53 protein-coding genes (2 of these 53 cut by a window edge) are annotated in these 57,671 nt (G+C 60.8%); 23 read left to right on the top strand and 30 right to left on the bottom strand.

Annotated features, from left to right (window positions below; translation table 11 throughout):
• The 4 genes in view from hemA to IEW00_RS13170 are tightly spaced (at most 32 nt apart) and all read left to right on the top strand, a layout consistent with a single transcriptional unit that may run on beyond the window.
• A protein-coding gene (gene hemA / locus IEW00_RS13155; RefSeq protein WP_188514859.1) for a 5-aminolevulinate synthase crosses the window boundary here: on the top strand, positions 1-120 show its end. The gene continues 1,095 nt to the left of window position 1, outside the view; 120 of the gene's 1,215 nt are visible here — the last part of the coding sequence; its start codon lies off the left edge, out of view; the stop codon is at positions 118-120.
• A 4-nt stretch (positions 121-124) separates the two neighbouring features.
• The gene (locus IEW00_RS13160) at positions 125-1,387 is read left to right on the top strand and encodes a YceI family protein (protein ID WP_229737030.1); all 1,263 of its coding nucleotides are present in this window, start codon (positions 125-127) and stop codon (positions 1,385-1,387) included.
• A gap of 32 nt (positions 1,388-1,419) precedes the next feature.
• Positions 1,420-2,424, top strand: coding sequence for a ligase-associated DNA damage response exonuclease (locus IEW00_RS13165; RefSeq protein ID WP_188514860.1), 1,005 nt, complete (start codon positions 1,420-1,422; stop codon positions 2,422-2,424).
• Complete coding sequence (locus IEW00_RS13170) at positions 2,424-3,989, top strand: cisplatin damage response ATP-dependent DNA ligase (protein WP_188514861.1); 1,566 nt, start codon at positions 2,424-2,426, stop codon at positions 3,987-3,989. Before IEW00_RS13165 ends, IEW00_RS13170 begins: the two co-directional genes overlap by 1 nt.
• Positions 3,990-4,073: 84 nt before the next feature.
• Here IEW00_RS13170 and IEW00_RS13175 read toward each other — a convergent pair whose 3' ends face one another.
• The 7 genes from IEW00_RS13175 to IEW00_RS13205 all read right to left on the bottom strand — a co-directional run bounded on the left by IEW00_RS13175 (position 4,074) and on the right by IEW00_RS13205 (position 11,413).
• Positions 4,074-4,742 carry an SAM-dependent methyltransferase gene (locus tag IEW00_RS13175; protein ID WP_188514862.1) on the bottom strand — a complete coding sequence of 223 codons (669 nt, stop codon included), beginning with the start codon at positions 4,740-4,742 and terminating at the stop codon, positions 4,074-4,076.
• Positions 4,729-5,946, bottom strand: coding sequence for a BtaA family protein (locus IEW00_RS13180; RefSeq protein WP_188514863.1), 1,218 nt, complete (start codon positions 5,944-5,946; stop codon positions 4,729-4,731). The genes IEW00_RS13175 and IEW00_RS13180 overlap by 14 nt, the downstream gene beginning before the upstream one ends.
• A 190-nt stretch (positions 5,947-6,136) precedes the next feature.
• The gene (locus IEW00_RS13185; protein WP_188514864.1) at positions 6,137-6,715 is read right to left on the bottom strand and encodes a fasciclin domain-containing protein; all 579 of its coding nucleotides are present in this window, start codon (positions 6,713-6,715) and stop codon (positions 6,137-6,139) included.
• 272 nt (positions 6,716-6,987) lie between these two features.
• Complete coding sequence (locus IEW00_RS13190) at positions 6,988-8,556, bottom strand: methyl-accepting chemotaxis protein (protein ID WP_188514865.1); 1,569 nt, start codon at positions 8,554-8,556, stop codon at positions 6,988-6,990.
• Positions 8,557-9,143: 587 nt separating this feature from the next.
• The gene (locus tag IEW00_RS13195; protein WP_188514866.1) at positions 9,144-9,866 is read right to left on the bottom strand and encodes an anti-sigma factor; all 723 of its coding nucleotides are present in this window, start codon (positions 9,864-9,866) and stop codon (positions 9,144-9,146) included.
• The gene (locus tag IEW00_RS13200) at positions 9,856-10,440 is read right to left on the bottom strand and encodes a sigma-70 family RNA polymerase sigma factor (protein WP_229737031.1); all 585 of its coding nucleotides are present in this window, start codon (positions 10,438-10,440) and stop codon (positions 9,856-9,858) included. The genes IEW00_RS13195 and IEW00_RS13200 overlap by 11 nt, the downstream gene beginning before the upstream one ends.
• On the bottom strand, positions 10,430-11,413 hold the full coding sequence (locus IEW00_RS13205; RefSeq protein ID WP_188514867.1) for a threonine ammonia-lyase: 984 nt from the start codon (positions 11,411-11,413) through the stop codon (positions 10,430-10,432). Before IEW00_RS13205 ends, IEW00_RS13200 begins: the two co-directional genes overlap by 11 nt.
• Positions 11,414-11,470: 57 nt before the next feature.
• Between IEW00_RS13205 and IEW00_RS13210 the strand changes: the two genes are divergently transcribed.
• From IEW00_RS13210 to IEW00_RS13230, 5 genes are all read left to right on the top strand, one after another.
• Complete coding sequence (locus IEW00_RS13210) at positions 11,471-12,676, top strand: saccharopine dehydrogenase family protein (RefSeq protein WP_188514868.1); 1,206 nt, start codon at positions 11,471-11,473, stop codon at positions 12,674-12,676.
• Positions 12,677-12,803: 127 nt separating this feature from the next.
• On the top strand, positions 12,804-13,976 hold the full coding sequence (locus IEW00_RS13215) for a carboxynorspermidine decarboxylase (RefSeq protein WP_188514869.1): 1,173 nt from the start codon (positions 12,804-12,806) through the stop codon (positions 13,974-13,976).
• A 130-nt stretch (positions 13,977-14,106) separates the two neighbouring features.
• Entirely contained in the window at positions 14,107-15,300 is a 1,194-nt protein-coding gene (locus IEW00_RS13220; protein ID WP_188514870.1) for a type III PLP-dependent enzyme, read from the top strand.
• A gap of 77 nt (positions 15,301-15,377) precedes the next feature.
• Positions 15,378-15,806, top strand: coding sequence for an MAPEG family protein (locus tag IEW00_RS13225; protein WP_188514871.1), 429 nt, complete (start codon positions 15,378-15,380; stop codon positions 15,804-15,806).
• Between the two features lie 14 nt (positions 15,807-15,820).
• Positions 15,821-16,264, top strand: a complete 444-nt coding sequence (locus IEW00_RS13230; protein WP_188514872.1) for an MAPEG family protein — start codon at positions 15,821-15,823, stop codon at positions 16,262-16,264.
• Between the two features lie 2 nt (positions 16,265-16,266).
• Here IEW00_RS13230 and IEW00_RS13235 read toward each other — a convergent pair whose 3' ends face one another.
• Genes IEW00_RS13235 through IEW00_RS13265 form a run of 7 tightly spaced genes read right to left on the bottom strand, consistent with a single transcriptional unit; the run spans position 16,267 to position 24,345 of the window.
• Complete coding sequence (locus tag IEW00_RS13235) at positions 16,267-17,472, bottom strand: class I SAM-dependent RNA methyltransferase (RefSeq protein WP_229737032.1); 1,206 nt, start codon at positions 17,470-17,472, stop codon at positions 16,267-16,269.
• Positions 17,462-18,892, bottom strand: coding sequence for an NAD(P)H-hydrate dehydratase (locus IEW00_RS13240; protein WP_229737033.1), 1,431 nt, complete (start codon positions 18,890-18,892; stop codon positions 17,462-17,464). Before IEW00_RS13240 ends, IEW00_RS13235 begins: the two co-directional genes overlap by 11 nt.
• Positions 18,885-19,202 carry a hypothetical protein gene (locus IEW00_RS13245; protein WP_229737034.1) on the bottom strand — a complete coding sequence of 106 codons (318 nt, stop codon included), beginning with the start codon at positions 19,200-19,202 and terminating at the stop codon, positions 18,885-18,887. The genes IEW00_RS13240 and IEW00_RS13245 overlap by 8 nt, the downstream gene beginning before the upstream one ends.
• Positions 19,203-19,254: 52 nt before the next feature.
• Positions 19,255-20,976 (bottom strand): dihydroxy-acid dehydratase, encoded by a 1,722-nt coding sequence (gene ilvD, locus IEW00_RS13250; RefSeq protein WP_188514949.1) that lies wholly within the window; start codon positions 20,974-20,976, stop codon positions 19,255-19,257.
• A 44-nt stretch (positions 20,977-21,020) separates the two neighbouring features.
• On the bottom strand, positions 21,021-21,755 hold the full coding sequence (locus tag IEW00_RS13255; protein WP_188514874.1) for an N-formylglutamate amidohydrolase: 735 nt from the start codon (positions 21,753-21,755) through the stop codon (positions 21,021-21,023).
• On the bottom strand, positions 21,752-22,693 hold the full coding sequence (locus IEW00_RS13260; protein ID WP_188514875.1) for a 4-(cytidine 5'-diphospho)-2-C-methyl-D-erythritol kinase: 942 nt from the start codon (positions 22,691-22,693) through the stop codon (positions 21,752-21,754). Before IEW00_RS13260 ends, IEW00_RS13255 begins: the two co-directional genes overlap by 4 nt.
• The gene (locus tag IEW00_RS13265) at positions 22,693-24,345 is read right to left on the bottom strand and encodes an electron transfer flavoprotein-ubiquinone oxidoreductase (protein WP_188514876.1); all 1,653 of its coding nucleotides are present in this window, start codon (positions 24,343-24,345) and stop codon (positions 22,693-22,695) included. Before IEW00_RS13265 ends, IEW00_RS13260 begins: the two co-directional genes overlap by 1 nt.
• Before the next feature lie 128 nt (positions 24,346-24,473).
• On the opposite strand from IEW00_RS13265, the gene IEW00_RS13270 reads away from it, so the two are divergent.
• From IEW00_RS13270 to moaB, 3 genes are read left to right on the top strand one after another with little or no spacing between them, the layout of a single operon-like run.
• Positions 24,474-25,238 carry a uracil-DNA glycosylase family protein gene (locus tag IEW00_RS13270; RefSeq protein WP_188514877.1) on the top strand — a complete coding sequence of 255 codons (765 nt, stop codon included), beginning with the start codon at positions 24,474-24,476 and terminating at the stop codon, positions 25,236-25,238.
• A gap of 4 nt (positions 25,239-25,242) precedes the next feature.
• Positions 25,243-26,997, top strand: coding sequence for a lytic transglycosylase domain-containing protein (locus IEW00_RS13275; protein ID WP_188514878.1), 1,755 nt, complete (start codon positions 25,243-25,245; stop codon positions 26,995-26,997).
• A 9-nt stretch (positions 26,998-27,006) separates the two neighbouring features.
• Positions 27,007-27,534 carry a molybdenum cofactor biosynthesis protein B gene (moaB, locus tag IEW00_RS13280; protein WP_188514879.1) on the top strand — a complete coding sequence of 176 codons (528 nt, stop codon included), beginning with the start codon at positions 27,007-27,009 and terminating at the stop codon, positions 27,532-27,534.
• 3 nt (positions 27,535-27,537) lie between these two features.
• On the opposite strand, the gene IEW00_RS13285 is transcribed toward moaB, so the two are convergent.
• Positions 27,538-28,773 (bottom strand): potassium/proton antiporter, encoded by a 1,236-nt coding sequence (locus IEW00_RS13285; protein WP_188514880.1) that lies wholly within the window; start codon positions 28,771-28,773, stop codon positions 27,538-27,540.
• Between the two features lie 127 nt (positions 28,774-28,900).
• Between IEW00_RS13285 and IEW00_RS13290 the strand changes: the two genes are divergently transcribed.
• Positions 28,901-29,980 carry a PA0069 family radical SAM protein gene (locus IEW00_RS13290; protein ID WP_188514881.1) on the top strand — a complete coding sequence of 360 codons (1,080 nt, stop codon included), beginning with the start codon at positions 28,901-28,903 and terminating at the stop codon, positions 29,978-29,980.
• A gap of 5 nt (positions 29,981-29,985) precedes the next feature.
• Entirely contained in the window at positions 29,986-30,528 is a 543-nt protein-coding gene (locus IEW00_RS13295; protein ID WP_188514882.1) for a hypothetical protein, read from the top strand.
• A 308-nt stretch (positions 30,529-30,836) separates the two neighbouring features.
• Here IEW00_RS13295 and IEW00_RS13300 read toward each other — a convergent pair whose 3' ends face one another.
• Together IEW00_RS13300 and IEW00_RS13305 are read right to left on the bottom strand one after the other, a co-directional pair.
• Positions 30,837-32,150 carry an NAD(P)/FAD-dependent oxidoreductase gene (locus IEW00_RS13300; RefSeq protein WP_188514883.1) on the bottom strand — a complete coding sequence of 438 codons (1,314 nt, stop codon included), beginning with the start codon at positions 32,148-32,150 and terminating at the stop codon, positions 30,837-30,839.
• A 92-nt stretch (positions 32,151-32,242) separates the two neighbouring features.
• A complete protein-coding gene (locus IEW00_RS13305) occupies positions 32,243-32,866 on the bottom strand; it encodes a TspO/MBR family protein (protein ID WP_308419338.1) in 624 nt (207 codons plus the stop codon).
• Positions 32,867-32,966: 100 nt separating this feature from the next.
• On the opposite strand from IEW00_RS13305, the gene IEW00_RS13310 reads away from it, so the two are divergent.
• The gene (locus IEW00_RS13310; protein ID WP_229737035.1) at positions 32,967-34,493 is read left to right on the top strand and encodes a leucyl aminopeptidase; all 1,527 of its coding nucleotides are present in this window, start codon (positions 32,967-32,969) and stop codon (positions 34,491-34,493) included.
• A 52-nt stretch (positions 34,494-34,545) separates the two neighbouring features.
• On the opposite strand, the gene pcaF is transcribed toward IEW00_RS13310, so the two are convergent.
• The 9 genes from pcaF to IEW00_RS13355 form a co-directional block, all read right to left on the bottom strand.
• A complete protein-coding gene (gene pcaF / locus IEW00_RS13315) occupies positions 34,546-35,748 on the bottom strand; it encodes a 3-oxoadipyl-CoA thiolase (protein WP_188514885.1) in 1,203 nt (400 codons plus the stop codon).
• A 31-nt stretch (positions 35,749-35,779) separates the two neighbouring features.
• The gene (gene gloB, locus IEW00_RS13320) at positions 35,780-36,508 is read right to left on the bottom strand and encodes a hydroxyacylglutathione hydrolase (protein ID WP_188514886.1); all 729 of its coding nucleotides are present in this window, start codon (positions 36,506-36,508) and stop codon (positions 35,780-35,782) included.
• Positions 36,509-37,034: 526 nt separating this feature from the next.
• Complete coding sequence (locus tag IEW00_RS13325) at positions 37,035-39,347, bottom strand: hypothetical protein (protein WP_188514887.1); 2,313 nt, start codon at positions 39,345-39,347, stop codon at positions 37,035-37,037.
• 15 nt (positions 39,348-39,362) lie between these two features.
• Entirely contained in the window at positions 39,363-40,259 is an 897-nt protein-coding gene (locus tag IEW00_RS13330) for a hypothetical protein (RefSeq protein ID WP_188514888.1), read from the bottom strand.
• A 326-nt stretch (positions 40,260-40,585) separates the two neighbouring features.
• Complete coding sequence (locus tag IEW00_RS13335) at positions 40,586-40,840, bottom strand: hypothetical protein (protein ID WP_188514889.1); 255 nt, start codon at positions 40,838-40,840, stop codon at positions 40,586-40,588.
• A gap of 420 nt (positions 40,841-41,260) precedes the next feature.
• Entirely contained in the window at positions 41,261-42,580 is a 1,320-nt protein-coding gene (mauJ, locus tag IEW00_RS13340) for a methylamine utilization protein MauJ (protein ID WP_188514890.1), read from the bottom strand.
• A 339-nt stretch (positions 42,581-42,919) separates the two neighbouring features.
• The gene (locus IEW00_RS13345) at positions 42,920-43,264 is read right to left on the bottom strand and encodes a hypothetical protein (protein ID WP_188514891.1); all 345 of its coding nucleotides are present in this window, start codon (positions 43,262-43,264) and stop codon (positions 42,920-42,922) included.
• A gap of 244 nt (positions 43,265-43,508) precedes the next feature.
• On the bottom strand, positions 43,509-44,351 hold the full coding sequence (locus IEW00_RS13350; RefSeq protein WP_188514892.1) for a hypothetical protein: 843 nt from the start codon (positions 44,349-44,351) through the stop codon (positions 43,509-43,511).
• A gap of 101 nt (positions 44,352-44,452) precedes the next feature.
• Complete coding sequence (locus tag IEW00_RS13355) at positions 44,453-45,679, bottom strand: S8 family serine peptidase (protein WP_188514893.1); 1,227 nt, start codon at positions 45,677-45,679, stop codon at positions 44,453-44,455.
• 80 nt (positions 45,680-45,759) lie between these two features.
• Here IEW00_RS13355 and IEW00_RS13360 point away from each other — a divergent pair, with 80 nt between their 5' ends.
• Both IEW00_RS13360 and IEW00_RS13365 read left to right on the top strand, forming a co-directional pair.
• Entirely contained in the window at positions 45,760-46,296 is a 537-nt protein-coding gene (locus IEW00_RS13360; protein ID WP_188514894.1) for an RNA polymerase sigma factor, read from the top strand.
• A complete protein-coding gene (locus tag IEW00_RS13365; protein ID WP_188514895.1) occupies positions 46,293-47,018 on the top strand; it encodes an anti-sigma factor family protein in 726 nt (241 codons plus the stop codon). Before IEW00_RS13360 ends, IEW00_RS13365 begins: the two co-directional genes overlap by 4 nt.
• Before the next feature lie 35 nt (positions 47,019-47,053).
• Here the strand turns inward: IEW00_RS13365 and IEW00_RS13370 are convergent, their stop codons facing one another.
• The gene (locus tag IEW00_RS13370) at positions 47,054-47,680 is read right to left on the bottom strand and encodes a tyrosine-type recombinase/integrase (protein WP_373282640.1); all 627 of its coding nucleotides are present in this window, start codon (positions 47,678-47,680) and stop codon (positions 47,054-47,056) included.
• Positions 47,681-47,983: 303 nt separating this feature from the next.
• Between IEW00_RS13370 and IEW00_RS13375 the strand changes: the two genes are divergently transcribed.
• From IEW00_RS13375 to IEW00_RS13400, 6 genes are all read left to right on the top strand, one after another.
• Positions 47,984-49,735, top strand: coding sequence for a putative bifunctional diguanylate cyclase/phosphodiesterase (locus IEW00_RS13375; protein WP_188514896.1), 1,752 nt, complete (start codon positions 47,984-47,986; stop codon positions 49,733-49,735).
• A gap of 136 nt (positions 49,736-49,871) precedes the next feature.
• The gene (locus tag IEW00_RS13380; protein WP_188514897.1) at positions 49,872-51,422 is read left to right on the top strand and encodes a serine hydrolase; all 1,551 of its coding nucleotides are present in this window, start codon (positions 49,872-49,874) and stop codon (positions 51,420-51,422) included.
• A 694-nt stretch (positions 51,423-52,116) separates the two neighbouring features.
• A complete protein-coding gene (locus tag IEW00_RS13385; protein WP_188514898.1) occupies positions 52,117-52,494 on the top strand; it encodes a response regulator transcription factor in 378 nt (125 codons plus the stop codon).
• Entirely contained in the window at positions 52,491-53,495 is a 1,005-nt protein-coding gene (locus IEW00_RS13390; RefSeq protein ID WP_188514899.1) for a YaiO family outer membrane beta-barrel protein, read from the top strand. The genes IEW00_RS13385 and IEW00_RS13390 overlap by 4 nt, the downstream gene beginning before the upstream one ends.
• Positions 53,492-54,529 carry a HEAT repeat domain-containing protein gene (locus IEW00_RS13395; RefSeq protein WP_188514900.1) on the top strand — a complete coding sequence of 346 codons (1,038 nt, stop codon included), beginning with the start codon at positions 53,492-53,494 and terminating at the stop codon, positions 54,527-54,529. The genes IEW00_RS13390 and IEW00_RS13395 overlap by 4 nt, the downstream gene beginning before the upstream one ends.
• Entirely contained in the window at positions 54,526-55,965 is a 1,440-nt protein-coding gene (locus IEW00_RS13400) for a glycosyltransferase family 2 protein (RefSeq protein ID WP_229737036.1), read from the top strand. Before IEW00_RS13395 ends, IEW00_RS13400 begins: the two co-directional genes overlap by 4 nt.
• A gap of 7 nt (positions 55,966-55,972) precedes the next feature.
• On the opposite strand, the gene IEW00_RS13405 is transcribed toward IEW00_RS13400, so the two are convergent.
• The 3 genes in view from IEW00_RS13405 to IEW00_RS13415 are tightly spaced (each overlapping or abutting the next) and all read right to left on the bottom strand, a layout consistent with a single transcriptional unit that may run on beyond the window.
• A complete protein-coding gene (locus tag IEW00_RS13405; RefSeq protein WP_188514901.1) occupies positions 55,973-56,251 on the bottom strand; it encodes an Hpt domain-containing protein in 279 nt (92 codons plus the stop codon).
• A complete protein-coding gene (locus IEW00_RS13410; protein WP_188514902.1) occupies positions 56,248-56,613 on the bottom strand; it encodes a response regulator in 366 nt (121 codons plus the stop codon). Before IEW00_RS13410 ends, IEW00_RS13405 begins: the two co-directional genes overlap by 4 nt.
• A protein-coding gene (locus IEW00_RS13415; protein ID WP_188514903.1) for an ATP-binding protein crosses the window boundary here: on the bottom strand, positions 56,610-57,671 show its 3' portion. Its footprint extends 1,071 nt past the window's final position; 1,062 of the gene's 2,133 nt are visible here — the last part of the coding sequence; the start codon falls outside the window, past its right edge — the gene reads right to left on this strand; the stop codon is at positions 56,610-56,612. The genes IEW00_RS13410 and IEW00_RS13415 overlap by 4 nt, the downstream gene beginning before the upstream one ends.

The raw sequence follows: 57,671 nt of genomic DNA on the forward strand, positions 1-57,671 counted from the left end.
CGCGGGACTGAGCGGCTGCGGTTCACCCCCGGCCCGTCACACGACGAGACGATGATGCGCGAGCTGACTGCGGCATTGGTCGAAATCTGGGACCGGCTCGAACTGCGCAAGGCCGCCTGACCGGATGGCGCCGGCCCGCTACAGCCTGGGAGCCATCGTTCTCCACTGGCTGATAGCGGCGGCACTGGCCTTCCAAATTGTCTTTGCCGACTCGCTTGAAGGTCCGCGCGGGCCCGATCTGTTCGCGCGCTATCAACTCCACAAATCGATCGGCATTACGATACTGCTGCTCAGCCTCCTGCGGGTCGGCTGGCGGTTGGTCACCCCGCGCCCTGCCCCTGTGCCCGGACCGAAATGGGCGATGACGCTGTCCGGGCTGGTGCATCTGGGCTTCTATATCGTCATGATCGGCGCGCCGCTGACCGGTTGGATATTGGTTTCGACCTCGGACGTCAGGGTCGATACCTTGCTGTTCGGGTCGATCCCCTGGCCGCATCTTCCGGTACCTCAATGGCTGGGCGATCCGGCCGAAGAAGTCCACGAGATCCTGCCCAAAGTAGGTATCGCGCTGTTCGTGCTGCATGTCGCAGGCGCGCTGCGGCACCAGTATCTGCTCGGAACGCCGATCCTGGCGCGGATGCTGCCCGGCGGGCGCGGCAAGGCGATGGGCGCGGTTGCGCTGGCCGCCGCGATCATGATCAGCGCGGTCGTGCTGGGCAAGATTGCCGATCCCAAAGGCGCAATGGCAGCGCCGGTTTCGAGCGTGGAAACTGTTCCATCGAGTGTTACCCCCGCCCGGGAGGAAACTGCACCGGTCGAACCGCCCATGGCTGCTGAAGATGAAGTTGCCGAGCCTGTCGTGGAGCACGAGATCAACGAACCGCAAGAACCGCGCACATGGACACTCTCCCCCGGCGGGAGGCTGAACTTCACCGCGCAGTGGAACGGGGATCCGGTCAACGGCAGCTTCTCCAAATGGTCGTCCACGATCCTGTTCAGCCCCGAAGCGCTGGAAGCATCCAGGATCGACGTCAGCATCGACCTGACGTCGGTCGATACCGGCGACAGCCAGCGTGACGGAACGCTGACCGACAGCCATTTCTTCGATACCGCGCGGTTCGCCAAGGCCAGTTACCGTGCAACCCGTTTCAAGGCATTGGGTGGCGACCGATATCGCGCCGATGGCACGCTGACCCTGCGCGGCGTGAGCAAGCCGGTGCCGCTGAACTTCACGCTGACGATCACCGATAACATGGCGCGCGCACGCGGCAGGGCAACGATCGACCGCACCCGCTTCGGGGTTGGCCAGGGTGATTTTTCCAGCACGGCCGAGATTGCAGGCCCGGTCGCGATCAGCTTCGACTTCAGCGCCACTGCCAAAGATTGAAGCTGCTCGCTGGGCTCCCATATGCTGGAGTGATGAGCAGCGCACCCCACTGGATCGAACCCCATCCCCATGGAATTTTCGTCCGCCCCGCCAATGCCTGGATCGATCCCTCGCGTCCCGTATCGCGTGCGCTGGTAACCCATGGCCATGCCGATCATGCGCGCGGCGGTCATGATGCGGTCTGGGCGACCCCCGAAACACTGGCAATCATCAACCTGCGCTATGGCCGCTATCCGGGTGAAAACGCAGTGGAATATGGCCAGACGCTTGACCTGAACGGGGTCAAGGTGTCGTTCCATCCGGCGGGCCATGTCCTGGGATCGGCGCAGATCCGGATGCAATATCGCGGCGAGACCGTTGTCGTCACCGGCGATTTCAAGCGACGCCCCGATCCCAGCTGCGCGGCCTTCGAGCTGGTGCCGTGCGACATCTTCATCACCGAGGCGACCTTTGGTCTGCCGGTGTTCCGTCATCCGCCAACCTCGGACGAAATCGCCAAGCTGCTGGCGATGCGCGCCGCGCACCCCGAGGGCTGCGTGCTCGTAGGCGCCTATGCGCTGGGCAAGGCGCAGCGGGTGATCACCGAACTGCGCGCGCTAGGATACCATGATCCGATCTATCTGCACGGCGCGCTGGAAAAGATGTGCGCGCTGTATGCCGACCATGGCATCGCGATGGGGCCGCTGCTGCCCGTCGCCGGGACCGACAAGGCCGACCTCAAGGGCAGTATCGTACTCGCCCCGCCCTCGGCGCTCGCCGACCGATGGAGCCGCCGCCTGCCCGACCCGGTCACCTCGATGGCATCGGGCTGGATGCGGGTGCGCGCGCGGGCGCAGCAGCGCGGTGTCGAACTGCCGCTGATCATCTCGGACCATGCCGACTGGGACGAGTTGACCACCACCATCCGCGAGGTCGCACCCAAGGAGGTGTGGGTCACCCATGGCCGCGAGGAAGCGCTGCTGCGCTGGTGCGAACTGCACCAGATCAAGGCACGCGCGTTGGCACTGGTAGGCCGCGAAGACGAGGACGAAGGCTGATGCAGGCGTTCTCCGCGCTCGTCACACAGTTGGGCTATACCCGCTCGCGCAACGCCAAGGTCGCGCTGATCGCCGATTATCTGCGCGCGACACCCGATCCCGACCGCGGCTGGGCGCTCGCAGCGCTGACAGGGGAAGCCGATTTCGCGGCGGTCAAATCGTCCGCCGTGCGCACGATGGCGATGGAACGGGTCGACCCCGAGCTTTTCCGGCTGAGCCGTGATTTCGTCGGCGACACCGCCGAGACGGTCGCTCTGATCTGGCCTGAGACCGCGCCGCCCGCCAACGACCTGCGGCTCGCCGATGCGGTCGATGCCTTTGCCGGGGTTAGCCGTGCCCGCGCGCCTGCGCTGCTCGCCGAGTATATGGACCGGCTCGACAGCGATGGCCGCTATGCGCTGATCAAGCTGGCGACCGGCGCGATGCGGGTCGGGATCTCCGCCCGGCTTGCCAAGACCGCGTTTGCGCAAGCCTTCGGGCTCGAGGTCGACGCGGTCGAGGAGGTCTGGCATGCGCTGAGCCCACCATACGCCAGCCTGTTCGCCTGGGGCGATGGTGGCCCCCGCCCTGACCCCGAGGGCACGCCCTATTTCCGCCCGTTCATGCTTGCGCATCCGCTCGAGGATGGGACGGTCGATCTCGCCGACTATGCCGCCGAATGGAAATGGGATGGCATCCGCATTCAGATTGTCCGGGTCGGCGATGACACCCGACTGTTCAGCCGCGGCGGCGATGACATCACGCCTGCCTTCCCCGACATCGCAGCCCATATGCCCGTCGAAGGCGTGTTCGATGGCGAACTGCTGGTGCGCGGGGCTGCGCAAATGGGGGAGGCAGCGAGCTTCAATGCGTTGCAGCAGCGTCTTGGACGCAAGACGGTATCGGCCAAGATGCTCGCCGAAGCGCCCGCGTTCGTGCGGTTGTACGATCTGCTGATCGACGGCACCGAGGATCTGCGCCTCCTGCCATGGTTTGTCCGTCGCGAGCGGCTGGAGGCGCGCATGGCGGCGCTGCCCGCCGACCGGTTCGATCTTTCGCAAATCATCGCCGCGCAGGACTTCGACGAGCTCGGCCGCATCCGCGACGGCGCGCGCGATGCCGCGATCGAAGGCGTGATGCTCAAGCGCCGCGACAGCCTGTATGTGCCCGGGCGGCGTGTCGGACTGTGGTACAAATGGAAACGCGATCCGCTGAGCGCCGATTGCGTGATGATGTACGCCCAGCGCGGCAGCGGCAAGCGCTCCTCGTTCTACTCCGACTACACCTTTGGCTGCTGGAACGAGGATGGTGAGCTGGTCCCGGTGGGCAAGGCCTATTCTGGCTTCTCGGACACCGAGCTCAAATGGCTCGACAAGTTCGTACGGCAGAACACGCTCAACCGTTTCGGCCCGGTACGCGAGGTCGAAAAGTCGCTGGTGCTTGAGGTGGCGTTCGATTCGATCCACGAATCCAAGCGCCACAAATCGGGTATCGCGATGCGGTTTCCCCGGATTTCGCGTCTGCGACGCGATAAGCCGGCGGCCGAGGCGGACACGGTTCAAACGCTGCGGGCACTGATAACCTGACGTTCTCTGGCGAAAGCCAGAGCCCAGGGGCGACATTGCGCTGCACGCGCCCCGGATTCCGGCTTTCGCCGGAAAACGGTGACCTCAGCCCCGCACCACCGCATACTGCGCATAGCCGCGATAGAGGTTGCGGTGTTCGACCAGCAGGCCACGCTCATGTGCGACCTGCCGGACAACGGCTTCCATATCCCGTCTCGGGCTGACCTGAAACCGGTCCAGCCAGGCATGCAGACCGCGCGCGAACCATTCGGGCAAACCCTGCTGTCTTCCAAAGTCGACGATATGCATCCTGCCCCCGGGTGCAAGCGCGGCCGCGCCTGCCTCGATCGCCTGCTCCCAACCCGGTATCATCGAAAGCGTATACGAACAGAACACCCGGTCTACCCGCCCAATCCCGAAAAGCCGCCGCGGGGTAAAGGCGGTGGCATCACCCTTGGTTACCTGTATCCGGTCAGAAAGCCCGGCACGCATGATCGATGCGCGCGCGTTTTCCAGCATGGCTTCGGAAATGTCGAAGCCCAGAAACTGCGCGTGGGGATAACGGCGCGCCGCAACAATCAGGTTTCGCGCCGTGCCGCACCCCATTTCGAGCACCAGCCCGCCAGGCGGAGGCGCGAGATCATCGATCAACCTGTCCCGGCCCAGCAAATAATATTTGCGTGTCAGATCATAAATGTGTCGCTGGGTGCGATAGATGGCGTCCATGCTGTCGGCATGATTGGCGGTGGGCACGCTTGCCTCATTTGAGGACATACAGATGCACCCCGCCATAGATCGAGGAGCGGTCGCGCGCGGTGTATCCCAGCGAATCTTCGGCGCGGTAATCCCACCGGGCGAGCAGATCATCGGGCACGCGTCCCGGGAGCAGGCTGGGCTCGGCTGCGGTACGGAACAGCACGCGGGACCCCGGACGCGCGGTGCGGGTAATCTCGCTCCACAGCAGCGTCAGTTGCTGGTCGTTCATCCAGTCCTGCGCATCGAGCAGGACATAGCGGTCAAGGCTCGCATCGGCGCTCACTTGCAGGCGTTCGACAAAGTTGGCGTGTTCGACCTCGACCCGGCCTGCGCGCGCGCGCACCAGGTCATAATTCGCCGCCTGAAGATACGGCGGCAACGGCTTGTCGGCACCCTTGCCATAGCCACGGCCAAAGGCCTGCCAGGCGAAGTAATTTTCACGGATTTCGAAGTCGCAGGCCAGCTTTTCCAGGCGCTTGCGCAGGACATCTGCCATCTTTTCGTCGCCTGCCAGCGCCTCAAACTGCGCAGGCGGAATTCCCAGACCGAAGAGCGCAGGTGGTTGATCAGTCAACCAGCGGACAAACTTCTTGTCGAACACCGGGGCCAGATGCTGTTCGAACATCGCGCGCTGTTCTTCCAGCGTCGATGCAGTGAGCATCATCTTGAGATCGATTTTGTACAGCCGCGCCAGCAGGTGCGCGGTGCCGATGAAGCCACCCAGCAGCCCACGCTTGTACAGCCCGCTGCTAAACCCGCCGATGCGACGCCGACCGGCCAGATCGCGGCCTTCCCAATAGCTTCGGCTGGTTTCATCCAGATGCGGGCGAATGTGATCGCGATAGGCGCGGAGATTTTCGGCGCGGTCGGCTTCGGCAAAGAAGCGGTGGAAATGCGCGTGATCGGGAAGGTGCTGCGCGGCGACAGCCTTGAGCTTGTTCAGCGCGATATGCGCGGTGTTGAGATCCACCGCGATGATCTGGGCAGGGTTAGCCACCAGATAGGAAAGGACATTGCAGCCACCCGATGCGATGGTGATGATGCGGCTGTCGGGCTGGATGCTGAGCGCCTCCATGTCAACGACGGGGTCTTCCCAGATCTGGGCATAGACCAGTCCCTTGAAGGCAAAGGCAAAGGCGCGTTCGAACAGCCCCTGCTTGCTGACTGTGGTCGATTGGGTAACCGCCTCTGCGATCTTGGTATTGCGCATCGTGCTAGCCATAATGCCTTCGCCCCTTGCTCAGTGGTTGAACCTCTGAATGGGCGCGCTAGGCCGCTTGCGTGACCCGTGCATGACGGATTGGCGACTCCGCCTGTCACAATCCCCAAGATGCATCGTTATGGCCCGGACATAAATAGGCCCGCCGGTCTGGGGGGACCGGCGGGCCTGTGGTGCGCTTGAGGCTAAGGGGTTAACCCGGCATCACCACGGTGTCGATCACGTGCACCACACCGTTGCTCTGCATGACATCGGTCTGGGTTACGATCGACGTGCCGCCCTTTGCGTCAGTAAGGACGACATTTTGACCCTGCAGCGAGGCTGTGAGGGTTCCTCCCTGCACGGTCTTGATCACGGCCTTGCCGCCACCCTGCTCGATCAGCGCGACGACATCGGCTGCGGTCACCTTGCCGGCGACGACATGATAGGTCAGGATCGAGGTCAAGGTTGCCTTGTTCTCCGGCTTCACCAGCGTATCGACGGTGCCGGCGGGCAGCTTGGCGAACGCGTCATCCGTCGGGGCAAAGACGGTAAACGGGCCGGGCGAGGCCAGCGTATCGACCAGGCCAGCCGCCTTGACGGCAGCGACCAGAGTCTTGAGATTGGGCGCAGTGCTGGCGTTCTCGACGATGTTCTTGGCCGGGTACATGGCTGCACCACCGACCATCGCATGATCTCCACCCTTGTGATGGTTGGCGAGCGCGGGGCCGGCAAAGGCGAGGGTCGCTGCGGCGGTTGCGGCAAGAAGGCTGGGGGCAAGAGTTTTCAGCATAAGCGGTATCTCCGTGGGTTGTTTCCGTATCCGCCGGGGGAGCGGGATACGGGGGCAGCTACGGTGCGGATGCCAGGCCGGATGCGGCCCTTTTGTTGAGTCGCTGATTTAACCCGCAAATCGATGCGCTCACAATGCAGACGCCGTGGCGCTGGGCACAGAAAAATTCTTGCCTGTACCGCTCTGGTCCCGATTTAATCGCAGCGTGACAACCGGACGTGGCGTTTCAACCCAGTCCGGACTCGTTCGATACCGTTCGACGGTTTGCCGGGTCACACCAACTCGCTTGGCCGGGCCACACCCTCTCGCCTGGCCAGAGCATGGCGCGGATCACCACCGTCGACATCAAACCGAGCAGCGGCGCTGGCCAGGTTGTCCACCTCATGCGTGAGATTGCGGGCAGCAGCTGATGTCTGCTCGACCATCGAAGCGTTTTGCTGGGTGGCGGCGTCCATGGCCGAGACAGCCGATGTGATCTCGCTCATCGCCGTGGATTGGCCCTGATTATCTGACGCCATGCCGCTCAACAAGTCGGTGACCGCTCCAACGTCGCCTGCGATGGCGGCAAAGGCGGTATCGAGCTTGCCCACAGCCTCGACCGCAGTGACGATTTGACTTTGGGTGATGCCAAGCTGATCGCGCGCACGCTTCGCTTCTTCTTCGGCTCGCATCGCAAGGGCACTGACCAGATCGGCGACAACCGCAAAGCCGCGCCCTGCATCGCCGGCACGACCCGCCTCGACCGCGGCATTCATGGCAAGAACGCGGGTTTGGAAGGCGATCTTGTCGAGTCCGGCGATCACGTCGTCGATGCCCTTGGCGCTGCCGCTGACGTCGTCCATGGCATGCATCGCTGTACGCGCTGTAGTACGGCCACTGTCGACCGTCATCATAGCCTGGTCGGCACGCGCGACGGTGTTCTGTGCGGAGGCAGCGGTCGCCTTCAGCCTTCCCTCGATTTGAATGAGCGCGGCGCTGGCTTCCTCGAGGCTTGCAGCGGTGCTTTCGGTACGGCGGGCAAGATCCTCTGACGCTCGGGCGATTTCGCTTGATCCAGATCGAATTTTGGCGGCGCTATCGCTGACCGCGACGACCGTTCCGTGTACGGACGAAACTGCGTCATTATAGTCCCGCTTAAGAAGCGCATAGTCGCTTGGGAAATCTGCGATGATGCGTTCAGTCAAGCTGCCGGCGGCAAGCGCTGTCAAACTCTTGCCCAGGCTTGTGGTGACGGTCTGGACAATCCGGGCCTGCTCGGCGCGCTCTGCAGCCAGCGCCTCGGCCGCTTTTTCGCGTTGGATAGCCTGCGCATCATTGGCATCAACGAGCGCAACGATGCGCTGCGCCACCCAGATGAGGGTGGCCGCTTCAACGACGAGGATGATCGCATGCAGGGCAATCCGCGCCAGGGAACCATCGCCGCTGAACAGCCATTGCGGCATGATCATACCCAGACCAAGATGGTGCGTCGCAACGACGGCTGTCGCCGCGGCCAGCGCCTTCCAGTCACACAGGATCGATGCCGCCGCAAGCAATGCAAAAAACAGCATGTGCAGATCGGTCTGCCAGACAAGCCCCTCGCTGAGGAACAACAGCAGCGCGGGCATCGCAACCACGGTGATGCTCACTGTCATTCGGGCGCTGGCATCGGTGCGGCGCTGGGACACGAGGGCGGCCGGATAGGCAGCAAGCAGGAGCGCCAGTAGGGCTGCTGGCCATTTGTCCGTAACCTGCAAGATAATGACCATGACACATGCGACAGCCGCCAGTGCCGCGATCAGACCAGCGACAAGTCGCATGCCGACATGGCGAAGGCCTTCGAGGCTGAGATCGGTATTCATGAAATGATCCTCGATGGGGAGCTACAGGCGGCGAAGCGGGAGTTCAGAAGCAGAGCGCCATGGGTTAACGCGGCGGAGGTCAGGGCAGAGCGCGTTCCGTACACAATCAGCGACCCTGAATAGGGTCCCGGTGCGACCCACCGCGCCCCGGTCGGAACCACCCATTCCAGCGTTCGCCCCGGGGAAACAGGCAGCAGGGGGAGCACCAACATCGTGCCTTCGGCCGGAGGCACCAACGTCACCGTCGCTGCCGCGCCGACAAGCGCACACTGCAGGATCATGCCCGGTCGTCGGAAGAGGATCGTCAAAAGATTGAGTCCTTACCAAAACCGCGACAGCATATTGCCGTTGCGCGGCCAGCAATGCAGCGATGCAATTCAAGGGTTACAGCTGCATTATAGGTGGCTCCCGACCCACTGGGGCCCAATGGCCCACTTCGGTGTCAGCAGACGAAAGCGACCGGCGCCGTAGCCGGCAATCGCCGATACGGTGCTTTGCGCTCGCAGCCTGTCGGTCAACTACGGATAGCGACGGCTGATCCTGGTGGTCTAGGTCGGGAGCACGCTGCCTTTCAAAAGCAACGCGCGTCAGATCCGCTGCAGTCGGCCCTGCGCAACGGTCGGTGCGCTGGGCCTATCAGGATCGGGCAGGACCTTAGGTTCCATTGTCAGGATCAGTTCACTGACCTGATCGATGTACTGCCGGTGTCCTTCGGCAACCTCGATACGGGTAACGCCGCCGCGCAGCAGGCGCCCAAGCCGGCGCGGCTGGCCATCGGCAGGGACGATCCACAATTCGGGCTCGGTCTCGGTGACGGGCATGCCCTCGACACGCACCAGCATCTCTGCGGTACTGCTGTCGTAGCGCGCGGTCAGCAGCAGGCCGTCGATCGGCCCGGTCAATTGCGCAACGGCAACATCGGGACTGGGCTGCGGCACAGGCCCGGGGTTTTGCGGAGAAGGCCAGACCAGCGCCAGCGCAAGTATCGCAGCGATGGCAGATGCGGCGAACGTCGCCATCTTCCAGCGGCCTTGCGCAGCCGGAAGTGGCGCAACGGTCGTGGGCATCGCAACCGCCGCCTCAGCATCGATCGCCTGATCGATCAGGTCCATCAGACCCTGCGGCGGCGCGATTTCAGCGAAACCATCGTACAGCGGCGCAAGGCGCACACGCCATTCATCCACCTCGGCGGCAAAGCCAGGGTCGGAGAGCACCAGCCGCAAGGCTGCAGCGCGCTCGGTGCCTTCAAGCAGGCCCAGAGCCAATTCGGCCGCCATGGCGGGCCGCTCGGGCATGGCATCACCGCTCACGCGACAGGCACTCCTTCAACTGCATCAGACCGCGGCGGATCCAGCTCTTTACCGTGCCGACCGGCTTGTCCATCGCCTCGGCGATCTCGGGATAGGTCAGGCCCTGATAGAATCCGGCCCTGATTGCGGCCGCCCGCGCCGGTTCAAGTTCGGCCAGGCATGCGAAAATCTGTGCACGTTCGCCCGATTGGGCAAGGTCAGCCGAGGGGTCGGCGGTATCATCGACCAGCGTCTCGCCCAGATCCACGGGCAGCGGATCTTCATATCGCTGGCTTCTACGCCAATCGATCGCGGCATTGCGTGCAATGGCGCACAGCCAGGCGATCGCGCTCGCCTTGGCCGGATCGAACGATCCGGCACGCTGCCACACCTTGAGATACACGTTCTGCAATACGTCCTCCGCCGCGCCCCTGTCGATGCAGATACGGAGGCAAACGCCATGCAGTTTCGCCGAGGTCATTGCGTAGACGATTCGCAATGCCTCGCGGTCCTGCTGGGCAACGCGGATCAGCGCGGCTTGCAGGTCTGCCCTTCGCGATTCGCTGGCGGGGGTCACCGGATGCTCACGAGGCAAGCGCGCGCGAAAACAGCGCCGGATCGACATTGCCACCCGACAGGATGATCAAGGTCCGGTCATCGACCTCGACCTTGCCGGCGAGCACCGCTGCCAGGGCAACCGCTCCGCCGGGCTCGAGCACCAGCCTCAGTCGCTCATGCGCATGCCGCATGGCGTGAAATACCTCCTCATCGGAAACGCTGACCGCATCGGCCTTGCGTTCCTTCAGGATGCTGTAGGTCAGCGGTGACACCAATGGCGTCTGCAGCGCATCGCACACGGTGTCGGGCGCGTTGGCCTCCACCGGCACAATCTTCTTTCCGCGCAGCGAGTTGCCCATGTCATCCCAGCCATCGGGTTCGACGACGGTAATCCGGGCGCCGGGCATCGCGAGCGCAATCCCTGCAGCCAGCCCGCCGCCGCCGCAGCAACTCACTACCCGGTGCGGATGGATACCGGCTTGAGCGATGATCTGGACCATCGCCTCGAGCCCGGTGCTGCCCTGCCCTTCGATCACCCACGGATCGTCGAAACTGGGAACCACAACCGCGCCGGTCTCCGCCGCAATCCGGTCGGCAATCGCTACGCGGTCTTCGCTGCGACGATCATACAGGATGACCTCGGCGCCATAGCCGCGGGTCGATTCGATTTTGCGCTTGGGTGCGTCGGCGGGCATGACGATGATCGCCCGCACGCCCAGCCTTTTCGCCGCCCATGCGACCCCTTGTGCGTGATTGCCGCTCGAAAACGCAACCACCCCTCGCGCCCGCTCCTCCTCGGTCAGGTCCGACAGCCGGTGCCAGGCCCCGCGAATCTTGAACGAACCTATCGGCTGCAGGCACTCGGCCTTGCACCACAAGGTCACGCCCTCATATTTGAGCGGCATCAGCGGCGTCGGCGGAAGAATCGCCGATATCTTCTTTGCAGCGCGCTCGATGCCTTCTCGGCTGGGTTTCCGGTCGGGAGAAAGGGGATCACTTGGTTCTGTCATGCAGAGCCTCTATATGCACCCGCTGACAGCAATTCCAGCAATAAGGGAAAACGGACTTTGGGCAAGATTCTGGTGATCGGTGCAGGCGGCGTGGGTTCGGTCGCGGTGCACAAGATGGCGATGAATGCGGATATCTTCAGCGAGATCACGCTGGCGAGCCGCCGCGTGGCCAAGTGCGACGCGATCGCCGAATCGGTGCTGGCTCGTACAGGCGTGACAATCGCGACGGCCGAGGTCGATGCCGACGACGTCGATGCGACGTCTGCCCTGATCGAACGCGTCAAGCCAGACCTCGTCTGCAACCTCGCCTTGCCCTACCAGGATCTCAACATCATGGACGCCTGCCTGCGCACCGGCGTGCATTACATGGACACCGCCAATTATGAGCCGCGCGACGAGGCGAAGTTCGAATATGGCTGGCAATGGGCCTATCACGACCGCTTCAAGGAAGCAGGTCTGATGGCGCTGCTGGGATCGGGCTTCGATCCTGGCGTGACCAGCGTGTTCGCGAGCTATATCAAGAAGCACCTGCTCGACCGGATCGATACGCTCGACATCCTAGATTGCAACGGTGGTGACCACGGCCAGCATTTCGCCACCAACTTCAATCCCGAAATCAACATCCGCGAAGTGACCGCGCCCTCGCGGCACTGGGCGGATGGGCAATGGGTCGAAGGCCCCGCGCTCAGCCACAAGCAGACCTTCGATTTCGAGGCCGTCGGCGAGAAGAACATGTACCTCATGTACCATGAGGAACTCGAATCGCTGGCCAAGCACTACCCCGAGATCAAGCGCATCCGCTTCTGGATGACTTTTGGAGATGCATACCTCAAGCATTTGGAAGTATTGCAGAATGTCGGCATGACCCGGATCGATCCGGTGATGTACGAAGGCCGCGAGATCATTCCGCTGCAGTTCCTCAAGGCCGTGCTTCCCGAGCCGTCATCGCTGGGCGAGACCACCAAGGGCAAGACCAATATCGGCGACATCGCCACCGGCTCGAAGGATGGCCAGGACAAGACGGTGTATGTCTACAACATCTGCGATCACGAGGAGGCCTATGCCGAAACCGGCAACCAGGCGGTAAGCTACACCACCGGCGTTCCCGCGATGATCGGCGCGGCGATGATCCTCACGGGCAAATGGACCGGACAAGGCGTGTTCAACATGGAGCAGTTCGATCCCGATCCGTACATGGACATGCTCAACAAGCATGGCCTGCCCTGGCAGGTGAAGGAATTGGACGCTCCGCTGGCGTTTTGAGCCCTTAGACCTTTCCCCTTGAGCGGAGAGGGTTGGGCGAGGGGCTCCCCCACAAGAACCATTGGGTCGGCGAGAGCAAATCCCCCTCTCACCGGCCCTCTCCCCTCAAGGGGAGAGGGAGTAAATTATGGAAACCAAGGCTGGCGATCCCGGAGCGTTCCGGCATTTCGATCTGAATCGCGTACCCTCGCCTGCATTCGTCGTCGACGAGGCTGCGGTGCGCCGCAATCTGGCGATCCTGGCCAATGTCCGCGACCGGGCAGGCATCAAGATGCTGGCGGCGCTCAAGGCGTTCTCGTTCTGGCGGCTTGGCGATGTCGTCAGCGATTATCTCGATGGCACCTGCTCGTCAGGCCTGTGGGAAGCGCGGATGGCGTCGGAATATTACCGGGGCGAGGTTGCGACCTATTGTGCCGGGTACAAGGCCGACGATCTGCGCGAAATCCTGACGCTCTCCGACCATGTCATCTTCAACAGTCCCGGCCAGATCGCCCGATTCGCGCCGCTGATCGAAGAAGCGCGCAGCAATGGGCAGCAGTTCGATATCGGTCTGCGGATCAACCCGGCGCTGCCGCTGGGTGAGACACCGAAGTACGACCCCAGCCAGCCCCACAGCCGGTTGGGCCATCCGATCGACCAGCTTCGTCCCGAGCATCTCGAGGGTGTCTCGGGGATCCACTTCCACTCCTTGTGCGAACAGGACCTGCTGCCGCTGCAGGAGATTTGGGCCAAGCTCGAACCATTGCTCGAACCCTATTTCAAACAATTGAAATGGCTGAATTTTGGCGGTGGCCATCATATCACCCGCGCCGATTATCAGCGCGACGAACTGGTCGAATTCCTGATCGCGGTGAAAGCCCGCACCGGGTGCGAAATCTATCTCGAGCCGGGCGAAGCGGTCGCGCTCGATGCGGGCATCCTGATCGGCGAGCTGCTCGACGTGTTCGACAACGGCATGAAGGTCGGCATCACCGATATCTCGGCCACCTGCCACATGCCCGATGTGATCGAAGCGCCGTACCGCCCAGCGATGCTCGGTGAACGGCCCGACGCTGAATCAATCCGGCTCGGCGGGCCCTCGTGCCTCGCCGGCGACATCATCGGCGATTACGGCCTGCCCGGACCGATGGAGCCGGGAGAGCGCTTCGCGTTTCTCGATCAGGCCCATTATTCGATGGTAAAAACCAATACTTTCAACGGGGTACCACTGCCGTCCATCTGGTTGTGGAACAGTGCGGATGACAGCCTCAAGGAAATCCGATCGTTCGGATATGAGACATTTCGCGACCGATTAGGGTAAAAAACTGCGTATTTTTCCGCTTTACATCCCAGCACTCGCGCCCTATCTACGCGGTCCGCTGCCCCAGGGGGACTTCCAATAACCGCAAGGCAGCCTTGTCGTTTTATCTGTTTTTTGGGGGTCCCTTGAGTTGCACAATTTCCTTGATGCGCTGGAGCTGATTAAGGCTCTGACACCGGCACAGCCGGTTACGCTGGATCGACCGCAAGCGGCAACGCGCGCGGCTCGGTTCTTCGTTGATCGTTTTCCCGGCAAATCGCTTTATGCGGTCAAGGCGAATCCTTCGCCTGATCTGCTGCGCGTGCTGTGGAATGCGGGTATCACCCATTACGACGTCGCTTCGATAGCCGAAGTGCGCCTGGTTGCCGAGACGCTTCCGGATGCGACCTTGTGTTTCATGCACCCGGTCAAGACTCCCGAAGCGATCGCTGAGGCCTACACCACTTATGGTGTCCGGGTGTTCTCGCTCGACTGCCGCGAAGAGCTAGACAAGATCGTCGAAGCCACCGGTGCGCCCGAAGATTTGACGCTGTGCGTCCGTCTGCGGGTCTCTTCGGAACACTCCGAGCTCAGCCTCGCATCGAAGTTCGGCACCGAACTGACCGAAGCGCGCGATCTGCTGATGGCGACCCGCCAGGCCGCAGACAGCCTTGGCATCTGCTTCCATGTCGGCAGCCAGGCGATGAGCCCGCACGCATATGTCCAGGCACTCGACCGCGTCCGCGCGGCGATCGTCGATGCGTCGGTCACCGTCGATGTCATCGATGTCGGTGGCGGATTCCCGTCGGCCTATCCCGGCATGCAGCCCCCGCCGCTGGAAGACTATTTCGCGATCATCGAGCGCACGTTCGAAAGCCTGCCGATCAGCTATTCGGCTGAGCTGTGGTGCGAGCCCGGTCGCGCGCTGTGCGCCGAGTACAACTCGATCGTTGTGCGCGTCGACCGGCGTCGCGGGGACGAACTCTACATCAACGATGGTGCCTATGGCGCACTGTTCGATGCCGCGCATATCGGCTGGCGCTTCCCCGTCCGCTATCTGGGCGACACCCGCAGCAGCACGATGGCCGATTTCGCGTTCTTCGGCCCGACCTGTGACGACATCGATTACATGGCGGGCCCCTTCCCGCTGCCTGCCGATATCAAGGCCGGCGACTATATCGAGATCGGCATGATCGGTGCCTATGGCGCCGCCATGCGGACCGCGTTCAACGGCTTTGGCGTAAGTGAACACTTCACTGTCGCCGACGAGCCGATGCAGTCGATGTACACCGGCGAGGCCCGCCCGCATTGGCGCGCCGACAATGTGGTCAGCATCAACCGCTGATCGCAGATACGTTGCGATTGACAATCTATTTGGACTGACGCAGTTTCCGCCCCTATTCGCAGGGGAGGGAACTGCCGATGTCCGCCAACATACTCACGCCAGCCGCGGTGCTGGTGCTCTGGTCGCTTGTCATGCTGTTCTGGATGGCGGGCGCACGCCTTCCCCAGGCCAAGAAAATGGGGGTCGACATCTCCAAGGCAGTGGGTGGTCGCGGCAGCGATCTGGATCCGGCGATGCCGCCGCAGGTCGCGTGGAAATCCCATAATTACGCGCACTTGATGGAACAGCCTACCATCTTTTATGCGACCATAGCTATCCTTTCGATCGCCGGCGCGGGGACCGATCCGATCAACGTCGCTTTGGCTTGGGGCTATGCGCTGATCCGGGTCATCCACAGCATCTGGCAGGCTACGGTCAACAAGGTGCAGACCCGCTTTCTGCTGTTCCTTGCCTCGTCCTTGTGCCTGATCGTGCTCGCGGTCCGCGCATTGCTCGCGACGCTTTAACAGGGGGAATCACCATGCCGAACGCCATACTGCAACCCGTCGTCATTATGCTTGCCTGGACCATGGTTATCTGGCTGTGGATGTACATCACCCGCATTCCTGCCATGCAGAAAGCCAAGATCGATGTCGCCAATCTCAAAGGCGGCACCGGCAAGGATCTCGACACGGTTCTGCCTGCCGAAATCCAGTGGAAAGCGCACAATTACAACCACCTGTTGGCTGAACCGACAATCTTTTATGCCGTGTGCATCGTGCTAGCAATCATCGGCCATGGCGACGGCATGAACCTGGTGGTGGCATGGCTGTACGTCGCGCTCCGGATCGCACACAGCCTGGTGCAGGTCACCGTCAACCGGGTTGCAATCCGCTTCCTGTTGTTTGCCGCATCCAGCCTGTGCCTGATGGTGCTGATCTTCCACGCCGCGATCCCGGTGTTCGACCTGCATCTGCACGGCTGACCTCAATCGGGACGGACGAACAGGCTGGCCAGCTCCACATGGGTTGACCAACGGAATTGCCCCACCGGCCAAATGGTGCGCAGATCAAAGCCGCTGTCGCACAACAGCCGGGCATCACGAGCAAAGGTCGCCGGGTTGCAGCTTACGTAGCACAATCGCTTCAGGCTCGATCTGGCGATGGCGGCTACCTGGGCTTCGGCACCGGCGCGGGGCGGATCGAGCACCAGCCCGTCGAACCTGTTCAGCATGTCGGGCTGGAGCGGATTGCGGAACAGATCGCGATGATCGGCAAACACTGCGAGCTGGCGTGCGTTGGCCGCCTGGGTGAGCGCCAGCACCGGGTCACGCGCGGCTTCGGCAGCATAGACCTTGCGCCCCGGCTCGCTGAGGTGAAACGCAAAGCTGCCGAGCCCGCAGAAGAGGTCTGCCACCATCCGGCATCCGCTCAACGCCTCCCGAGCAGCCGCCGCCAGCTTCGCCTCGCCATCCATCGTCGCCTGCAGGAAGCTGGCATGCGGAAAGCGCACTGCGACATCACCGAAGCCCACCGTCACCGGCACTGGCTCATACTGCGTTTCGGGGCCATAGCCCTGATCGATCGACAGGCGTGCCAGGCCCTGCGACTCGGCAAAGGTCGACAGCAGTTCGTGTTCGCCAAGGCTGGCAGGTTCAAGCCCGGTGATCAGAACGTCGACGCCCTGATCGATCTCGGCAAGCTCGACCTGCCCTGCAAGCTTGGGTTTTGGCCATTTTGCGATGAGCCCGCGCACCGCCGTCATGACGTCAAACAGTCGTGGCGTCATGATTTCGCAGGTACGGATATTCACCAGATCATGGCTGCCCTGCCCTGCAAAACCCAGTGTCACGGCCGATTTCTGGCGGGTGTAGCGCAGGCTTGCTCGGCGGCGGCTGCGCGGTGGCGACAGATGCACCGGGCGGACATCGTCCACATCGATGCCCTTGGCCAGCAACGGTCCGGTGACGCGTTCGCGCACGAAATCGGCAAGGGCGACGTCATCGAGGTGCTGCAGGCTGCAGCCGCCGCACGTGCCGAAGTGCGGACATGGCGGTGTGGCGTGGTGCGGACCGGGGATGACGGTGCCTTCAGACGTCAGGGTATCTCCCGGGGCGGCCCCTGCAGCGTGGCGTCCCGTTGCGGTGACACCATCGCCGCGCGCGGCCACCCGCACGATCAGATCATCGGTCAAGACAGGACTCCACAGCCAGCGGCAGCGTCTTGGCGAGTTGTCCTGCCGTGAAGGCAGGGCCCGCATAGCGTGCCGCGCGGTCCTGCAGCCAGACCGCCTCGGCGACCGCATGCAATGCCACGCCGTGATTGGCAAGCCGTGCGGTGATGCATCCCGCCAAGACGTCGCCGGTTCCTGCCACCGACAGCCAGCTGCAGCGCCGGTCCGCGATGATCACGCGTCCATCGGGCGCGGCGATCACGCTGTCGGCGCCCTTGTAGAGCACGCAGGCGCGCAAGGCCTTGGCGAGACGGGCCGTGCGAGACGCCTTGTTGGGCGCGTCTGTCGCAACGCTGACAGCCTCAGACAACGCGGTGAACTCGCCGTGGTGCGGGGTGAGCGCAACCGGGGCTGTACGGTTCGCCAAGCCCTCGCGGCGATTGCCCAGCAAATGCAACGCATCGGCGTCCAGTACCAGCGGATGCGCACACGCCATCGCGGCATCAACCAAGGCCTCGGCATCAGCGCCGCGTCCAAGACCCGGCCCCACCAGCACCGCCCCGATGCGCGGATCTGCCAGCGCCGCTGACACCGCTTCAGGTTCGTCCGCGCGCTGCCAGACGATGTCGGCAGGTAGTCCCGCTGGAGCATCTCCCACCCCGAGGATCTTCACGTAACCAGCTCCCGTCCCCTGAGCCGCTCTCGCAGCCAGCAGAGCCGCACCCACCATTGCCCCTGCGACCACCACCACTAGGCCCCTGCGGTACTTGTGCGACTGGGCATCGGGCGGAGCGATGGAAGGCTTGCTGATCTGAGTGACCGCGCCATCAGGGACGTCGACACCGATATCAATCAGGCTGACCGCCCCACACGCGCTGGCCACCGGCTCGAGCAAGTGCGCGTATTTGAACGCGCCCAACGCCAGCACATGATCGAAATGAAGCGGGTCGTTGAGCCAGATCGCCTGGTCAGCGTCTGCACCGCTGGGCAGATCGACCGCGAAGCTGCGGCTTGCCTTCTTGATCAGCGACGAAAACACACGCCACACCGCGTCGTCGATCGAGCGGGTCAATCCGCTGCCGAACAGGCAGTCGACCACCTGCGGGTGCGCGTTCGCATCGGCCAAAGCGATCACTTCACCCTGATACCGGGCCCCTGCGTGACGCGCGGCATCGGTACGCGGTTCGGTCAAGGCGGCAACGGTAACCGGGACGCCCTTCTGACCCAAAAACTGTGCGAGTACATAACCATCCCCGCCGTTGTTACCAGGCCCGCACAGTACAAGCGTGGGCGTGTTGCCACCAAGCCGCCAGATCATCTCCCCCGCAGCCTCGCCAGCGCGCCGCATCAGTGCATCGACCGAGACGCCGGTATCAAAGACCGCCTGCTCGGCCGCGACCATTTGTGCGACCGTCAGGACGGGGGCGTTCGTGTCAGCCACCGCCAATCCCGGGCTTCACCGTTGCGGGCAACCGGTAGCGATCGCCGCCCACCGAAAGCTGGATCCGGCCATCGGACAGCGGGGTTACCACCGCCTCTTCGGATCCATCCGCAGAAACAAGCCCGCGACCGTCGCTGACGATTTCGAATCGGCGAAATCCGCCATCGGGATGCCGCATGACCAGTTCACGCCTGTCGCCATTCTGGACCCGCTCGGCATCGCACTGCTCGGTAAACTCGGTCTCGTCGCCGAGTGCGCACGCGATGCGGTTCTCTTCGCCCCCAGTGAGCGAGTCGGATTCAGATGACACGTTACCCGAGCATCCCGCCAAAATGACGGTCGCAATGAGCAGCGAAAAAGGATCAGATGTCCGCATAAACATGTCGCTCCGCCTTGGCGCCGGGATGCGTGAGCGCACCCTTGCTCGCAGGTCCCACATTCTGGGCGTAGCGCCACAGCGCACCCGATTGATAATCGTTGGTGCGCGGCTGCCAGGCCTTGCGTCGTTCGGCCAGGACAGCGTCCTCGACCAGCAGGTCGATCGTACCCGCCTCGGCATCAATCGCGATGATGTCGCCATCTTCAACCAGAGCGATCGGGCCGCCATCGGCTGCTTCAGGCCCGACATGGCCGATACAGAAGCCGCGCGTCCCGCCCGAGAAGCGTCCGTCGGTGATCAATGCGACGCTCTCGCCCATGCCCTGGCCATACAGCGCGGCGGTGGTCGACAGCATCTCGCGCATTCCGGGGCCGCCCTTGGGTCCTTCATAGCGGATGACGATGACCGAGCCTTCCTTGATCTGCCGTGCCTCGACCGCCGCAAAGCAGTCTTCCTCACAATCGAACACCTGCGCCGGGCCGGTGAACTGCAGCCGCGCCATCCCGGCAACCTTGACGATCGCGCCATCGGGAGCCAGCGACCCCTTCAGCCCGACGACGCCCCCGGTGGGGCTGAGCGGCGTCTTGACGTCATAGATGACCTTCTGGTCAGGGTTCCAGGTCACCTCGTCGATGTTCTCGCCCAGAGTCTTGCCGGTCACGGTCATGCAGTTGCCATGCAGCAGACCGTTCGCAAGCATCGTCTTCATCAGCATGTAGACGCCGCCCGCTTCATGCATGTCCTTGGCGACATACCGGCCGCCGGGCTTGAGATCGGCGATATATGGCGTCGACTTGAACATTTCGGCGACGTCGAACAGGTCGAACTCGATCCCTGCTTCGCTCGCCATCGCCGGGAGATGCAGCGCACCATTGGTCGAGCCACCGGTGGCCGCGACAACTCTTGCAGCGTTTTCAAAAGCTTCACGGGTACAGATGTCACGCGGCCTGATGTTGCGCGCGAGCAGCTCCATCACCTGGGCGCCTGCTGCCGTCGCGATTTCCGCGCGGGTCTGGTAGGGTGCGGGCACCATGTTGCTGTTGGGCAGCGAAAGCCCGATCGCCTCGCCAACACAGGCCATGGTGTTGGCGGTAAACTGGCCGCCACATGCGCCGTGCCCGGGGCAAGCGACCTTCTCGAGCGCGATCAGATCCTTGAGCGGACAGTTGCCTGCCGCATGCTGGCCGACCGCCTCAAACACATCGACGACGGTGACATCCTTGCCGCCGTAATGGCCGGGTAGGATCGATCCGCCATAAACGAAGATCGACGGCACGTTGAGACGGAGCATCGCCATCATCATTCCAGGCAGCGATTTGTCGCACCCGGCAAAACCGACCAACGCATCGTAGCAATGTCCGCGGACCGACAGCTCGACCGAATCTGCGATAACCTCACGGCTGACCAATGAGCTTTTCATGCCTTGGTGACCCATCGCGATGCCGTCGGTGACGGTGATGGTGTTGAACCGGCGCGGCATACCGCCCGCTGCATTGACGCCATCGCGGCAGACATCGGCCTGTGCATTCAAGGTGGTGTTGCACGGCGCGCTGTCGTTGCCCGCGCTGGCGATCCCGACGAAGGGCCGTGCGATCTCTTCCTCGGTCAACCCCATGGCGTAATAATAGCTGCGGTGCGGCGCGCGTTCCGGTCCGACCGAGACGTGGCGGCTGGGCAGTTTCGACTTATCGAACGAATGTGTCATCATGAGGCCTTTCTTTGGTGGCGCTCTTTCCAAAATCGCAGCCGTTACGCAAGTCTGTTGCTGCAGGCGAGCAAAACGGGCGCGAGCAGAGTCATCATCCGCTGCGCGCCCGCATCATCTCCGACAAGATCCTGTCGCATCTCGACCCCCAGATAGGGTATCCCGCGCGCCTCGCCGTGCAGGTTCATCGTCGCATTGAGCACGGTGCCCGAATAGGGCAGCTGATCACCGACCAACAGTCCCGTGCCGTTCAGCATCTCGATGGCAATCTGTGCGGCGCGATCATCCTTGTTGTAGAGGATACCCACGTCCCAGGGGCGCTGCTCCGCAGGTCGGGAAGCCAGCCGCGGTGTGAAGCTGTGCAGTGACAGGATAAAAGGGCGTTCGATCGCATCGAGCGTGCAACTCACTGCGGCGTGGTAAGGCCGGTGATACCGCGCGAGCCGTGCTTCGGCATCGACTTCCATATTGCCGGGTATCGAAACGCCGTCACTGATCGTCGGGATCAGGCCTGGTGCATCCTCCTCACGGTTGAAGTCGATTACCAGCCGCGACACGTTGGCGAGCACTGCGCCGCAGCCCAATGATGCGCACAGCGCGCGGGTGACGCTCGCTACACCGATATCGATCGCGATGTGTTTTTCGAGGTCCTGAGGGCCGATGCCGAGATTGATCCTGTCGGGCACCTGGTTGCTGGCATGGTCGGCGACGATCAGGATGTTTGCGCCTGCCGCTGCAGGCTGATGCCCAATGATCTCATAAGGCAAGAAGCCGTTCATCGCAGTGATCCACACATCGTCCACCAATCGGGATATGCGCGCGCGATGGCACGCTGGGCCGCTTCAGCGGCAGCGGTCGTCTCGAACAGGGCGAAACAGGTCGCCCCGCTCCCCGACATCCGTGCGAGTTCGACACCGGACTGGATCGCCAGCACATCGAGCACTGCACCAATTTCAGGCATCAGTACGCGCGCCGAAGGTTCGAGGTCATTTCGCCCCTCGGTGATAATCGCTCGCAGGCTGGAACTGTCCAGCGCGCCGCGGTCATACTGGTCCCAGCCCTTGAACACCGGCGCCGTGCCCAACGGAACGCCCGGGTTGACCAGCAGGATGGGCGCACTCGACAGACCGGCGAGTTCGAGCGGCTGCAACGCCTCGCCGCGACCTTCTACCCGGAGTGTCCGGCTGATCACGCACGCCGGGATGTCGGATCCCAGGCTCTCTGCAATCACGCACAAAGCCGAATCGTCGAGGCGGCAGTCCCAAAGCCTGTTGAGCAGCCGCAGCGCAGCCGCAGCATCGGCCGACCCACCGCCAATTCCCGAAGCGACCGGAAGGTTCTTGGTGAGGTAAAGGCTGGCGCCCCAATGCGGCAGGGGATCTTGCGACCCCCCTTCCGAGTTTCCGAGCGAAGTCGAGGGACAGACGCAGTGGGCAAGTTCGAGCGCAGCGCGAAGCACCAGATTGCTCGGCCCGTCATCCAACCCAGCCGCAAATGGCCCGTCGATCTTCAGCGTCAGCGCGCCATCATCTCGCCGCTCGGCCCGCAAGACATCGCCGTCATCGACAAAAGCAAACAGGCTCTCGATTGCATGATAGCCATCCTCGCGCCGCCGCCGGACATGCAGCGCGAGGTTGACCTTGGCAAAGGCGGTTTCAATCAGCACGGAGGTCCCGTCGCTCAAATCCTCCCCGGCGAGGGGAGGATTTTGTGGCATCACATGTTCGGATAGTTGGGCCCGCCGCCGCCTTCAGGCACCACCCAGTTGATGTTCTGGCTCATTTCCTTGATGTCGCAGGTCTTGCAATGGACGCAATTCTGCGCGTTGATCTGGAAGCGGGGGTTGCCCTCTTCCTCGCCGACGATCTCGTAAACCCCGGCGGGGCAATACCGCTGCGCCGGCTCGTCGTACAACGGCAGGTTGTACGTCACCGGCAGCGATTCATCCTTGAGCTTCAGATGGACCGGCTGGTCCTCCTCGTGGTTGGTGTTCGACAGGAACACCGACGACAGCCGGTCGAAGGTGATGACACCATCGGGCTTGGGATAATCGATCGGCTTGTAGAGGTCAGCACGGCCCATGTGCTTGTAATCGGGATCGTGCTTCATCGTGAACGGCAGACCGATACCCAGGTTGCGCATCCACATATCGATGCCGCCCAGGACTGTCCCCATCGTGCCGCCGAACTTGTCGACGCAAGGCTCGACATTCTTGACCAGCTTCAGCTCCTCGGCGATCCAGCTGTTGTTGAGGTTTTCCTGATAGTCCACCAGTTCATCCGAGCTGCGATCGGCCTGGATAGCGCGGAAAGCGCTTTCAGCGGCCAGCATCCCCGATTTCATGGCGGTGTGGCTGCCCTTGATGCGGGGCACGTTGACGAAGCCCGCGCTGCATCCGATCAGAGCACCACCCGGGAACGCCAGTTTGGGCACCGACTGCCAGCCACCCTCGTTGATCGCGCGCGCGCCGTACGAAACGCGCTTGCCGCCTTCGAGGATTGCGCGGATTTCGGGATGCAGCTTCCATCGCTGAAATTCGTGGAACGGCGAAAGATGCGGGTTCTGATAGGACAATGCGACGACGAAGCCCAAGGCCACCTGCCCGTTGGCCTGATGATACAGAAAACCACCGCCCCAGGCATCATCGAGCGGCCAGCCCTGGGTGTGGATCACCCGGCCCGGGACATGCTTCTTGGGATCGATGTCCCACAGTTCCTTAAGGCCAATACCATAAGTTTGCGGCTCGCAATTGGCCTCAAGATCGAACTGACGCTTGAGGATCTTGGTCAGGTGTCCGCGCGCGCCCTCGGCGAAGAAGGTGTACCGTGCATGCAGTTCGAGCCCGGGAGTGTAATCCGCCTTGTGCTCGCCATCCTTGCCGACGCCCATGTCGCCGGTGGCGACCCCCTTGATCGAGCCATCTTCGTTGTACAGGATCTCGGCAGCGGCAAAGCCCGGGAAAATCTGAACTTCGAGCTCTTCGGCCTTTTCGGCGAGCCAGCGACACATATTGCCAAGGCTGCCGGTATAGGTGCCCTTGTTGTGCATGAAGCCTGGCGTCGTGATGTGCGGGATCGCGAATTTCGACGTCTTGCTGAGCACCCAGTGGTGGTTTTCGGTCACCGGGGTATCGGCCATCGGGCAGCCCTGCTCGCGCCAGTCGGGGATAAGTTCATCGAGCGCGCGCGGATCGACCACCGCGCCCGACAGGATATGCGCGCCGACTTCAGAACCTTTCTCGATCACGCAGACTTCGATTTCCGCGTTGTTCTCCGCCGCCAGCTGTTTGAGCCGGATCGCCGCAGCAAGGCCAGCAGGGCCTGCGCCGACAATCACGACGTCAAAAGGCATGGATTCGCGTTCACTCATTATTCGTTCCCCGTTGCTCAGGACCAGTCCTATGCCATATGGGTAGCCTGCATGGATCTGTCCAATCACTCCAATAGCCCCGCGCGTGCCAAGTCAACCCGCTTTGGCGTCGTATGGTGCTGGCTGCGATGAACAGCGACATCAAGCTGGCGCAGAGTCTTGTCGACTGGTGGCAGATTGCCGGAGTCACATGGGACTTCCACGACACCCCCAACGACTGGTTAGCGGATGATCCGTTGCCAGCCGCGCGAAGCACAGGCGTGCCGCGGTCGGATATGCCGGCCCAGCCCAAGCCTTTGCTACCCGCCGCTACGGTTGCCAAGGTTGCGCCACCTCCTGTCGCCGAACTGATACTGCCCGAGGACCTTGCCGCATTTCAGCAAGCATGGCGCGAAGGTACGCTGGGATTGGATGGCGGTGACGGCGTGTATCTTGCACCGTCCGGACCAAAGCGGCCCAGACTGATGGTCGTCACCGCCTCACCCGAGCGCGATGACCGCGAAACCGTATTGTCCGGAATTGCCGGAACGCTGATCGACAATATCGCGCGTGCTGCCGGGTTCGCGCCGGACAGCATCTATCGCGGATCGTTCTTTCCCCGCCTGGTGCTCGACAGCCGCGCGGCGGCCGAACATGTCGATCACTGGCGGCGCATCACGCTCCACCATATCGGCCTGGTCAAGCCCGAAATGCTCGTGGTTGCAGGCGGAGAGACCGCCAGAGCGCTGCTAGGCCACGATCCATCGCAAAAGCCACCCATTTTACATTTTCTTAACCATGGTGGCCGGACAATCAAGGTCATCGTCATGCGCAAACCCGGCCTGATGCTCCATCGCATCGTGCAGGAAAAGGCTATGGCCTGGCAAAGCTGGCAATTGCTGCTTGTGGAGTAGAACGTTGATCAAGAAATCATTCCTGATCGCCACTGCGGCGTTAGCGACAGTTAGCCAGCCTGCGCTGGCCGAAACCTCATCATACAGCTATTTCTCGAGCCGGGTTGCCAGGACCGATGTCCCAGATCAGCTCTCGTCGGCTGACCGACAGTATTACACCGAAGTGTTCAGCGCGATCCGTGGCCAGAACTGGGCGCGCGCCAGCGAGCTGTTGGACAGCCGCGACAAAGGCCTGCTCCATGATATCGCCCGCGCCGAGTTGTTTCTTGCCGCCAATTCACCTCGTGTCGAAATGGGCCCCCTGCTCAGCCTGCTGAACAGCGCGCCCGAACTGCCGCACGCCGAACGCCTGGCCGGGCTTGCCACCAAGCGTGGCGCGACGATCCTTCCCGATCGGCCGATGACCGTCCGGATGGCGAGCTTTGCGGGGGTAACCCGGCGGGGCAAGCCGCGCAGCGTGTCCGATGGCACCGTGCCCCCCGCGCTTGCCGCGACGATCCAGGAGCGGATCGTTGCCGATGATCCAGTGGGCGCCGCCACTGCGCTGAACGATTATACCGACCCGTTAAGCGTCCATGCCCGCACCGAACTCCAGCAGCGTGTGGCGTGGTCGTATTACATCGAAAATCGCGATGAAGAGGCGCTGGCGCTGGCACAGGCCGCTGCCAGCGGTGCCGGCGACTGGGTGGGCGAGGCCCATTGGACTGCGGGACTGGCTGGCTGGCGGCTGGGCAATTGTCCAGCCGCGTTGCAGGGTTTTGAAGGCGCTGCAGCCAGTGCGTGGAACGAGGAACTGCGCGCGGCGGGATATTATTGGGCCTCTCGCGCCGCGACCCGCTGCCGCCGGCCCGATCTGGTCCAAGCCAATTTGCGCGCTGCCAGCCAGTATGGCGAGACGCTGTATGGCGTGCTTGCGGGCGAACAACTTGGCATGAGTGCACGGGCTGTCCATGCGCCCGATTTCACCGATACCGACTGGAAGCGGCTCAAGGATCGCCAGAATGTCCGCCGCGCGATCGCGCTCGGCCAGATCGGCGAATCGACATTGGCCGATCAGGTGCTTCGCCACGAAGCCCAGATTGCAGGCGACAGCGCGCATGAACCGCTGCTGCGGCTGGCGCGGGATCTTTCGATGCCGCAGACCCAGATGTGGCTGGCGCACAACGGACCGCAAGGCAGCCGTCCAGACAGCTTTGCGCGCTTCCCCTCACCGCGCTGGGTTCCGCTCGATGGCTGGCGGGTCGATCCGGCGCTGGTCTATGCGCACACCCTGCAGGAATCGAACTTCCGCAGCGATGCGCGCAGCCCCGCCGATGCCCGCGGGCTGATGCAGGTTCGCCCCGGTACCGCGCAGGATATGGCGCGCGCTCGTGGCCAGGCACTCGATGCCAGCGCGCTCTATCAACCCACGATCAACCTCGAATATGGCCAGCGTTACCTCGAGTTCCTCCGCGACCGGCCCGAAACGCAGGGGCTGCTTCCCAAGATCATCGCCGCTTACAACGCCGGGCCGCTGCCGGTCAGCCGCTGGAACTCAAAGGTCAAGGATGGCGGCGATCCGCTGCTGTTCATCGAATCGATCCCTTATTGGGAAACCCGCGCCTATGTCGGGATCATCCTGCGCAACTACTGGATGTACGAAAAACAGGCAGGCGTGCCCTCCAAAAGTGCGCAAGGGCTGGCACAGGGAATGTGGCCGCGTTTCCCGAATGCGAGTGGAATCGAGCTCGTGCGGGTCGGCACGACCTACAACAATTAGAACCTGATCATGCCAATCGATGAAACCCGGGCGTTCAAACCCATCAACATCGCGCTGTTGACGATATCGGACACGCGCACTGCCGCCGATGATACGTCCGGCGATCTTCTCGCCGGTCTGATCAAGGCCAAGGGTCACAGGCTGATCACTCGCGCGATCGAGCGTGATGATGTCGGCGCGCTGGTTAGCCGGCTCAACAACTGGATCGATGATACGCAGATCGACGCGATCATCTCCACCGGCGGAACAGGCCTGACCGGACGCGACATCACCCCCGAAGCGCTCGACCGGGTGAAGGAAAAGGACATTCCGGGTTTCGGAGAGCTTTTCCGCTGGCTCAGCTACCAGACCATCGGCACCAGCACGGTGCAGTCGCGCGCCTGCGCGGTGCTGTCGCGCGGGACCTATATCTTCGCGCTGCCCGGGTCGAACGGCGCGGTCAAGGATGGCTGGAACGGAATCCTTAACGAGCAGCTCGACAGCCGCAACCGACCCTGCAATTTCATCGAACTGATGCCCAGGTTGCGCGAAAAGTAGGCGCTACAGCGGCTGCCTCCTGGCCAGCAGCGCTGATCTGGGCTTGTCATCGGCGCCTATGCCCAATCGCTTGGCCACCCACTTCATGCTCGGTCCCTGAATAACGCTCGACAGCAGCACCACGAAAAACACGATGTTGAAGATCGTGAACGCCCCGGGCACGCCCGCAACCATCGGGAACGTCGCGAGCACGATCGGCACCGCACCGCGCAGCCCCGCCCAGGACACGAACAATTTGGCGCGCCAATCGAGCGAACGAAACGGCGCGAGGCAGATGAACACACTGACCGGGCGCGCAACCAGCATCAGCACGAAGGTGATGCCAAGCCCCGGAACGATTACGTCGACCAGGTTGGTTGGTGCAACCAGCAGCCCCAGCGTCAGGAACATCACGACCTGCCCAAGCCAGGCGAGCCCGTCCTGAAAGGTCGAGATGATCCGCCGCGCCGCATAGCTGCGGTTGCCCGCAACCAGCCCTGCGATATACGCTGCCAGAAACCCGTTGCCGCCGATCAGTTCGGCCAGACCATAAGCGATCAAGGCAGCCGCGATCGAGATCACGAACGCAAGACCGCTGCTGCGATAATGCTTGCGCTTGAGGAGCTCGGGCAAAAGCCAGCCGATACCAAGTCCGACGGCCACGCCCATCGCCATCTGCCCGGCAAAGTCGGGCAGCAGTCCCAGCGCCGACGCGCCCGGTTGCGCTATGAACAGCAATGCCGCGCCGACCATGAAGATCGCCATCGGATCGTTGGTCCCCGATTCAAGCTCAATCAGCGCGGGAACATCGCCCTCAAGATCGAGCCCGGTCGAACGCAGGATCGCGAACACTGCCGCAGCATCGGTCGATGCGACGACCGAGCCGAGCAAAAACCCTTGAAACCAGCTGAACTTGAGCAGCAGCACCGCCGCCGATGCGGTGATCAGCGCGCTGATCAGCACCCCGAACGTCGCCAGCACCAAGGCGGGCCGCACCATCCGCTTCACCGCCTGCCAGCTGGTATCCATGCCGCCGGAAAACAGGATGAAGATAAGGCACGCCACGCCGACGCCCTGGGTCAGCTGGTAATCGCTGAACTCGATCGCACCGGGCCCATCGACCCCGGCCAGCATCCCCAGTCCCAGAAAACCGATCAGCGCAGGCAAGCCGAATCGGCTTGTCAGCGTGCCTGCAATGACCGTGGTCAGCAACAGGGTGCCGATCACCAGCAGCGCGATGGGGAGAGGAACGTTGAGCATCCCGCGCTCAAAGCATTTGGGGCGCGGGTTGGCAAGGCCAGGTCTGTGCAAGGTGGCTGCAATCAGTCTGACCCGCGCCATTCAGCCGCCGGTTGCAATTGTTCTTGTTTTGTTTCATTGTCGCTGAATGGCAACTCCCCCGTCCCCCAAAGGCCGTGGCGCTCCCGACAACCTGGAATCAAAGCGGTTCCGGCTGCCCGAACGCCAGGCCGACGGCGATTGGCTCGATGCCATACGCGACATCGACGACGGCCCTCCCCCGCTCCGGACCACCGTAACGATCGAACACCCACGCTCGATCCTGTCGCGCAACACCTCGCCCGATCTGCCGTTCGACCAGTCGGTCAATGCCTATCGCGGCTGTGAACATGGTTGCATCTACTGCTATGCGCGGCCCACGCATGCATGGCTCGACCTGTCGCCAGGACTGGATTTCGAAAGCCGGCTGTTCGCCAAGCCCGACGCGGCGAAGCTGCTGCGCGCAACGCTGCGCAAGCCCGGCTATGTCCCCAAGGTCATCGCACTGGGAACCAACACCGATCCGTATCAACCGATCGAAGCGGACTATCGCATCACCCGGTCGATCCTCGAGGTGTGTCTTGAGGCGCGCAATCCGGTGGCGATTACAACGAAATCGGACCGGGTGCTGGCGGATATCGACCTGCTGGCCGAAATGGCGCGGCACGATCTGGTCGCGATCGCGCTATCGGTGACCACGCTCGACGGCGCTATCGCGCGCACGCTCGAACCCCGCGCCGCCGCCCCGCGCAAACGGCTGGCGGCGATCAGGGCTTTGTCTGCGCGCGGTATTCCGGTGCACATGAACGTCTCGCCGGTGATCCCGGCCATCACCGATCACGAGATCGAGGCGGTTGTCGCCGCAGGTGCCGAGGCCGGTGCGCTGTCGGCCTCGTTCATCCCGGTCCGCCTGCCGCTCGAGGTCGCGACGTTGTTCCGCACATGGCTCGAGGCACATTTCCCTGACCGCGCAAGCAAGGTGATGAGCATCATCCAGGACATGCGCGGCGGGCGCGACAACGACCCCGATTTTGGCTCAAGAATGCGCGGGACCGGCCCCTGGGCCGAACTGATCCGCACCCGCTTCCGCATCGCCCTGAAACGCGCGGGGCTGAACCGGCATGCGTGGAAGCTGTCGGTCGAGGGGTTCCGCGCGCCTGCGGACGGGATGCAGGGGGTGTTGTTTTAGCGAAAATGGGTTGGAAAGATGCCGGTTTTTGGGTTTTGCCGCTGTGCGCAGTAATGGGTGACCTTGGCTGGAATGGCGACGATATTGAAATTTTAGGAAACAATGGATATCAGCAATCCATGTTCGATGAGGCACCCTGCGCAAAGTTAGCGATTATAAGTGCGCTAAGCGTTGGGCTAATTTCTGCAGCACCGCCACCGAAGGCACCCGGAAACGGCGTTCTTTGCCTCGGCACATTCATATACTTCGTCGAGAAGACCGGGACGCAATGCCGCGCGGGGGAAGACCCTGAATTCCAAGCCAGAGTTGCTAGCTATGCCCGCAGATTCGATGACTATATAGTCCGCAACTCAGGCGGCGATCCAGCGGCCCTTGCGAAGTTCAAACAAAGTCAGAATTTAACTAGCGAAGATCAAGATTATTTATGCAAGGGCGATGTCGCCCGCAGCTACGATATCTTCAAAGCCAACAGTGCAGACGCGCTCGATAGTGCTGTAGACGAGCTTCTAGCACGCGATGGCCCGCCTAGCTTTGGTGATTGTGTATAGGCGCCGTAAATGTCCGATATGGGGTCGTTTCCTGAACAAAGACTTTTGTTTGGAGACGCTCCAAAAACCCCAACATCCGCTCAGCCTGAGCCTGTCGAAGGCCGCGCGCTATGGTGTGCCTCGCCGAGCAGCACCGTGTTCCGGCAAACGCCGGAAGCCAGGGAGGGTGCAGCGCGATCTGGCTCTTGGGCTCCGGCTTTCGCCGGAGAACGGTTGGATGACGTGGCCGGGTTGGAGCGGAGCCTCGACAAGCTCAGGCTGAGCGGGCGTGGCCGAGGCAAGGGCACGAGGGTGGCCCCGCCCCCTCCTCAATGCAGCTTCAGCTTCGGCCGCACGATCTGGTTTACATGGCCGATCACGATCAGCGAGATGCCACGGACCCAGCCGTGGATCGCGATCAGGTGCATCCGATAGAGCGATTGATAGGCCCAGCGGGCCAGTCGTCCCTCCACCGCCATGCGCCCGCCGACAAGGTTGCCCATCAGGCTGCCCACGGTCGAAAAGCGGCTGAGCGACACCAGCGAGCCGTGGTCCTTGTAGACGAAATCCTTGAGCGGCTTGCCCATCTGAATCCGGCAGAGATTATCGAAGATGTGGCTCGCCATCTGGTGCGCGGATTGCGCGCGTGGGGGAACAGGACGCTCCTCGCCCGGCAGGATGCACGATGCACAGTCGCCCAGGGCGAAGATCGTATCGTCCATCGTCGTCTGCAGCGTCGGCTTCACTACGAACTGGCTCAATCTGTTGAGCTCGAGATCGCCCATCTCGCTGACGCCGTCCGCGCCCTTGACCCCGGCTGCCCAGACGATGAGATCGGCGGGGATCACCTCGCCCTGCTTGGTTTCGACCGAATGCTCGCAGACGCTGACGACCTGCGTATTCTCGCGGACGCTCACCCCCAGTTGCTCGAGCTCGTGGCGCGCGATTCCGGCGAGTTCGGTGTCGATCTGCGGCAGGATCCGTGGACCTGCCTCGACCAGAGTCACCTCCAGCTTGGCCTCGTCGAAGACCTCGAGCCCGTAATTGCGCAGCGCCTTGGCGGCATTGTAGAGTTCGGCGGAAAGCTCGACCCCGGTCGCACCGCCGCCGATTATGCAGATGCGGACGCGGGCATCGGGATTGCCGGTGTTGTGCTCATGATTGGCACGCAGGCAAGCATTGAGCAGGCGCTGGCGGAAGCTGTCGGCCTGCGCGCGGTGCTCGAGAAACTGCGCGTGTTCGCGCACGCCCGGAGTACCGAAATCGTTCGAGACGCCGCCAAATGCCAGCACCAGATAATCATAGCGAATCCGATGCCGCCCGATCACTTCTTTACCTTGATCATCGATCAGTGGTGAGGTGGTGATGTGCTTGGTCGCGCGGTCGATGCTTTCAAGCGTGCCATTGAAGAAGCGATAGCCCCAGCGCACCGCATGGCCGCCATAGCCGACCTCGTCGAGATTGGCGTCGAGCGACCCTGCGGCAACTTCGTGCAGCAGCGGCTTCCAGATATGGGTCTGATTGCGATCGACCAGGATGATGTCGTGCTTGTCGCGACCGTACTTGCTGCCCAGCCTGCGAACCAATTCAAGTCCACCTGCTCCGCCGCCGACAACCACTATCTGCGTCTTCTGATCGGTCATGTTACCCCCTGAACAGTGTCAAGCTGAGTTAACACACTTTATACGTAGACCAAGCGTTTTGGGGCAAACCCTTCTGGTCGTCCTGGTTCAAATCAAGAAGATGCCGCAGTACCGAAGGGTCGGTTCAACTGGACGATCTTGGCGTTCAGGATTGCAGCAAAGCTCACCCAAACGAGATACGGCACGATAAGCCAGCTTGCGAGTACCGAATACGGGCGCAGCCAGATGCACATCGCAAAGACCGACGACCACAGGAACACCACCTCGATCTGTGCCCAGTCAGGCCGATGCAGTTTGAAGAACAGCGGCGACCACAAAAAATGAAACACGAAGTTCGCCGCATACAGCGCGATGATGATCGCGCGATCGGAGTCGGTTGCAGCGCCGTTCCAGGCGAGCACCAAGGCCCACGCAGCGAGCCCCAGAATGATCGTCCATGCCGGGCCAAACAGCCAGTCGGGCGGTTGCCAGCTCGGTTTCTTCAGGTTTTTGTACCACGAGCCGATCTCGGTCAGCAGACCGCCGGCTCCGCCCAAAATGACGGCCCAGGCGATGGCGGCGATGACTGGAGGGCTGAACATGACCCGACAATGGGGAGCTATGCTGCAATGCGCAATGGCGGAAATCGGCAATTTCCCGTTATTCGCTTGCCGGTGTTGGGCCATGCTGCTGAAATGGCGACAGTTCTTGCCATCAATAAGGGGTGCCTTTTCCATGTTACCGTATCGCAACTCTATTACCGCGTGCCTTGCTACAGTCCTGGCTGCAGGATTGCTCTCCACTCCGGCCCTGGCCCAGAATCGCAGTGCAGAAGCTGTGACCCCATCGCTGCCGATCAAGGCCGCCAGGCAGCAGCCCCGCGCAGTGACCTTCGCGTCCTCGCCTGCGGGGATTAAGGGAACGCTGGTCCTGCCGCTGACAAGCGAAGGCGACCTCGCCACCCGGGCCGCGTTGCTGAGCGAAGCTGAACGCGGCGCGATTGCCCGGGCCCTGACCGCAGCAGAGTTCGACTACACCGACCAGGGCACGCTTTCGCTGCGCGGGATCGGCGGGTGGGACCGCATCCATGTCGTTAGCACCGGCAAGGACCTCAGCCCGGCAGCGATCCAGAAGCTGGGGGTGATGGCCGGCCGCGCGCTGATGAAGGACAAGGGCCCCATCACGGTGCTTGCAGGCGGGCTGACCGCAGAAGCAGCGGCCGAGATCGCAACCGGAATGGGAATCGGCGAATACCGGTCCGATCTGTATCAGGCCAAGGCACGTGAAGCTTCAGCACCTGCTGGCACCACGATCGTCAGCGATGCCGCAGAGGCCGCGCGGACGGCGTACGACGATCGTGGCAAGGGGTTGGTCGAGGCGATGGCATTTGCGCGCGATCTTTCCAACGAGCCAGCCAATGTCGTCTATCCTGAAAGCTTTGTCGAGCGCACCCGCGCCGCATTTGCCGGGATCGCAGGCGTCAACATCGAGGCGCTCGACGTGCCTGCGATGGAAAAGCTCAGCATGGGATCAATCCTGGGCTCAGGCCGCGGCTCGGCTCGCCCTCCCCGCATGTTGATCGTGCGCTATACCGGGCGTGGTGCGCCATCTGCGGGGCCAGTGGTGCTGGCAGGCAAAGGAATCACCTTCGATAGCGGCGGGATCTCGATCAAGTCCAGCAGCGGCATGGGCGACATGAAGTTCGACATGTCGGGCGCCGCTAGCGTCGTCGGCGCGGTGCTGGCGCTGTCGAAATCGCGCGCACCGGTCGATGTCGTGGCGGTCGCGGCGCTGACCGAGAACATGCCCGATGGCAACGCAGCGCGTCCCGCCGACGTGCTGCAGGCGATGAACGGCAAGACCATCGAGATCATCTCGACCGATGCCGAGGGCCGTTTGGTGCTCGCCGATGCGGTGGCCTATGCCGATGCCATGCTGAACCCTGCGGCGATCGTCGATATGGCAACGCTCACCGGATCGATCATGACCGCGCTGGGCGATGATTATGCAGGATTGTTCAGCCGGCACGATCCGCTCGCGAGGCAGCTTTTGCAGGCGGGCGATGCCAGCGGCGATCTGCTGTGGCAGATGCCCCTGCACCCCAGCTACGCCGAAGACACCAAATCGACGATCGCCGATATCAAGAACTCGGGCGGCAGCGGTGCAGGCGCGGGTGCCGGGGCGCACTTCATCGGCGCGTTCGTAAAGCCGGAGACCCCATGGGCGCATATCGATATTGCCGGGATGGCCTGGGGTGGTGCCAACGACCTCAAGCCTGCGGGGGCTTCGGGCTATGGCGTGCGGTTGCTGGAAGCGTTTGTCCGCAACTTCCAGCCGGTGCCGAAAGTTGCGCCCGAAGAGTAACAATCCGATCCCCGGCGCAAACCACAGACCGTGCGGTTTGCGCCGGACGGGATCACACCTGCTCGATCAACATCGCTATCCCTTGCCCCACGCCGATACACATCGTGGCGATCGCATAGCGCCCGCCGGTCCGCGCGAGCTCTTCGGTCGCGGTCAGCGCCAGCCGTGCGCCCGACATGCCCAGCGGGTGGCCCAGCGCGATTGCGCCGCCATTGGGGTTCACATGGGCTGCATCATCGGCGATCCCCAGCTGCCGCAGCACCGCAAGGCCTTGCGCGGCGAACGCCTCGTTGAGTTCGATCACATCGACCTGCGATAGCTTGACCCCGGTCCGGGCAAGCAATTTCTGAACCGCAGGCGCAGGGCCGATGCCCATGATGCGCGGCGGCACGCCGGCAACGGCGGTGCCGACGATCCGCGCACGCGGCGTCAGCCCGTGACGGGCCGCTGCCGCTTCTGACGCGACGATCAACGCTGCCGCGCCGTCATTAACTCCGCTGGCGTTGCCCGCCGTCACCGTACCGCCCGCACGAACAATCGGCTTCAGGCCCGATAGCGCCTCGATCGAGGTCATCCGCGGGTGCTCGTCCTCGGCGACGATCACGGGATCGCCCTTGCGCTGGGGGATCGTCACAGGGACGATCTCGGCGGCGAGCCGTCCCGAGGCGATGGCGGCAGTGGCGCGCTGCTGGCTGCGCAACGCGAATGCGTCCTGATCGGCGCGGTTGATACCAAAGTCTTCGGCAACATTCTCGGCAGTCTCGGGCATCGAATCGACCCCGTGCACCGCTTTCATCAGCGGATTGATGAACCGCCAGCCGATTGTCGTATCATACACCGCATTGTCGCGGGCAAACGCGCTGCCCGCCTTGGGCATCACGAAGGGCGCGCGGGTCATGCTTTCCACGCCGCCTGCCAGCATCAGATCGGCATCGCCGGCACGAATCGCGCGTGCAGCAGACCCGACCGCGTCCAGCCCTGATCCACACAATCGGTTGATCGTCCCGCCGCCAACGGTGTCGGGCAATCCGGCAAGCAATGCCGCCATCCGCGCGACGTTGCGATTGTCCTCGCCCGCCTGGTTGGCACAGCCCATCAGCACATCGTCGATCGCTTCTGCATCGAGCCTAGGATTGCGCGCGAGCAAGGCCCGCAACACGACCGCCGCAAGATCATCGGGGCGCACGCCTGCAAGACCGCCGCCATAACGGCCGATTGGCGTCCGCACGGCATCGCAGATGAAAGCCTGGGTCATAAGCTGTTTTCCTGAATGAAGGCGGCTGATCTCAGCCCCGGAAATTGTCCTTGGCGGCGCGGCGATCGGCCAGTTGCGCAGCGCTCGATGCTCGCATGAAGGGGTTCGTCGCGCGTTCGAGCGCGATCGTGGTCGGCACCGTGGCCTCGCCGCGCAACCGCATCGCGTCCACCTCAGCCATCCGCGCGGAGATCGCGGCGTTGTCCGGCTCGGCTACCAGAGCATAACGTCCGTTCGATTGCGTATACTCGTGCGCGCAATACACCACCGTCTCGCCGGGCAGCGCCGATAACCGCTGCATATTATCGAACATCTGCTCAGCCGTGCCCTCGAAAAGGCGGCCACAGCCCATTGCGAACAGGGTGTCGCCGACAAAAATGCAATCCTCGCCCGCCAGATGGTAGGCGATGTGGCCGCTGGTGTGGGCGGGCACATCGATGACATCGGCGCTCAGACCACCCAGCCTTACCGTGTCGCCGCCGCTGACGGTGACATCGAGCGTCGCGATCCGGTCGCTCTCGGCGGCAGGCCCGGTGATGGTGCACCCGGTTGCCGCCTTGATCGCAGCGTTGCCTCCGACATGATCGGGGTGCCAATGGGTGTTCCAGATCTGGGTGATCGTCCAGCCGCGCTTTGCCGCCGCCTCCAGCACGGGCTCGGCCTCGGCGGGGTCGATGACCACCGTCTCGCCACTCGCAGGCTCGTGTGCCAGCCAGATGTAATTGTCGGAAAGTGCAGGGATGCGGACGATGTCAATCATGCCGGCTTTGTGCCCGCTCGCACCGCAAATGCCAAGACCGCATTGCAGCGGCTGACGGGAAACGGGAAGTGGTGGCAGGGCTTGTATCGAACTACTTCCCTATCATATTGTAACAGCTAACATTTTAAGATGGCTGGAAATTTACTCCCTCATATTCTCCCACATTTTAAGGCGGATACGCCATCGGTTGCTCCGATCGAGCCCTACCCCGCCTTGGCTGCTCGACCTCTCGGATCCTAGATAGCCGTATCCCGAAATCGCCTGCCCGATTAGCTGAGCAGGTTGTCTGCTGTCGACCCAGAATCGGTCATTCACGTCGGCCGCCATGAATGTCCGCGCTCGATAGAAGCTGCCGCTGGAACGCCCGAAAGTGGCCGCTCAGCAAGGCGCCCATTCCCCGTCATCCGATGTCCCGTTGTAATTGCTGTACACCGGACACCCAGTTTACAAAATCGCAGCGGTAGCACTCGGGAGCGACCTGACTTCGTTTGACGCTCCACAGATAGAATATCATTCTATCCACAACTTAACGTGTCAACCAGCGCACCCATCGTTTTGGTTGATTATGTAACCAGAGATCCGGTCGCGTGTTCCTTGCCCATTTCCATGCCGCAGATGCGAGAATGTAGATGAAAAACGGGACGAAAAAGAGCAATGCGTAGATCATCACTGCTTCGGTAACGTTCATTATTGTATTGCCATCGAGACGTAAAGCATACAACCCCAGCAAGTCGAAATCGACAGGCTCAGCGGGTTTGGGAGGGTCACTATATGGGTCTCCCGCCGCACTCTCCCCGATCCAATAAATCATCTGCCCTGCACCAAAGATGCCCGTTCCCCCAAGCAGGATGTTCAGCTGTGTTTCGCGTCTTGCTGCGTCGGCATCTACTTTCTGCTGATGGCGCCGGCCAAGATCGCTTGCATGGTCTTCCAGGCTGGCGATCGCCATGGCCAAGGCGTTTTTCTTGCGCGTGGTACCTCGCAGTTCTTCCAGCTTGGCGAAAACATCACGTTCGGTGTCGTAGCGAAACGGATTGGCATAGCGAAAGCGCTCAAAATCCCTGTATTCTGCCAGCTTCGCTTGATTGATCGCATATTCGGCTTTGTCGAACCTTGTGTCTCCATCAAGGGGCTCGCGTTCGTCGAGTGCCGTTAACTGCTCTCGGTCCTTGGCAGGCGATACAAGATACTCGATCCGTTCGATGCGTGCCATGCTGCGCTCTTCATGCTCTCGCGCAAGAAATTCATTATGCATCGCCAGAGCGTGAATGAGAAACGCATAGGGACAGGTGCCGATGTAGTCGTTGCCTGCTTCCAAGCTGCGGCTCTTGGGGACGTATGTCACCATCGCGCGGTGGTTGGCGTAGCGCACGAAGAAACGTTCGTCTGACTGCTCGTTGCTGTCGGGATAAATCGGGTCGATGCTATCCAGGATCTCCGAAGTGTCCTGATTCATAAAATCGATTATGTTCTGGTTGAACCCGGCAAGAAACAAATAGTCCAGACAATCCGTGCGGCCCAGTTCGAACGCCGGAATATGCAACGGCTCGGGTGTGTCGAGCGGCTCGCCTTTGGCATCGACAGTGCGCAACGCTGTACCGTTGCGGATTGCCGGAACAAGTGTTTGCACATTAGGAAAAAGGCTATCGGGGTCTGGACGGAGATAGCCGAGCTCGGGGCTGATCATTGCTTCGTAATCCAGGGGATTGGCAACCCATTGCCAATAGCTTACATCCAACTGAACCGGAGTGTCAGCTTTCTCTGCCTGCTTGATGCGTGCAGCCAACTCCCGCTGATAGGGCGCATAGCATTCCTCACGCACCATAAATTTTCGTGCTATGCTCGCATTGGTTGTGGGATCGACAGGCATCAGCCGCTTGAAGAAGCGCTCGTCATCGAAAAGGAACATGAAGCGCGATTTGGGCACCGTTAGTCCCGGCACCTCGATAAACGGCACCTTGTTAATGAGCCAAGGCTCAAGGACGGCGGCGCGGGGTTTGCCGGTTTTCGCTTCCAGTCGATCGAACAGTTTTTCGGCATCTTTCAACAGCCGCTGCTTGACAAAAGGCCAAAAGCACCGGGTGTTTCCAGCTTCGTCGGTCACCTTCATGCCATCTAGCGGATGGATACCGGTTCTACCTTCAAAAACTGAGGTGCCATCGCGAGCCCGCGGCTTTTCTTTATCGGACGTGATTGTGTCGGGCTCGACTTCGTCTTGTTCGACCTGAAATTCTTTTGGCGCGGCGAGCTTCTGAAGCAACGACAGGAAATAAAAGGTCGACGGGTCGTAGCCGCGCACGTCGCCTTCTTCAGCCAGTGAAGCGTAATGGTGGCTGAAAGCCATATGATAGCTTAGCGCACCGTTGTTATGAGCAAGCCAGAAACGACGAAAGCGCACTGCCCGCTCGTCTTCGAGACCGGGTGGGGTAGCACAATAGGTAACGCCCTCGGTCGACCATTCAATTGCATCGGGCATTTTGAAGATCAGCTTTTCGCTGGAACGGATTTGCTTTTCGGCAGCCTTGCGCTGCGCTTTCTGATCAGCTGTTGGGAGAGTGGGTGCGTCATCGACTGCGAGTAAATGCTCTTGCACTTCGCCCAACACTTCCCGGTCGGCAATGTCGTTGAACAACGGGTCGATAGCGTTGCGCAGCAGCATCGATGGAAGATGCGCCTGCTGAACATCGGCAAATTGCTTTTGGGTCAGCCTTAGCTCAGGCTGCCCCGCTGCTCCCGCGACATCGTCCGGCGGCATGTACAACGACAGTGTCCAATAAAGTGTGCCCGCGCGGGCACCTTCAAAATCATCACCTAATTGCCAATCTCCCCGTAGTGCCACTGTTGCCCCCCAAAACTAGAGCGCTGCTTTTGCGAGCGCGCGAAAACTATCGTATTTGCCGGTCGGCCCGCCCGCCCGCAGCAAGGCTAGCGCAGGCTCCATTGGCAGCAGCGCTACAGCCTCCGTTCGCGCGGCAAGCGCTGCGAGCTGACCAGTCGCTGACCCATCTGGCCGATCCAGCTTTCCCTTTAATACGGAGATAGCGAAAAAGCTTTGCAGATGGTCGTGTAGCATCCCTGCATCGACGCTCGGTCCAGGATAATCGATCACAGCATAAATCAGACCATCATCTGCCCGCTGGGTCGCCGAGAGCGCCGGCTGAACATAAGGAAAATCGACAACCCGCGCGCCGACGCGTGACCAGATCGCCAACCGGTCAACTTGGTCTAGCCCGGAATGTTTGGTATCTGTCGCATATTCTGCAGCCGTCAGCCGTAATGGATCATTTTGCTCGATGAACATTGCAGGCACCGCGTTCTCGCGATCCAGCTCCAGCGCAGCGAGGGCAAACTGTTGCACCGCTGCCAATATCTTGCGCAGCATTCCCCGCCCGCGTGCTTCTGTTTCTACGAACACATAGTTCAGCGCCACGGCAGCGGGCGGCAGCGCTGCACCACGTTGCATAGAAGTCGCCAGAAAGTTCGCACCACCCAGCAGATTACCGGCGTCATCCTCGAACACCGTGACCAGTTCGGAATGTACACGGCCGAAGGCGTGCCGATATTCACCGTTCAACGCGAGACATGCCTCGAACCCGGCCAGTTCCTCGCGCTCGTCGGGTAACACGAAGGCACGATCATAGCCCGCAAAGAACCGCATTAGCACTGGCGACCTTGGATCATCCGATGCCAGCGCACGCACCCCATCAGCAATGTTGAGCGTGAGTAACGGATTGATGCTTTTGACGGTCATGTTTTAACAGTGTCACGCGGCCCGGTTTGCCGCAAGATGGCAGCGCACCCACAGTTTGGATTTAACCATGCTTGTTGGTCCCGTCGGTCATGAGTAGACTCAGCTTTCATAGCGAGGAGTCAGATCGGCGATAGGTATCCGCTACTGGCAAAACCCGCCGCTTGACACATCGCGTGGGAATGTCCGCAATGTCCCATCAGCGGAAGTTCGGCAATTGGGCCGGTTGTTGAATGGCAGGTCCCGGCCACAAAATGGCTGAAGCCGCATGTCGGCTTTCAGGCAGCCGCCGCAGGGCATCCCATGGCCGCAACGGGTGGAAAGCGGACCTAGGGCGCAAGCTGAACCCAGATAATGGGTACGCCATATTTGGCGGCCCATTGCTGAGCGGCAGCCAAGGCGGCTTCAATTGAAATGTCATCTTCGGCAAGTGATCTGTAGCCGACCCAATCACCATTGGCCTTCGATGAACCGCCTGAGCCAAAGAACCTGCCATCGTCAGATGCCTCGATTCTTAGCCACCGCATTTCGTCACCGCAGTCGGGCATGTCTTCATCGGGCGAGAGGTAAATGACATCGGCCATCAGGCCATCCTGGCCTGCATCGCGAATGACCGCAACCAGGTCGTTAGCTGAGGTTCAATCCCGAGCCGCAAGTGCGCCTTCCAGCCAGTAGATGCGCTTTTGCCATTGCTTCGCCATCTTAGCGGACGTCGCAATACTCAACCGACTGCGAGAACGAGCAAGCTCCGACCTCAACTCTTCGCTGCTGAGTTCGTCTAACTCTTCGTCTCGATGAGGAACACCTGATCGCTTGCCCATCGGATGGTTTTGCATTGCAAGCCTAATGTCCGCAACGGGGTCGCTTACTGAAAGGCAGCAAACTCCCAGAAGCGAGGTAAAGCCGCAAGGCCGCTTTCAGGATCGCGCCTCAGCCCCGCTCATTTCCAGTCGTGGGTGGGAACGGACAAACCTCTAGTTTGCTCTTATGGCATAGAAGAGGTTCTAGCTCGCCTTCGCAGCCCTGACTTCCGCCTCTTTCTCCCAGCGGGCAATGCGTTCGTCGAGAGCTTCATGATCAGCCCAGTAGTTCGTCGGCAGAAATGCCTCCACGCGGCTGATCAGTTCCCGCGTGTCAGATTCATAGATGTGAAGCTCTCCGTTACCAATGTAGTCGCGTATGAAACGGTTTAACTCGGCGGCATAGTTTGCAGCGGGAACCGAGCCGTCATCGCGCCCGACAATATCGCGGCTCCATTCGAAACGTAGCCGCTCTTCGGGGAAATCGAGCACGATCACGAATTGCACAAGCTCATCTGGAGATAAATAAACGAGTTGCATCATCTTATTCTGCACGACGGCCTGCACAGGTTTCATGCCATGGAGCGCCGTGAAGGGTTCGCTCCGACGCAGTTCGACATCAATGACGGGAAGGTCGATCATCTCGTCCGGTTCCGGCTCAACCCCGTCAATGATCCTGCTGACGAGATCGTCTCCCAATCGCTCTTTAAAGCCTGAGAGTTCGTAAAGATGTTCGCGCCAGATCGTGTGCCGGGTCTTGATGCCTAGGACGTTTTCGATGGCATGTTCGGCGAGGCCGAGCATGATCGGCAGTTCGTTCTGAAGGCGCTGATAATGACTGGCATCATCGGGATTGATAACCGGCTCGGCCGTAGCGTGGGCGATAGCCTGACGACCTGACTTGTAAAGATGGTCCGCAAGATCGACGACGCCGGACGCCTTAAGCTTATCAAGTGCCTCGCGGCCCGTTCTATGCGTGATCTTTTCAACGTTGTCCGCGAACCAATTGCCGCGTTGCTTTCCATTCGGGATCGCACATTCAAGGACGCGGTAGAATGACAGGAAGGCGTAGGCCGGATGATTGAGACCGCGCCCCTCTCTCATTAAAGCGAGCGCCAGCTGACCGCGATTGGTCTTTGGCTCAGGAAGATATGTGAGGCTGAGGTCTTTAGTGATGACAAGACCGAATTCTTTTTGCCGCCCCATCGGGCGGGGCAGGTTTCCGCCGGTAAATTGCTCGACGATGATCCCGGAGCCTTCGGTCCAGGATAGAGCGCTTAAAAATCGTAATACCTTCGATCGTGCAGCATTCAGTTCTTCACCTTCGTTCCGATCGTAAGCGACCGCCGGGAAGCTTTCATGTGTGATCGGGATGAGCCAGAACACATCGCCGAGATAATCAACTTTCTGAGCTTCAACGGGCCAGCTTAAAGACGTCTCGAGATTGGCCACGACCCAGTTGCCGTTCTTGGCGATATCACCAGTGAGAATGTCTTTCAGCTTCGGAATTTCGAGTGCGGCCATGCCCGAAAGCTAGCATGGCGCACCAGAAATAGCTGCAATTTTCGCCTTATCTCACGGCGGACTAAGCTACGAGCCGCGATCGATCATCTTATACTGTCGACCACGAATAACGTTAACAGTCCGCTCTCGACCCAAATTAAGCCATTCCGATGCAGTGGAGGGAATGTCGGCTCGCGCCGAAAACGGTCATCCATGGGGTCAACAGTAAACGGGCAGCTACCTGCCATCAGCTACATCTTCGCGAATGCGGCGAGATGCTGGAGGGCCGACCAGATGGCCGGCCCTTTCGTCGCCTAGGCCAGAGCCAGTCAGATTGCAGTCGATTAGTCGGTCGAGCGCTCAATCGACGATTGTGACGTTGCCCATGCGATAGCCCTTCTTGGCCATTTTCTTGGTGTAGTGAACACGTTCATGCTTCAGCTCGACCGCATATTCCTCCCACGCGTCACGGCGATCCTCAATGTCGGTTGCACGGCGAAGATCGCCGCTGAGCTCCTTCTTCGACTCAAGCACGTTGATCGTGTAATCGAACCACAGACTGTTCTGGATGCCTGCAATCGGCGAGGTGATGATCTTTGATTCCTCGATCCGAGCAAACTGTTCTTCATACAGCATGGGAACGGCTGCACTGGCGACAGTTGCAAGACCGAAGATCGACATTGTCAGTGTGGCAAGCTTAAACATTTTCAATTCTCCTTTTGCTGAACATCACCATTGTTGGCGGTCAAACAGGAAACGGCTGGGCGCCGCGGTTTAATCCATCCATCTCGGATATTTTGGCACCAATCGAGCACACAGATAGAAGTTGTCGACAGGTGCAAAAAGAGGCGGTCAGGGCAAACGCGTCCGCCTCAGAGTTTGCGCGGCTCGCCCACAAGCAGGCGGAAAAGAGCAAGCCGGACAAAAGCCAGATTAAGCTTCTGGTCCTTTATTCCGCGGGCTCGGCGGTGTCCTTGCCCTCGGCGGAAGCTGCCCCGGTCGCCTGGGTCAGCACCAGCGCATCGCCAGACGCGCTGAACATTCCGGTGGGCAGTTCGCGGGTCACCTTGCCCTGCTTGACGACGACTTGCTGGATCTCACCCCGGCTGTTGGCCACCAATTGACTGACCCTGCCGAGCGAAGCACCTTCCGGGGTCATCACCGGCATACCACGACTGACGGAGGCAACGCCTTCGCCGACAGCAGCAGCGCTACCAGCAACAGCGAGCGGGCCGGATATCAGCGAACCACCAGCCGAGCCTGCGCCGCTACCTGAAGCTGCACCGTCGGTTGGAGCGTTCATGTTGCGAATGCCTGACACCGCTTCTCCGGCCCTTGACCGGGCACCCTGAACCGCCGGTGCCACGACCCCGGTAACGGCGTCTGTGCCGATCAGCTGTGCATTGGCACTGCCCTGACCGTTAACGGCACCACCACCGGACATGCTGGCCATTTGGCTGGCAGTCGGCACGACAACGTCCGCCAGGCTGGCAGTTGAGCCTGTAATCGAACCATTAGCGCTGCGGTTCGCCGAAACGGTGCCACGACGTGCATCGACCGACTGGCTGCCATCGGTGGAACCTGAGCCGTCTACCGACCCGCGGACGGTGCGGGTGGTGCGATCCAGCGTGCCTCCGATTGAACTGCCGATCGAATTGTCGAGCGAACCGCCAAGTGAACCGCCCAACGATCCACCGAGGCCACCGCCAAGCCCGCCGCCGCCTAGCAATTGCGCCTGCGCGGTTACCGGGAGAAAAGCGATTGCGGCTGCTGCAAAAATGATCTTTTTCATCATGCTATCCTTTCAACTGTATGGCAGCGGCGTCATTGCCTGCTCACCTGAAAGGACAACGGATGGGCGATCCGATTTAATTCATGGGGGGTGCGAAAAAGTCATTTCTTCTTGCCGCAGCCTTCGCACAAAAGCCCGCGTCCATAGCGTTTATCGGGCCCCTTCGGGCCCAGATCTCTTGCCTGTGCGTCAAGCCGGGTCTGCCATTTGCCGCCATTTGCCATTGCGGCAGCTACCCTGATCGCCACAAGCGGTGTCGCAAAAGAGGTGCCGCGCAGCTTGACCGACTTACCCCTGGCATTGAGAGCGTACACATCTGCGCCTGGTGCTGCGTAATCAAGATGGAGCGCCCGCCCCGCCTCGATCAGCGCACGCCCTTTGCGGTCGACACCGGTTACGGCCACAACTCCGTCATACGAAGCGGGAAAGGCAGGCGGCGATGCCGGCCCATCATTGCCTACTGCTGCAACCACCACGACACCGCGCTGCTGCGCCCGCCGTATCGCGCGTTCCAGAACCGTGTTGCGGGGTCCAACCAAGCTGATGGTGATCACCTTGCAGCCGTTATTAGCGAGCCAGCCCAGCCCCTGCACGATGGCGAGAGCGTTGCCCCCTGCGGGGTCACTGCCATAGACATCGGCCACCCACAGCCGGCTTGCACCCTCGCCATGAAGCAGGCTGGCGACCGCACTTCCATGATCCGAAGGCAGCAGAGCCCCCGTGGCAAATCCCTTGCGGCCCGTCACTCGGATGGCGGGTCCAGGCGCTCCATCGATGATCCCTATGGGCACTTCAACAGTGATCCGCGCCTGCGCAGCCAGCAGACCGGGCAGAACGACCGCGCCCTTGCCAGCAGCCAAGCTTTCCGATTGCCAGTGCAGGTTATCCGCGCTGATGTCTGTCCCTGGCGCAATCTGTGCAGCAAGCGCCTGCGCCTTTGCCAAGTCCATTCCAACAGGGACGCGTAGTCGCGTGATCTGGAGATCGAGCCCCTCGACAGTTTCTTGCGCGATGACCGCAAAACGTGCCCGTTTAAGACTGTTAAGGTCGTCGGGGCTTATTCCGACCGAAAGTAACTCGCCGCGCCGGGCGAGGCTGCCTGTTGCATCGCGCTCGATCCGGTCCCTGTTTTGCCTCAGCAGGCGTGCAAGTTGCTGGTCACGCAAGCGCAACAGATCGCGCGCCTGTCGTTCCAGCAAGTTGCCGGCCTGATCAAGCGTATCTCCGGCCTCATCGACGAGACCTCCGACGACACCCCCCACCCTCGGCAGCCCAACTTGGCCCAGCGGTGATCTCAACTGGGCCCATGAGGGGGCTGCGATGGTCATCGCACACAGCAATGAGACAAAGATGATGGCTCGCGATCTGCGCATGATTGGTTCTATCCTCTTTTTTTGCTTAAGCACGGATGAAACGTGCGAGCTCATCCGTTTCATCCATCAGAAAGGCGCAAAACCTGACCAAGGCGTTTGAACCACTGCTGATTGATCTTCTGCCTAAGATGCGACGTTTTGCATGCGGCCTGACGGGCTCGACTGCTGACGGTGATGATCTGTGCCAGATGACGATCGAACGTGCCTTGGCCCGCCGCAACCAGTGGCAAGAAGGGACACGCTTGGATAGTTGGATGTATAAGATAATGCGAAACCTGTTCATCGATGAGATACGCGCCTCGCGCCGCCGAGGCGAGACTTTCGTGGCCGAGGAGGCAGGTCTGTCAGTGGGATCGTCTGGCGGACAGGAAGCAAGTGTGGAGCTTGGCATGATCGACCGGGCAATAATGCGACTGCCTGACGAGCAGCGCGAAGCCGTGTTGCTGGTCATGGTGGAGGGTTGTTCATACAAGGAGGCCGCCGAGATCGTGGGCTGTCCGGTCGGCACCCTCAATTCCCGACTGGTGCGCGGAAGGGATGCTTTGCAAGGTCTGTTGGATGACGCGGCATGAACATCTCACCGGAAATGATTGCCGCCTTCGCTGATGGCGAGCTGGAGGGTGCCGACAAGGCGCAGGTGGAGGCGGCCGTAGCTGCTGATCCGACACTTGCGAGCGAGGTCGAGCGGCATCGTCGGCTCAAAGCCGTGCTCGCTGCACGCTATGCGCCAATCGTAACCGAAAAGGTTCCGGCCCATCTTGTATCGCTGCTGCAAACATCCGAGCCGCATCCAGACACTGTGAGCGAAGTCATCAGTTTTGCAGCTGCACGCAGAAAGCGTGGACTGGCACCAATGATCCGGCGCTGGGTTACCATCGCCGGACCTGCAATCGCTGCCTCATTGGTGTTGGCGCTTTGGCAACCCTGGCAAGCCAGCCTTCCCGAGGGATATGCGGGCGCGGAACTGGCGAGCGTGCTCGACAACAGACTGGTGGCCAATCAATCCGCAGATGCAGAACCGCGCATCTTGCTCAGCTTCGCAGCTGAGGGCGGTAAATTCTGTCGCGCCTGGCGAGGAGCGACCGACGGCGGTATTGCGTGCCGGGATAGAAACGGTTGGAAAATAGAGCGGGCATTTGCCGTAAGCGGGACGTCATCGACGGAGTATCGCCAGGCAGGCAGCGAAGTTGAGATCTTGGCAGCAGCGCAGGAAATGGCGGCCGGCAATGCTCTGGATGCCCAAGGCGAGAAACGTGCATCTGCAACCGGTTGGCGGACGACGTCCGGACATTAGGATCAGCTCCTCGCCAGGGACGAGGAGCTGATCGTTCAGATTTCGGTGTTTTCCGCGAGGGTCAAAGCGTCTTCCAAGTCGATGCCGAGATAGCGAACCGTGTTTTCGATCTTGCTATGTCCGAGGAGTATCTGGACAGCGCGCAGGTTGCCGGTCGCCCTGTAGATTATCGATGCCTTCGTTCGCCGAAGCGAATGAGTTCCATACTCACTTCGCATCAGGCCGACAGCCGTAACCCAATCATCCACAAGCCTTGCATACTGACGCGTGCTGAGATGCCCAGCATGATCAACGCGACTCGGAAAGACATAGTCGTCGACCGTGCCGCCTCGGCGGTCGAGCCATGTCAACAAACTCGCTCGTGCGTCCGCAAGCAATTCGAACTGAACTGGGCGACTTGTTTTCTGCTGCATCACGATTGCGCGCGACCGGATCTGTCCTCCGCTGACAATGTCTCCAATTTTCATCCGCACCAAGTCACAGCCGCGAAGCTTGCTATCGATCGCCAGGTCAAACAGTGCGCGATCTCGCAGGCGACGGTTCTGATTGAGGTAAAACCGGATTTGCCATATTTGTTTTGGCTTTAGTACACGCTTCGGACCGACGGTTCGGCCCGCATTCCAGACCTGACGTTTGGTCGCAATGGTTTCGGGTTCAGTCATTTCAATGGTCGTTCTCCTATGGCCGGATTGGCCATTCGAAAAACGGTCCACGCGTGGGAGGGTGTCGATCGGGTCGGTGTACCGACCCAGACCCGACATTCACCAGGACTGCCTTGAACGTCTGCTCTTGGTTTTGCGGCTGTCAATGATTCACCCATAAGCACACATACAGCAAAGCGACTTCATCTTCGCCATTCCATTGATTAAAACGGTTTTCGACAGCCGACATCCGGCCATGGATCGACCCGGGGTCGATAATTCTTAACTTTCCTCCGCCATATGCCTTGAATGAGGGAGGGGCGAATGGTCAAACAGACGCGAAACGTGAGCAGGCGAAACCCTGGATCCGTCTCACACGACCCCTTCCAATATCGCTACCAGCAGATGCTTGCCAACTCGGCGACCGCAGCAGTGTGTGCGGGGGCAGACAATCTCATTGTCTCATGGAATACAGCCGCCGAAGAGCTTTTCGGATATCATTTCGAACAGGTAATCGGTCAGCCGCTATCTTTGATCATCCCTCCCCGACTTCGGGCTGCGCATAACGCTGGCCTTGCTCGCGCCGTTCGATCAGGGCATGCGCGGCTCGCCGGGCATTCGGTCGACATTCTGGCTCTGCATGCAGATGGAAGTGAAATTCCAGTCGATTTATCTCTCTCGATGTGGATCGAGGATGGCAAACCGATGTTTGGCGCTTTAATGCGCGATATCGCTGACCGACATTCTGCCAAGCAACGCCTCGAACACTTGGCTCACTGTGATACGCTCACTTCGCTGCCAAACCGCAACGCGCTCCAGCGACGCCTTGCGGCCGAGATTTCAAGGGGTTCCTGCGCTCTGATGTTGTTGGACCTGGACGGGTTCAAGTACGTCAATGACACGCTCGGGCATTCGGTTGGCGACAAGCTTTTGACAGCAGTGGCATCGCGGCTGACCGAAGCCATTGGAGAGTCAGGGTTCGTCGCGCGTCTGGGCGGCGACGAATTTGCGATCTTGGTTTCCAGTTGCTCTGACCCGCTGATGCTTGACACCCTTGCCAACGAGATTTTCCAAAGTTTTCAGCACCCATTTGAAGCTTCGGACCAGTCCATCTACGTGGGAACCAGCATAGGTATCGCTTTGTCGCCAAATGATGCGTCGGATGTCGAGCAGCTTCTCTCCTGCGCCGATCTAGCCCTTTACAGCGCGAAAAGCGATGGTGGTGGCTCACGGAAGTTCTTTCAGCGCGCAATGCAGAACTCTTCGGATCAGAGACATCGCATGGGTTCGCAACTTCGGACAGCGCTAGCAAACAACGAATTCGAGCTCTGGTACCAACCTCAAGTTTGCCTGGCGACGGGATCGCTGTCCGGGGTCGAAGCGCTTCTTCGATGGCGTCATCCCGACCACGGCCTTCTTACGCCGGCCAATTTCATCGAGGTGCTCGAGGAAAGTCCTGTCGCCGAAGAGGTGGGTGACTGGATTGTCGAGCAGGCGTGTGCGGTAGCGGCCAAGTGGGAACAAGCTGGCCTGGGACCGATACGCATTGGCGTTAATCTGTTTGCGGCGCAGCTCAGGTCTAACCGTCTCTTCGGTGTTGTATCAACGACATTGCGAAAGCACGATCTTCCACCGGATCGCCTGGAGCTGGAGATTACCGAGACGACCGTTCTGCGACACAACAACCAGTCGACAAAGGCACTTAGGAAACTCAACTCTTTGGGCGTGGGCATCGCATTCGACGATTTTGGCACCGGGTTCGCCTCTCTCAGCTTGTTGCAGAAATACCCTCTCACCCGTCTGAAAATAGACCGCGGCTTTATTGCACACATTGATCGTAAGGTTGGCGACTCCGCGATCGTCAAGGCAATCATCGTCATGGCAGCTGGCCTTGGACTTAAGGTGATTGCCGAAGGCGTAGAGACGGCCAAGCAGGAAAAGGCGTTGCGTGCTCTTGGCTGCGGTGAAGCACAGGGATATCGCTACGGTCACCCTATGACATCGAATGATCTCCTACACACCTACCTCGACCGCTCGACCCATTCTGAGAATACCCTAGGCCTATCTGCGGGCTAATTTTACCGTCTCTTATCATGGCTTCGCGACGATCGAGGAGCAATCATCGGTAAAATTTCGCGGTTCGTCGAACTGTCTAACCAGTTAAATTCGTAGGACAGCAATGCTCTGGCAGCCCGCTTGGAGTTTGTTGCGTATGACACGTTTTGTTGTTTCTGCCCTTGTCGCCATCGTGGGGGCTATTTCGAGCCAGCCTTTACTGGCGCAGATTGGCGATGAACAATTGCAACGCGAAAGCGATGACGCGTTCAATCGCCTCGAACCGGTGGGAATGGCGGTAGCGGTGGTGCGTTCTGGCCTACCCGTTTGGATCCGCGGCTATGGACATCTCGCAGCGGGCACCTCGCAAGCTGTAGATGGTGATACGGTTTTTCCCATCCATTCGATGACCAAGAGCTTCACCGCCGCGGCGCTCGCTCTGCTGGTTGACGAAGGGAAGGTCGCCTGGTCCGACCCTGTGCGCAAGCACATCCCTGAATTCGCGATGAGCGATCCGTACGTGACCGAGCATCTGACCGTGCGGGATCTGCTTGTCCACAATTCCGGTCTGGCACTTGGCGCTGGCGACTTGCTGCACTGGCCTGATCAGGTCGCAAGCGCTGACGAGTTTATCGCTGCACTTCGCTACCTTCCTCTCGATCAGGGCTTCAGAGAGGGCTTTGCCTACGACAACATCCTCTACACCGTTGCAGGCGAGGTCGTGGCGCGCGCTTCGGGCACTCCATGGAGTGTTTTTGTCCAGTCGCGCCTGTTCGATCCCCTCGGCATGACGAGCTGCTCCACGTCATCCGCTACGGCAAAACGAACCCCAAATGCGGTCCAGCATTCGCGCGAACCAGGCGGTGCTCCCGTTTCGCGCAGCGACATCACACTGAGAGAAGACCCCGCCGGCAGTATCTCCTGTTCGGTCCGCGACGTTGCCAAATGGACGCAATTTCAGCTGGGCGATGGCAAGCTGCCCGACGGAACGGTGTTCATGTCAGCGGATCGGTTGCGCGAGATGCATAAGCCGGTCGTCGCACTTGGCCCACCCAACTTCATGCGAAAGCTTGCAGGTGCACACTTCAACGATGTCGCTCTTGGCTGGTTTACCTCGGATTTCGCTGGCACGCTAGCGATCGAACATGGCGGTCTTGGTCCGGGTGGAATGACCAACATGATCCTGCTTCCTCAAAAAGAAGCGGCCGTCATAGTGCTGGTGAACGACCTCATTCCCGCGCACTTTCTCTCGCACCGCATCGCCGACCTGATCGCGCGAGGCGACAATGCATCTGACTGGATCGGATTTGTTGTAGAAAGCGCAAAGAAGCGCGCAGTCAGAAGCGCAGAGGAGAAAAGCGAGGCCAGCCAGATTCGCGCCAATGCCGTTCTGCCATCGCGAAAACTTGAGCAATACGCTGGGACCTACCGCGATCCTTGGTATGGCGATATCGTAGTGCGCTCCGAAGGAAACGGTCTGACGCTGCATTTCACGCGTTCAAAATTGTTGAAAGGTCCGCTCGTCCCTTGGGATGGCAATACCTTCCTCGCCAGATGGCCAGATCGCAGCCTTGATGCCGACGCACTCGTTACCTTCGTCTCGGACGACAGCGGTCAAATCACTGCGATGAAGCTGGTTGCAGCATCCGAACGGACCGACTTCTCCTATGATTACCACCACCTGTCGCCGAAGCGGGTGGAAAAGTAGAGGGCGTACGGTCGAATTTAACCGCGCTCGGTTTGCTGGCGACTTGTCGGGCTGAGTTGCGCTTCCATCACTAGAGCTGGATGGCGGCTTCATATTGTGCCTCGGCTTAGGCGGGTGGGATTTTGCAAATAAGTGTATACAATTCTTGGTGACTAACCCAATCCACTTGAGCAGGTTGTATTCGACGGCTTTGCCACCATCAGCCATGCTTTGGCTATACCTCATGTGGATTTGCCGGCTACCGCGATCGGAGTGATGAAGAAGGCCGTTACCAAGCATTGATCGCCGACCATGAAGTGCTTGCTCCGCGTCGGTCACCATCAAAAATGAGGATCGCTGTCAACGGTCTCAGGATGCCAGCAAGGGCGAATTTGACTGTCGGCCCTCTGGGACATGCATAAGATCGCTGAAGCTATGGTCGCCGGAAATTTTTTTCTCGTGGTGAGATTTTCTGGACCGCCGGAATGCCAGCAATGTCGTTTTAACGCACACACGGGTAACCGATTGGCAGAATAATTCACGTGGGTCTGATGTGCGCATTGTGTCTCGCTGGACCGGAAAGGGCGTCACCAGATTAGGCAAAAATGATCCGGATCAACGGCCGGGATCGACTAATCGCATGCTTCGGGCATTTTGGCCTATTTGTACGACCTCCTTAACCATCGCTTGAGAATGGGGGGTTATGCACCCGCGCATGGGTAGCGCAAACTTGATCCTGATTGCCGATGACGAACCATTGCTGACCGAGTTGCTGGAATATCGGTTACGCGCCAAGGGGTTCGACACCGCAATTGCGCGTGACGGACGTGAGGCTCTGGAGCAATTCGAGGCGGTACGGCCGAATGCTGTGGTTCTGGACGCGATGATGCCGGTCCATGATGGCTTCGAGGTGCTTCGACGGATTCGGTCGAACGAGGCACACAGCGACATACCGATCATCATGCTCTCGGCCCGCCGCAGCCAAGCGGATATCGTTGGTGCCCTCGAAATGGGCGCGAGCGATTACATCGTGAAGCCCTTTCTGCCAGAGGAACTGATGATTCGGCTGCAACGATTGCTCGCCGGACGATGAAAGCGCTCCTGATCGCCGTGGCGGTGTGGGCGATTTCGACCCCGCTGTGCGCTCAAGCTGTCAACGATTATGAAGCTGCCGTCGTGGCGCGATCTGCAGGTGATCCGCAAAGGGCAATTACCTATCTGGACGGCTGGCTAGCACAACATCCACGCGACAGCGATGCGCTGGTGCAGCGCGGTCTTGCCTATCTTGCGCTCGACCAGCGAACCAACGCGGCGCAAGACTTCCGCCTGGCGCTGCAAATTGCGCCTGATTATGCCGATGCGCGCGAGGGACTCGCCCGCGCAGAACGTCGGGACGTATCCAGCGGCGGCGGTTATCTGCTGGTCGGCGGGGCCTTGAGCGACCTCAACCGAGGGGCTGCTGATTGGGCCGAGGTTTCGCTGGATGCCGCAGCGCCTGTTTCTAGTACTGCGACCTTGGGCACGCGGATCGTGGCCTACCGCCGTTTTGGTCTCAACGATCTCGAACTGGTGGGCAATCTAACGCTACACCCTTCCGACAATTTGTGGCTGAGATTGAGCGCAGGCGGCACGCCAGCGGCGGACTTTCGCCCTGAGATCGCTTTGGCCACTGGCGCAGACTATCGCATCGTAGGTGGGGCAAATGCCACGGTGCTGAGTTTTGACACGTCTTACCAGCGCTTTCCGCTGCAGGATGTGGTTACCGTCAATCCAGGCATCGTGCAGTATTTCGCTGGTGGGCAGCTTTGGGCAACATTTCGGGGAATAGGGACGGTGGCCGGTGGCGGTCGTTTGCAAGTGGGCGGTCTAGGTCGGCTCGATTATACCCCTCGCGAGCGTCTCCGTTATTTCATCGGCTTTGCAAATGGGCCCGACACCGAACTTGGGATCGTTACACGTGTTTCTTCCCTGTTCGGCGGCGCTGAATTCCCTCTGGGAGACCGATTGTCGATAATGCCATCGGTGGCTCGCGAATGGCGGGAGAACGGTGGCGATCGCACTGATTTCAGGCTGGACTTGAAAGCCATATTTTGACGGTTCTGTTCGCTCTGTGGCAGCTATCCCTGGTCTTGTGTGCAGTCGCGTTGCTGGCACTGGCCGCGATGCTGATCGTGAGGGTTATTGCAGGTCGGCGCGTGATCCGGAGCACCAGCGAGCGCAAGCGTCTGACCCCGCTGTTGCTGTACGGCAGCGATACTCCGATGCAGCCGCCCGGCGGGATGACCGAGCGTCGGGAGGCTATGCGGCTGACGATGGAACTCGCTGAAATGGTACGCGGGCCGGATCGTGCCACATTGCTTGCCAACGCATCAACGCTTGGCGTGCTGGACGACTTGATCGAAGGAAGCAACAGCCGCGTTCCTCAGGAACGCCTGCTCGCTGCGGAGGCACTGGCAATGTTTCCCGATGTGACCGATCGGGTTCATGAGATGCTCGATGATTCCAACCCCGATGTCCGGCTAGGTGCAGCATTGGCTTTAGCGCAAAATGGCTTTGCGCCACCCACGTCCGAGCTTGTCCGCCGCCTTGGCCTTGGCACCACAGAGCGGTCTTTACTGGTGGTTTCGCTCATGCGCGATCTTGCCGAGTTTGACCCGCAAGGTGTCGAGGCGATGCTCGACGAACCCGATCTTCCAGAAGCGCTGAAACTGGCGGCAATCGACGCCTTGGCCGACACCGGCAACATCAAGCATGTGCCACTCATCAATGGCATGGTGGAAGCTGCAGCAGAAGACACGGCACTGCTGGTGCGGATCTACCGCGCACTTGGCCGAATCGGTCACCCCGAGGGCCACAAAGCGATTCAGCACGGCATGGGCCACGCTGCCTGGCAGGTCAGGGCTTCAGCCGCACAGGCCGCTGGTGCGTCTTCCTTCATCAACGGTGCGCAAAAATTGAGCGACCTGCTCGGCGATACAGAATGGTGGGTTCGATTTCGTGCCGGCGAAGCTCTTTGCCGGTTGGGCAAGACCGGGCGAGATAAGCTCGAACTCGCTTGCGTGCATGGCACAGAGCTCGCACGTGAGGCTGCGATATCGACGCTGGCAGAACGGGCCCAGGCGCTATGAGCTATGATCCAGCTGCATGGGCGGATGCGTGGATGCTTTCTGGGGCCCAAGGGATCGCTGCGATTGTCATTGTCACGGGACTGGCTCAGACGGGCTTTTACATCGTCCAACTCGTCTATGCCACTATTGCGCTGTCGAGGCGTCCGCCCGTGCCGCGAGGGGCGACATTGTGGCGACGCTATTCCGACCAGGCGCCGCCGATCGCAGTTCTGGCGCCTGCCTATAACGAGGAGCTGACCGTCGTCGAGAGCGTGCGTTCGCTGCTCGCGCTGCATTACCCTGAGTTCGAGGTGCTTCTCATCAACGATGGGTCGAAAGACGATACTCTGCGCCGGGTGGTCGAGGCCTTCGATCTGCGACCGGTCAGTCGCTTCATCGATAGCGCCGTGGAACATGCGGCGATCCGCGGTCTCTACGCCAATCCCGCACTCCCCAGGCTGCTGGTCATCGACAAGGAAAACGGGGGCAAGGCCGATGCGCTCAATGCTGGCATCAATGCTGCACGTTCTGAGCTCTTTTGTGCGATTGATGCCGACTCAATTCTCGAGCCTGATGCTTTGTTGCGGGTGGTGCGGCCATTTGTCGACGACCCCGACCTGACCATCGCCGCAGGTGGTACGATCAGGATCGCCAATGGGTGTACCATCGATGCCGGCCGCGTAGTGAACGTGAGCCTGCCCAGCAATTTCCTCGCGCTGGTCCAGACCATGGAATACCTGCGTGCCTTCCTCATGGCCCGTTTGGCTTTAGGGCATATGCAGGTGCTGACCGTCATTTCGGGTGCTTTCGGCCTGTTCAGCCGCCAGCGGGTGGTAGAGGTGGGTGGCTACAGCCTGAAGACGGTTGGCGAAGATATGGAACTGGTTCTCAAGCTGCATCGGCATATGCGCAATTTGGGGGAACCATACCGTATTGAATTCATCGCCGAGCCAGTATGCTGGACCGAATGCCCCGAAGATGTGCAGGTGCTTGGCCGGCAACGTAGCCGCTGGCAGCGGGGCGCTCTCGAATGTTTCGCCAAGCACAAGGATATGTGCTTCAATCCGCGCTATGGCAGAGTGGGTTTTATCGGATTTGGGCACATCTTGCTGGTCGATGTAGCTGGACCGCTCGTCGAGATCCTAGGCTATTTCCTGATCCCGCTGCTTTGGTATTTAAACCTGCTAGCGCTGCCTTGGCTGCTGGCATTCCTTGCCGTCACGTTCACCTTCGGCATTCTAGTCAGTGTGCTGACCCTCATTCTTGAGGAAGTGCAATTGCAGCGCTTTCCCCGTTCGCGTGACCTTGCCTTTCTGGCAGTGATCGCGGTGGTTGAGAATTTTGGCTATCGCCAGTTATCAAATTTCTGGCGGCTAAGGGGCTGGTGGCAGTTTTTGCGCAAGGAGCAAGGTTGGGGCGCGATGACACGCAAAGGGTTCGGGGGGACCGCGATCTGAAGCGTTTTCAGGTCTCGGCGGTATAAGTACCCAGAAGCGCGATCAGGCTATTTGCCTTTGCCGCAAAGTCGGTTCTGGTCGATATCGCCTCTTCTAGCTCCTGCGCCAGTTCACCGACGTCGGCTGCGCCGAGCATGCCCGCTATGCCGGCCAATTTATGCGCCCGAACGGCCATTCCTTCGCGATCGTCCCTTAGCAGCAAAGTCTCGAATGCGGCGTGCTCATCGACAAGCCGCGCGGCCAACCTAGATCGCAGCGCGGCTAACTTTGCGTCGAGCGGGCTCATTCCAACAAGGTCCTTACCTGCTTTGCGAGGGTCATGGGATCGAACGGCTTGGCAATGACCCCGATGGCATCGAGCGTTGCAAAGCTTTGCATCTCGCTGGACTGCGCACGGGCAGTCACAAAGACCACTGGCACCGCCGCTGTAGCGTCCCTCTCACGTAAACGCGCGAGAGTCGATGGGCCATCCATCCCGGGCATCATGACATCGAGCAGGATGACGTCAGGTACCCACTCTGCAACGATTTCCAACGCCAGCGCCCCGGAAGAGGCCGTGCGCACATCGAAATCAGGATCAAGACAAAGCGAAAGCTCGGCAACTTCGCGGATATCCGGCTCGTCATCGACATACAGTATACGGGTCATTGGGCGTCCCTGCGTGCGCGAACGATCAAAGCCATGGTGGTTTCGACGAGCGCCTCGAACGGCGTGCGGCTCTTGACGAACACTGCGTCCGCATCGGCGCCGGGGTGTAGGTCGTCAAGCGCGGTAAACAATATGACGGGTACACTGGGCAAGGCCACGCGAATGGCGGGCAACAGATCAAGGCCGTTTTCGTGGTCCAGTGATACGTCGACGATACAGGCCTCGATGTTGTCATGTGTCGTCAGCAAGTCGCGCGCGGCGGCCAGCGACCCGACCGAAAGCAGCGAGGCCCGCCCCAGGAACGCACTTTCCACGACGCTCAGGCAATCGAGATCGTCATCGATATGGAGAACTACCGGCAATCCCTCCTGCAATCCGCTGGCCTGCGCGGGAGCCTCCTGTGCCAGCGGCAAATCAACATAAAAGATACTGCCGCCCCCGGGGCGGTCCAGAAATCCTGCACGGCCACCATGGCGTTCGGCAATTTCACGCACGATCGCAAGGCCCAGTCCTGTTCCTCCGCGTGTGCGGGCATCCGAATTGTCTGCCATGGCAAACTTCGCGAAAATCTGGGTTCGGAAGCTCTCCGGCACCCCAGATCCTCGATCCAGCACCTCAATCCGAACATCACGGCCTCGTTGCTCCGTTCGCAGGCTGACCGTCTCACCGTTGGGCGAATGTTTGATGGCGTTGGAAACAAGGTTGGTCAGCACCTGTTCAAGGCGATCAGGGTCTCCGATTATGCATTGCGGCCAAGGGGACAGTGTTACCTCAATCTTGACGCCATGGTCGTCAGCATATTGGCGATTGGCTTCGATCGTACGCTTGATTAACGGCCCGATCGTCAATTTGCGGAGGTCGAATGTCATCTTGCCGGATTCGATTTTTTCGATGTCGAGGATGTCGTTGATCAACCGGATCAGGCGCTCGCAATTGCTGTGCGCAATATTCACCAGTCGCGCAGCCTTTTCGTTCAGCTCACCCACAGCACCGCCCGCCAGGAGGCCCAGCGATCCGCCAATCGAGGTCAGCGGGGTGCGCAATTCATGGCTGACAGT

This window comes from Blastomonas aquatica (genome assembly GCF_014639875.1).
Lineage (GTDB): Bacteria > Pseudomonadota > Alphaproteobacteria > Sphingomonadales > Sphingomonadaceae > Blastomonas > Blastomonas aquatica.

Excerpts from the sequence above, each read along its gene's own strand:
- IEW00_RS13160 (WP_229737030.1), top strand. The coding sequence starts at position 125 with ATGGCGCCGGCCCGCTACAGCCTGGGAGCCATCGTTCTCCACTGGCTG.
- IEW00_RS13165 (WP_188514860.1), top strand. The coding sequence starts at position 1,420 with ATGAGCAGCGCACCCCACTGGATCGAACCCCATCCCCATGGAATTTTC.
- IEW00_RS13170 (WP_188514861.1), top strand. The coding sequence starts at position 2,424 with ATGCAGGCGTTCTCCGCGCTCGTCACACAGTTGGGCTATACCCGCTCG.
- IEW00_RS13175 (WP_188514862.1), bottom strand. The coding sequence starts at position 4,742 with ATGTCCTCAAATGAGGCAAGCGTGCCCACCGCCAATCATGCCGACAGC.
- IEW00_RS13180 (WP_188514863.1), bottom strand. The coding sequence starts at position 5,946 with ATGGCTAGCACGATGCGCAATACCAAGATCGCAGAGGCGGTTACCCAA.
- IEW00_RS13185 (WP_188514864.1), bottom strand. The coding sequence starts at position 6,715 with ATGCTGAAAACTCTTGCCCCCAGCCTTCTTGCCGCAACCGCCGCAGCG.
- IEW00_RS13190 (WP_188514865.1), bottom strand. The coding sequence starts at position 8,556 with ATGAATACCGATCTCAGCCTCGAAGGCCTTCGCCATGTCGGCATGCGA.
- IEW00_RS13205 (WP_188514867.1), bottom strand. The coding sequence starts at position 11,413 with ATGACAGAACCAAGTGATCCCCTTTCTCCCGACCGGAAACCCAGCCGA.
- IEW00_RS13215 (WP_188514869.1), top strand. The coding sequence starts at position 12,804 with ATGGAAACCAAGGCTGGCGATCCCGGAGCGTTCCGGCATTTCGATCTG.
- IEW00_RS13225 (WP_188514871.1), top strand. The coding sequence starts at position 15,378 with ATGTCCGCCAACATACTCACGCCAGCCGCGGTGCTGGTGCTCTGGTCG.
- IEW00_RS13230 (WP_188514872.1), top strand. The coding sequence starts at position 15,821 with ATGCCGAACGCCATACTGCAACCCGTCGTCATTATGCTTGCCTGGACC.
- ilvD (WP_188514949.1), bottom strand. The coding sequence starts at position 20,976 with ATGACACATTCGTTCGATAAGTCGAAACTGCCCAGCCGCCACGTCTCG.
- IEW00_RS13255 (WP_188514874.1), bottom strand. The coding sequence starts at position 21,755 with ATGAACGGCTTCTTGCCTTATGAGATCATTGGGCATCAGCCTGCAGCG.
- IEW00_RS13260 (WP_188514875.1), bottom strand. The coding sequence starts at position 22,693 with ATGCCACAAAATCCTCCCCTCGCCGGGGAGGATTTGAGCGACGGGACC.
- IEW00_RS13265 (WP_188514876.1), bottom strand. The coding sequence starts at position 24,345 with ATGAGTGAACGCGAATCCATGCCTTTTGACGTCGTGATTGTCGGCGCA.
- IEW00_RS13270 (WP_188514877.1), top strand. The coding sequence starts at position 24,474 with ATGAACAGCGACATCAAGCTGGCGCAGAGTCTTGTCGACTGGTGGCAG.
- moaB (WP_188514879.1), top strand. The coding sequence starts at position 27,007 with ATGCCAATCGATGAAACCCGGGCGTTCAAACCCATCAACATCGCGCTG.
- IEW00_RS13285 (WP_188514880.1), bottom strand. The coding sequence starts at position 28,773 with ATGCTCAACGTTCCTCTCCCCATCGCGCTGCTGGTGATCGGCACCCTG.
- IEW00_RS13290 (WP_188514881.1), top strand. The coding sequence starts at position 28,901 with ATGGCAACTCCCCCGTCCCCCAAAGGCCGTGGCGCTCCCGACAACCTG.
- IEW00_RS13295 (WP_188514882.1), top strand. The coding sequence starts at position 29,986 with ATGGGTTGGAAAGATGCCGGTTTTTGGGTTTTGCCGCTGTGCGCAGTA.
- IEW00_RS13300 (WP_188514883.1), bottom strand. The coding sequence starts at position 32,150 with ATGACCGATCAGAAGACGCAGATAGTGGTTGTCGGCGGCGGAGCAGGT.
- IEW00_RS13305 (WP_308419338.1), bottom strand. The coding sequence starts at position 32,866 with ATGGAAAAGGCACCCCTTATTGATGGCAAGAACTGTCGCCATTTCAGC.
- pcaF (WP_188514885.1), bottom strand. The coding sequence starts at position 35,748 with ATGACCCAGGCTTTCATCTGCGATGCCGTGCGGACGCCAATCGGCCGT.
- gloB (WP_188514886.1), bottom strand. The coding sequence starts at position 36,508 with ATGATTGACATCGTCCGCATCCCTGCACTTTCCGACAATTACATCTGG.
- IEW00_RS13330 (WP_188514888.1), bottom strand. The coding sequence starts at position 40,259 with ATGACCGTCAAAAGCATCAATCCGTTACTCACGCTCAACATTGCTGAT.
- IEW00_RS13335 (WP_188514889.1), bottom strand. The coding sequence starts at position 40,840 with ATGGCCGATGTCATTTACCTCTCGCCCGATGAAGACATGCCCGACTGC.
- mauJ (WP_188514890.1), bottom strand. The coding sequence starts at position 42,580 with ATGGCCGCACTCGAAATTCCGAAGCTGAAAGACATTCTCACTGGTGAT.
- IEW00_RS13345 (WP_188514891.1), bottom strand. The coding sequence starts at position 43,264 with ATGTTTAAGCTTGCCACACTGACAATGTCGATCTTCGGTCTTGCAACT.
- IEW00_RS13350 (WP_188514892.1), bottom strand. The coding sequence starts at position 44,351 with ATGAAAAAGATCATTTTTGCAGCAGCCGCAATCGCTTTTCTCCCGGTA.
- IEW00_RS13355 (WP_188514893.1), bottom strand. The coding sequence starts at position 45,679 with ATGACCATCGCAGCCCCCTCATGGGCCCAGTTGAGATCACCGCTGGGC.
- IEW00_RS13360 (WP_188514894.1), top strand. The coding sequence starts at position 45,760 with ATGAAACGTGCGAGCTCATCCGTTTCATCCATCAGAAAGGCGCAAAAC.
- IEW00_RS13365 (WP_188514895.1), top strand. The coding sequence starts at position 46,293 with ATGAACATCTCACCGGAAATGATTGCCGCCTTCGCTGATGGCGAGCTG.
- IEW00_RS13370 (WP_373282640.1), bottom strand. The coding sequence starts at position 47,680 with ATGACTGAACCCGAAACCATTGCGACCAAACGTCAGGTCTGGAATGCG.
- IEW00_RS13375 (WP_188514896.1), top strand. The coding sequence starts at position 47,984 with ATGGTCAAACAGACGCGAAACGTGAGCAGGCGAAACCCTGGATCCGTC.
- IEW00_RS13380 (WP_188514897.1), top strand. The coding sequence starts at position 49,872 with ATGACACGTTTTGTTGTTTCTGCCCTTGTCGCCATCGTGGGGGCTATT.
- IEW00_RS13385 (WP_188514898.1), top strand. The coding sequence starts at position 52,117 with ATGGGTAGCGCAAACTTGATCCTGATTGCCGATGACGAACCATTGCTG.
- IEW00_RS13390 (WP_188514899.1), top strand. The coding sequence starts at position 52,491 with ATGAAAGCGCTCCTGATCGCCGTGGCGGTGTGGGCGATTTCGACCCCG.
- IEW00_RS13400 (WP_229737036.1), top strand. The coding sequence starts at position 54,526 with ATGAGCTATGATCCAGCTGCATGGGCGGATGCGTGGATGCTTTCTGGG.
- IEW00_RS13405 (WP_188514901.1), bottom strand. The coding sequence starts at position 56,251 with ATGAGCCCGCTCGACGCAAAGTTAGCCGCGCTGCGATCTAGGTTGGCC.
- IEW00_RS13410 (WP_188514902.1), bottom strand. The coding sequence starts at position 56,613 with ATGACCCGTATACTGTATGTCGATGACGAGCCGGATATCCGCGAAGTT.